Genomic DNA, 57,208 nt, shown 5'->3' with positions numbered 1-57,208 from the left:
CGAAGACATCAACATCGCCTGGGCCCAACACCACAGCGGGCACCCGATAGCCCTCCCCCCGGTGATGACGTCATTCCAACGGTGGGCCGCACTCCTCGCCCAACATGCCGACGACCCAACGGTATTGGCGCAGAGCGAAGCCTGGCAGCAGGTATTGGCGGCGCGACCCGCCCTGCCGGAGGCGCCAGACACCTACGCGAACGCCGGGCACCTGACCGCGTCGCTGGACGGTGAGACCGCCCGCCAGCTGATGAGCGACGTGCCCGCGGCGTTCCACGCGGGAATCCAGGACATCCTCCTGATCGCGTTCGCATTGGCCTGCGCCGAGTTCCTGGGCACCGGCGACGCCGCGATCGCTCTCGACGTCGAAGGCCATGGCCGCGACGAAGAGCTGGCCGCCGACGTGGACCTGTCCCGCACCGTGGGCTGGTTCACCACCAAATACCCCGTCGCGCTGAGCTCCGGCGCGCTGCCCTGGGCGCTGGTGGTGGCCGGCGACGCCGACCTCGGCCCGATCATCAAGCGCGCCAAGGAACAACTCCGCGCGCTCCCCGATCCCCTGACCTATGGGCTGCTGCGCTACCTCGACACCACGCTCATGGGCGCCGAACCCACGATCGGATTCAACTATCTGGGACGTCTTGGCGCACACGGCTCCGAGCCGTCGGACGATCTGTGGCTGATCAGCGCGGACGGATCTGCGTTCACCGCGGCCGCGTCTGCGGTGAACATGCCGATGATGCACACCGTAGAGCTCAGCGCCGTCGCCGTCGAAACCGATTCCGGCCCTGCGCTGAACGCCACCTGGACCTGGGCGCCCTCAGCGCTCGACCACGCCGGCGTCAGCCGACTCAACCGGTTGTGGTTCGAGGCCCTGGCCGGCGTCTGCGCCCACGTCGCGCGGGGTGGCGGCGGTCTGACCCCCTCCGACATCGCACCCGCGCGGCTCACCCAGCGGGAGATCGACGCCCTCCAACAGCAGTATTCGGTCGCCGACATTCTGCCGCTCACCCCGCTGCAGCAGGGCCTGTTGTTCCATGCCAGCACCACCCAGGGTCTCGACGATCTGGCCGAACTCTATTCCGTCCAACTGGATTTCACCGTGACCGGGCCGCTGGACCCCGACCGGATGCGCGCCGCGGTACAGACCGTGGTCGATCGCCACCCCAACCTTGCGGCCCGCTTCTGCACCCAAGGCGAACCGGTTCAACTCATCCCTGCCGATCCCGCGGCGGCATGGCAGTACGTCGAACTGGACAACATCGACGACACCGATACCCGAATCCGGCAGCTGTGCACGGCCGAGCGCGTCGCCGTCTGTGACCTGGCGAATCCGCCGGCCTTCCGGGTGGCGCTCATCCGCACGGCACCGGACCGGCATCGGATCGTGGTCACCAATCACCACATCGTGCTCGACGGCTGGTCGACGTCGATCCTGTTGCAGGAGATGTTCGCCGCCTACTACGGGCAGCGGCTCCCGGCGTCCACCTCGTATCGCAGGTTCGTCACCTGGCTGGCCGATCGCGACCTCGATGCCGCCCACACCGCATGGCGCGAGGTTCTCACCGGATTCGAAACCCCCACCCTCGTCGGCTCCGCAAACAGGACGGGGCCCGGGCGCCGAGGCGAGGCCTCGTATCGGTTCTCGGAGCGGACGACTCACGCGCTCACCGAACTGGCGCGCTCGCATCACACCACCGTCAACACCGTGTTGCAGGCCGGTTGGGCGCAACTGCTGATGTGGCTGACCGGCCAACACGACGTCGTCTTCGGCGCCGCGGTCTCCGGACGCCCGACCGAGCTTCCCGGCGCGGAATCGGTTGTCGGGCTGTTGATCAACACGGTGCCGGTGCGCGCCACCATCGGCGCGGACACCACCACCACGCAGTTGTTGCACCACCTCCAGCAGGCCCACAACCAGACGCTGGATCACCAGCACCTGGCGCTCACGGCGATCCACCACATCACCGGCCACGACCAATTGTTCGACACGCTCTTCGTCTACGAGAACTATCCCGTCGACACCAGCGCGATGGCGGGTGCCCGTGAGTTCGCGGTCACCGACATGACCACACACGAATCCACCCATTACCCACTGACATTGGAAGCTCGCACGGGTGAGCAGCTCGGCGTGCGCCTGGAATACGACACCGGCATCTTCGACGCCGACACCATCCACATACTCATCACGCAGCTGGAACGCGTGCTGAAGGCCATGACCGCCGACCCGACCGCCCGACTGTCCACCTTCGACCTACTCGACGAGCCGGAACACGCCCGCCTCCGTGACTGGGGCAACCTGGCAACGTTGGAACGGCCCGCGACACCGGTCTCCATTCCGGCGTCCTTCGCCGCTCAGGTCGCGCGCACCCCCGATGCCGTGGCGGTCACCTGCGCCGGTCGCTCGATGTCCTACCGCGAACTCGACGCGTCGGCGAACCGCTTGGCGCACCTGTTGACCGAACGGGGGGCGGGGCCCGGACGGTGCGTGGCGCTGCTGTCCGCCCGCACGGCGGACGCGATCGTCGGCATCCTCGCGGTGTTGAAGGCCGGTGCGGCCTATCTGCCGATCGACCCGGCGCTGCCGCGGGACCGGATCGAGTTCATGATCGCCGATGCGGCACCGGTCGCCGCGATCACGACCGGAGGCTCGGCAGACCGGCTGGACGGGTCCGCGCTGCCGGTCATCGACGTCAACGACCCCCGGGTCTCGACATGCCCCATCACCGCCCTGCAGCTGCCGGATCCCGATGAGCTCGCCTACATCATCTACACCTCGGGAACGACCGGCGTACCCAAAGGCGTGTCGATCACCCACCACAACGTGACGCAGCTGGTCGGGTCGCTCGATCCCGATCTGGCCGCGCCACAACAGGTATGGACGCAATGGCACTCCTACAGCTTCGACATCTCGGGCTGGGAGATATTCGGCGCCCTGCTCAATGGCGGACGGCTGGTCGTGGTGCCGGAGTCGGTGGCCGCATCCCCGGCCGACTTCCACCAGCTCCTGGTCACCGAAGAGGTCACGGTGTTGTGCCAAACGCCGACGGCGGTCAGCACGCTCGCGCCCGAAGGATTGGAGTCGGTGGCGTTGCTGGTCGGCGGTGAGCCCTGCCCGCCCGACGTCGTGGAGCGGTGGGCACCCGGCCGGGTGATGATCAACGAATACGGCCCGACCGAGACAACGATGTGGGTGACCTTAAGCGCGCCCCTTACAGCGGGATCGGATGTCGTACCGATCGGTGCGCCGGTGCCCGGCGCCGCGCTCGTCGTGCTCGACGGCTGGCTGCGCCCGGTCTCGGCCGGTGTCGTCGGCGAACTCTACGTGGCCGGACGCGGTGTCGGAGTCGGCTATTGGCGTCGGCCAGGACTGTCGGCTTCGCGGTTTGTGGCGTGCCCGTTCGGGCCGCCCGGAACGCGGATGTATCGCACGGGGGATAGGGTGCGCTGGCGCGCCGACGGGCAACTCGAGTATCTCGGGCGCACCGACGATCAGGTCAAGATCCGCGGCTACCGGGTCGAACTCGGCGAAATCCGCACCGCGCTAGCCGAACTCGAGGGCGTCGAGCACGCGGCCGTGATCGCCCGCGAGGACCGCCCCGGCGAAAGGCGCTTGGTCGGTTACATCACCGGCACCGCCGACCCGGCCGCCGTGCGCGCGGAACTGGCCCGACGGCTACCGGCCCATATGGTCCCGGCCTCGGTCATGGCACTGCAGGCGCTGCCCCTGACCGTCAACGGCAAGCTGAACACGCGGGCGCTGCCGGCGCCCCGGTACGCGGACGGCGACCGGTACCGGGCCCCGGCGAATTCGGTCGAGAAGGTCCTGGCTGACATTTACGCGCAGGTGCTCGGTGTGGAACGAGTCGGGGTCGACGACTCGTTCTTCGACCTGGGTGGTGACAGCATTTCGGCGATGCGGGCAACCGCGGCGATCAATGCGGCCCTGGGCGCGGGCCTGGCGGTGCGCACCCTGTTCTACGCGCCGTCCGTTCGGCGCCTGAGCCGGCAACTGGGCACGCCCGCGAGCGCCGAGGAGTTGGTGCCCGTCGAGACCCTCAACGAGGGCAGCGGTGTACCACTGTGGTGCATCCATGACGGCTTCGGACTCAGCTGGCCGTACCGAGCGTTGGGCCGGTACCTGGATTGCCCAGTCATCGGAATCAACCGCGTCCCACAAAACGGCGAGGGCGAACCCGAATCGATTCGGGCGATGGCGGCCAGATACGCCGACACGCTCCAAGCGCTCTATCCCGACGGGCCGTACAAGCTGCTGGGCTGGTCCTTCGGCGGCGTCGTCGCCCAGGAACTCGCGATCGAGCTCCAGAGACGCGGATGCGTGGTCCAAAGCCTGGTGTTGCTCGACGCTCCCTATTCGGCTACCAAGGGCGTAACCAGGCTCGGCGCCAACAAGATTCGCGCATCGGCCGAGAGTCAGATCCTTCAGCGAATTCTCCGCGCCAACGGCATAGACGCTCAGCCGGGTCCCCTCACCTATCAGCGCGCCGAAGAATTGATTCGCCAGAAGCTGGGCGGCTCCATCCTGCCGCCGAAAGAGCTGTTGGAGTTCATGGTCAAAAGCGCCAACGCCAGCCAATCGTTCCTGGCCGAGCACGTGCCGGAGGTGTTCGACGGCGACATGGTCGTGTTCTCCGCCGCCCGCAACGGACACCGAAATGGCGGCGACCCAACGCTATTGGCGCAAATGCACAAGATGGGAACTCACCTGGCGGCCAGGTCGCGGCTGAAGAAGTGGAAATCGCATACCGCCGGTGCCTTCACGGCATACTCGATCGACTGCTCGCACTACGACATGCTGAGCACCGCGTCGCTCAACATGTATGGCGAGCACCTCAAATTTGCTCTGGAGAACGCGAGGCGGTGACGGTGAAGAAACGGCAAACGGTTGATTCGGTCGACTTTGCGCGCATGCCCCGGGGCGGGCCGGACGCCTCCTGGCTGGACCGGAGGTTACAAACCGACCGGCTTGAATACCTGGACCGCGACGACGTCGACGATCTCAAGCGCAGGGTGATCGCCGCGCTCGACCGCGCCGAACGACGACGGTCGCGCGCGCACGAGGGGTTGGCCCGGGTGGCGCTCGCCGAGGTGGCCGACGTGCCCTCCCCGAAGATCCTCGAACTCGGGGCCGGATTCGGCGGTCTGTCGCGCAGGCTGCTGGCCAACCACCCCACGGCGCATGTCACGGTCACCGACGTCGATCCCGCGTTCGTCGCCGAGGTCGCCGCCGGCGACCTGGGCGCACACCCGCGGGCGACGGTGCGGCAGATGGACGCCACCGCGATCGACGCCCCGGACGGCCACTACGACCTCGCGCTGTTCGCGCTGTCGCTGCACCATTTACCCCCCGAGCAGGCCGCCCGGGTGTTCGCCGAGGGAACCCGCGCCGCGAAGAAGTTGCTGATCATCGACCTCCGCAGGCCTCCGGCGCCGCTCCACGTCATGGTGCTGGCGGCGGTGCTCCCGTTCACTCGGCTGATCCCGTTGGCACACGACGGGGTCATCAGCTCGTTGCGGGCGTACAGCCCGTCGGCGCTGACGGCGCTCGCAAGGCATGCGGATCCGTCGATCAATGTCGAGTTCCGCACTCGGGCGCTCGGGCCGACGGTGGCGGTCGCCAGCCGCGCCTAGCCCTCCAATTCCCGCTTGAGGTTGGCCAAGACCTCGCCCTGAATCCTCTTCAGTCCCAATGGTGCAAACGTCTTCTCGAAGAATCCCTTGACGCCGCCCGCGCCGGTCCAGGTGGTCTTCACGGTGACGCTCGAGCCGGGCCCGGCGGGCGCCACGGTCCAGTTGATGATCATCGACGAGTTCGCGTCCTTCTCGATGACCGAGTGGCCGGCGACGTCGACGTTGACCTGCACGTCGCGGACTCGGGACTTGGTGGCCTGCAACTTCCACTTGGCGACCGTGCCGGCCCCCTGGCCGCCCTGTAACACCTGGTAGCCGCTGTACTGCGGGGACAGAATTTTCGGACGGACCGTCTCATAGTCCGCAACCGCCGCCAAGGTGGCGGCCGGCTCCACATTGACCAAAATCGTGCTGGCAGCACTCACCTGTCCCAAAACAACTCCTGAAGCTATGCCCGCCCGCGCTCGGGTGCACGGGCTGTGGTCGAAGACTAGGGTATATGTGGTGCCTGTCCCTGGATCTGCACTGTCGGCGCACAAGTCGGGCGTTGACCGGTTGATGGCGAGTTATCGATCCATCCCCGCGACGTCCGCCGTCCGGCTCGCCAAACCAACGTCAAATCTGTTCCGCGCCCGCACCAAACGTGACGCCCCGGGCCTGGACACATCGGGGCTGACCGGCGTGCTGGGTGTGGATCCCGAATCCCGCACCGCCGACGTCGCCGGCATGTGCACCTATGAGGACCTGGTCGCCGCGACCTTGCCTTTTGGCCTTTCGCCGCTGGTCGTCCCGCAGCTGAAGACCATCACGCTGGGCGGGGCGGTCAGCGGCTTGGGCATCGAGTCGGCGTCGTTCCGCAATGGCCTGCCGCACGAATCGGTGCTGGAGATGGACATCCTCACCGGTGCCGGCGAATTGCTGACCGCCTCCCGCACAGAGCACGCCGATCTCTTTCGCGCCTTTCCCAATTCCTATGGGACGCTCGGGTATTCGACCCGGCTGCGGATCGAGCTGGAGCCCGTCGCGCCGTTTGTGGCGTTGCGGCATGTGCGCTTCCGCTCGTTGCCCGAGCTGGTCGCGGCCATGGAACGCATCATCGACACCGGCGGCCAGGGCGGCACACCCGTCGACTATCTCGACGGCGTGGTGTTCAGCGCGGACGAAAGCTACCTGTGCGTGGGCCGGCGAACCACCAACCCGGGGCCGGTGAGCGATTACACCGGGAAAAACATCTACTACCAATCGATTCGGCACGACTTCCCAGGCGTGGAAGCCACCAAGGACGACCGGCTGACGATGCACGATTACTTCTGGCGCTGGGACACCGACTGGTTCTGGTGCTCGCGGGCATTCGGTGTGCAGAACCCCCGATTGCGGCGCTGGTGGCCGCGCCGCTACCGGCGCAGCAGCGTCTACTCGAAGCTCGTCGCCATGGACCAGCGGTTCGGTATCGCCGATCGGATCGAGAAACGCAAGGGGCGTCCGCCGCGGGAGCGGGTGGTCCAAGACGTGGAGGTTCCCGTCGAGCGGACCTGCGAATTCTTGGAGTGGTTCCTGGGCAACGTGCCCATCACCCCCCTCTGGCTGTGCCCGCTGCGGCTGCGCGACCACGAGGGCTGGCCGCTGTATCCGATGCGGCCCGACCACACGTACGTCAATATCGGCTTTTGGTCTTCGGTGCCGGCGGGCACCACGGAAGGTGGAACCAACCGGAAGATCGAAGCGAAGGTGAGCGAATTCGACGGGCACAAGTCGCTATATTCCGACTCGTACTACGCCCGCGAGGAATTCGACGAGTTGTACGGCGGCGAGGCCTACAACACGGTCAAGAAAACCTACGATCCCGATTCCCGTCTCCTCGACCTCTACGCAAAGGCGGTACAACGGCGATGACGACGATCAAAGAACCCCACCGCACCACCGGCAAGCTCAGCATGGCGGAGATCCTGGAGATCTTCGCCGCGACCGGGCACCATCCCCTGAAGTTCACGGCCTACGACGGCAGCATCGCGGGCAGTGCGGACGCCGAACTGGGCCTGGACCTGCGAACCCCGCGCGGCGCCACCTACTTGGCCACCGCTCCAGGCGAACTCGGCCTCGCCCGCGCGTATGTGGCGGGCGACCTGGACCTCTACGGCGTCCACGCCGGTGATCCCTACCAGCTGCTCAAGACGCTCACCGACCGCGTCCAATTCAAGCGGCCGCCGGCTCGCGTCCTCGCGAACGTGGTGCGTTCGATGGGGCTCGAGCGGCTGGTGCCGGTCGCCCCGCCGCCGCAGGAGACGCCACCCCGGTGGCGCCGGATTGCCGACGGGCTGATGCACACCAAGACCCGCGACGCCGAGGCCATCCACCACCACTACGACGTCTCCAACACCTTCTACGAGTGGGTGCTCGGCCCGTCGATGACGTACACGTGCGCGGTCTACCCCGACGCCGACGCGACGCTGGAGGAGGCCCAGGACAACAAGTACCGGCTGGTCTTCGAGAAGTTGAGGCTGCAGCCGGGCGACCGGCTGCTCGACGTCGGCTGCGGGTGGGGCGGCATGGTCCGCTTCGCCGCCCGACGCGGCGTCCGGGTGATCGGCGCCACCCTGTCGAGTGAGCAGGCCAGGTGGGCGCAGCGGGCGATCGACGAGGAGGGACTCGCGGGCCTCGCCGAGGTCCGCCATTCCGACTACCGCGACATCGCCGAAGGCGGGTTCGACGCAGTGTCCTCGATCGGGCTGACCGAACACATCGGCGTGAAGAACTACCCGGCCTACTTCGGGTTCCTGAAGTCGAAGCTGCGCACCGGCGGCCTGCTGCTCAACCACTGCATCACCCGCCACGACAACAAGTCGACGTCGTTCGCGGGTGGTTTCACCGACCGCTACGTCTTCCCGGACGGCGAGCTGACCGGCTCGGGCCGCATCATCACCGAGGTCCAGGACGTGGGCTTCGAGGTGCTGCACGAGGAGAACTTCCGGCACCACTACGCGATGACGCTGCGGGACTGGTGCCGCAACCTGGTCGAGCACTGGGACGAAGCCGTCGACGAGGTCGGCCTGGCCACCGCCAAGGTGTGGGGCCTGTACATGGCGGCCTCGCGGGTGGCCTTTGAGCAGAACAACCTGCAGCTGCACCACGTGCTGGCGGCCAACGTCGACGCGTGCGGCGACGATCACCTGCCGCTGCGGCCCTGGTGGGCGCCCTAGCCTTCTGGCGGCGACCCTCCGCCCGGCCCCGCCGCGCTTGCGATCGCCGCTAGCCGGCGTCAGGCGTTATCGATCCGGCGCGCGCCCAGCTCGTTCTGTAGCAGCTCGAGCGCGACCTCCTCGGGGTCGCGGCGCGGCTCCGACGCCTCCGTGCGGCCGGCTTCGGCGAGCATGTGCTCCTCTTCGTCGCGCTGGGCCAGGTCGGGCGGGGGCTCGGCGGCCGGCGGTGCCGGCGGCGCCGACTCGACCGGTGTCGCGGCGCCCACCTCGCAGCGCACCCGCCAGTTGACGCCCAGGGCATCCTTGAGCGCTTCGGCGATGACGTCGGCGTTGCGCTGTTCGCACAGCCGCTTGGCCAGCGGCGCCGACGAATGCGTCAGCACCAGCGTGTTTTCCTCGATCGCCCGGACGGTCGCGCCCGCCAGCATCACCTCGGTGGTGCGGCTGCGCTGACGCACCTTTTCGCGCACGGTCGGCCACATGGTTCGCACCGCGGCGGCGTTGAGTTCGCCCGGCGCGGCCACCGGTTCGGCGACAGGCGGCGCCGGGACCGGCTCGGGGACCGCGGGCGCCGGGACCGGTTCGGGGACGGCCTCCGGCATGGGTACGGGCGGCGCCGACCTGGGCGGGGCTGCGTCCCGGGGCCGGGCGGCCTCCCTGCGCGGCCGCACTGGAGCGGCGACCGGCGGCGGGTGCGCGACGGCGGCCTCGGAGGCGGGAATGGACATGTCAAGCCGGGTCTCGATCCGCTCGACGCGCTGCAGCAGGGCCGACTCGGTGTCGCTGGCCGAGGGCAGCAGCAGCCGCGCGCAGACGACCTCCAGCAGCAGGCGCGGGGCCGTCGCCCCCCGCATCTCGCCCAGCCCGGCCTGCACGACCTCGGCGTAGCGGGTCAGGGTAGCCGACCCGAGGCGGGTCGCCTGGTCGCGCATCCGGTCGAGCACGTCCTCGGGGGCGTCCACCACGCCGCGGCTGACGGCGTCCGGAACGGCTTGGAGCACGAGGAGGTCGCGGAACCGCTCCAGCAGGTCGGTCGCGAAGCGCCGCGGGTCGTGGCCCGCGTCGATCACCGATTCCACCGCGCCGAACAGGGCCGCGGCGTCCGACGCGGCCAGGGCGTCCACCGCGTCGTCGATCAGCGCGACGTCGGTGGCCCCCAGCAGTCCGAGCGCGCGTTGGTAGGTGACGTGGGGCCCCCCGGGACCAGTCTCAGAGCCCGCCAGCAGCTGATCGAGCACCGAGAGCGTGTCGCGCGGTGAGCCACCGCCGGCACGGATCACCAGCGGGTACACCGCGTCGTCGACGACGACGCCCTCCTGTTCGCAGATCCGGCCGATCAACGCCCGCATGGTCTTCGGGGGTAGCAGCCGGAACGGATAGTGGTGGGTGCGCGACCGGATCGTCGGCAACACCTTCTCCGGTTCGGTGGTGGCGAAGATGAAGATGAGGTGCTCGGGCGGTTCTTCGACGATCTTGAGCAGGGCGTTGAAACCCGCGGTGGTCACCATGTGCGCCTCGTCGATGATGAACACCCGATAGCGCGACTGCGCCGGCGCGTAGAACGCGCGGTCCCGTAGTTCGCGCGTGTCGTCCACCCCGCCGTGGCTGGCGGCGTCCAGCTCGACCACGTCGATGCTGCCGGGGGCGTTCGGGGCCAGCGCCGTGCACGATTCGCAGACCCCGCACGGGTTGGCGGTGGGACCCTGCGCGCAGTTCAGCGACCGGGCCAGGATGCGCGCCGAGGACGTCTTCCCGCAGCCCCGGGGGCCGGAAAACAGGTAGGCGTGGTTTATCCGGCCGGCCTCCAGGGCGATCGACAGCGGTTCGGTGACATGCTCCTGCCCCACCACTTCGGCGAAGGTTGCCGGACGGTACTTGCGGTAGAGGGCCACGGTCAGCAGGCTACCGGCGCGGTCCGACCACGATGCGGGCACGGCAGGGCCCGCTGAGACGCCGGACAGTAGGCCCGGTGACTAGAGCGCGACGGGCTTTGAGTGTGCATCAGCGGCTTTCGGTGTGAGCCCTGGGCGATCCGGCTCGGCGTGTCGTCGCCCTCAGCTCACACTCGATGCGGCGGAGACGAGCAGCGACTCCGAGGCCGCCAGCAGCGCGCAGGTGGCCAGCCCGTCGACCGCGTCGCGCAGGTCGGGCAGCGACGGGAATGTCGGCGCGATCCGGATGTTCTTGTCCTCCGGGTCTTTCCGGTAGGGGAACGACGCCCCCGCCTCGGTCACCGCGATGCCCGCGTCCTTCGCCAGCGCCACGGTCCGGCGCGCCGTCCCGGGCCACACGTCGAGGCTGATGAAGTAGCCACCCTGGGGTTCGGTCCACGTGGCGATCTTGGAATCGCCCAGCCGCTTGTCCAGGATGTCCAGCGCCAGCTCGAATTTGGGCGAAAGTATCTGCTGGTGCCGCAGCATGTGCAGGCGCACGCCGTCGGCGTCGCGGAAGAAGCGCAGGTGCCTCAGCTGGTTGACCTTGTCCGGGCCGATCGACTTCTTGCCCGCGTATTGCAGGTACCACGCGATGTTGCCCAGCGAGCCGCCCAGGAAGCTGACGCCGGCGCCGGCGAAGGTGATCTTGGAGGTGGACGCGAAGACGTAGGGCCGGTTCGGGTTGCCGGCCTTGGCCGCCAGCCCGAGCACGTCGACCTGCCGGATGAAGTCGTGCGTCAGGGTGTGCACCGCGTAGGCGTTGTCCCAGAACAGCCGGAAGTCCGGCGCGGCCGTGCGCATCTGCACCAGCCGGCGCACGGTTTCCCACGAGTAGGTGATGCCGGTGGGGTTGCCGAACACCGGCACCGACCACATGCCCTTGATCGCCGGATCGGCGACCACCAGCTCCTCGATGAGGTCGACGTCGGGCCCGTCGGCCAGCATCGGGACGGGGATCATCTCGATGCCCATCGTCTCGGTGATGGCGAAGTGCCGGTCGTAGCCGGGAACGGGGCACAAGAACTTGACGCTCGCCTCGTCCTTCCAGGGGCGCTGCGAGTCGACGCCGCCGTACAGCATCGAGAAGGCGACCAGGTCGTGCATCAGCTCCAGGCTGGAGTTGTTGCCGGCGATCAGGTTGGGCACCGGGATACCGAGCAGCTCGCCGAAGATGGCGCGCAGCTCGGGCAGGCCGTGCAGACCGCCGTAGTTGCGGGTGTCGGTGCCCTCGCTGTCGCGGTAGTCGTCGCCGGGCAGGCTCAGCAGCTGGTTGGACAGGTCGAGTTGCTCCGGCGCCGGTTTGCCGCGGGTCAGGTCGAGGGCCAACTTCTTGGCCTGCAGAGCCGCGTAATCCTGCTGGTTGCGCGCGTGCGCGGCGGCGAGCTCTTCCGGGCTGAGGGAATCCAGCGACACGGCGGACCCTTTCGCTGTTCCTGGCGGCGATCGCACGCGCGGCTAAGCCGGGCGCAGCGGGTCGCCACTCATCAAACCTGGCGGCGATCGCAAGCGCGGCGGAGCCGGGCGAAGCGGGTCTGCCACTCAATGGACATAGGGGACCCCGCGCACCCGACAGAGCCCATTGACCCTTGCTGCCTTCCGGCCCTGGGGGAGTTCACAGGATAGACGCCGCGCGGGGTCCACCGCGAGTGTAATACCTGGCGCGGAGCGCGTGGTGGCCGCTATGGCGGCCTCGGTTACCATGGCCACGGAGGATTCGCCTAGTGGCCTATGGCGCTCGCCTGGAACGCGGGTTGGGTTAACAGCCCTCGCGGGTTCAAATCCCGCATCCTCCGCAATTGGTCCGCCATGCGGACAAAGCACGAATTGGTATGGATTCGGGTTGGCCGCCTTTAGGCTGGCGTGAACTCAACAGCACGAGGAGGGGTATGGGGCGCAAGATTGCCGTGCCGTGGCACCTGCTGTTCTCCCTCGTCGCCGGCGCCCTGTACTTCTTTTTCGTGTTGCCCCGTTGGCCGGAGCTGATGGGTGACACCACGCATTCGTTGGGAACGGCGCTGCGTATCACGACGGGTGCGCTGATCGCCTTGGCCGCGCTGCCTGTCGTTTTCAACCTGCTGCGGGTGCGCAAGCCGGAGCTGGGGACGCCTCGGCTCGCCCTGACGCTGCGGGTCGCCTCGATCGTCTGCCATGTGCTGGCGGGTGTACTGATCATCGGAACGGCGATCAGCGAGATCTGGCTGAGCCTGGACACCGCGGGACAGTATCTGTTCGCCATTTATGGGGCGGCCGCGGCGATCGCGCTGCTCGGTTTCTTCGCGTTCTACCTTTCGTTCGTCGCCGAGTTGCCGCCCCCACCGCCGAAACCGATCAAGGTGAAGGAACCCAAGAAGCGCCGGCTGCGCGGCAAGAAGTCCGACGAGGCCGAAACCGACGAAGACACCGAAGCCGCCGACGAAGACACCGCGGCCGAGACCGAAGAAGCCGAGACCGAAGAAGCCGAGGCCGGCGAGCCGGAGGAGGCCGAGACCGTCACGGCCGAGAGCTCCACGGCCGCCGAGCCCGACGCCACGGCGGAACCCCAGGCTGCGACCGAAGAGCCCGCCGAGGAGACCGAGGAAGGCCCGGCCAGGTTGCGCAACCGTCGCCCGACGGGGAAGGGGTCGCACCGGATGCGGCGCCGGCGCACCAGGGGCGGGGTCGCCCTCGATGAGGAATAGCCGGACCTGATCAGTCGCGCCGCCGCAGGCGCTCCACGTAGGCGGCGATGCGTTGCCGGGTCTCGTCCGCGCCCCACATCTGGCGGACCTCGTCGTCGACAGCGCCACCCTCGCGGATCCGCGCCATCGCCGGGGCCCGCAGCTGGGTCTTGGTCCGGCGGTAGGCGGCGGCGGGGATGCCGCCTAGATCCGAGGCCTCGGCCACAGCCTCCTCGAGGAGATTGTCGGCGACGACGCGATGGGCGAGTCCACGAGCGACGGCCTCCGGCCCCCGATAGTTGCGTCCAACCAGCAGCACTTCCTCGGTGTGGTCCCCGCACGCGTAGCGCATCACCTCCAGCGCCGCGACCGGGAACGGCACGCCGACGCGCACCTCGGCCGCTCCGATGGGCGCCTCGGGCCCGATGAGGCGGCGGTCGCAGGCACACGCGAGCACGCACCCGCCCGCGATGGCGGCGCCGTTGATCGCCGCGACGGTCGGTCCCGGATAGGCGAACACCGCCTCGAACGCCGCGGACAGCGCCGGGACCAGCCGATCGGTGTAGGCGGCGCCCCCGTCGACCACGCGGTTGAGGTCGACCCCGGCACTGAACGCCCGGCCCGCCCCGGTGACAACCAGCGCGCCGGGGTCCGAACGGCCCAGGTCGCGGACCGCCGAGGTCAGCGCCTCGAGCAGCTCGACGTCCTGGGCGTTGACGGGACCCGAGGACATGGTCAGCACCCGCACGGATTCGACGGTCTCGATGTCGATCATCGTCACATCCTCGGTCAGCGGCTCACGGCCGCGATGACGACCGGAATGTCGGTGTTCTCGTCGGTGTGGTAGCTGGCGCACACGCGGTGGTAGCCGTCGGCGATCTGCAACGGGGCACCGGTCGGGAAGTCGCCGCGCACCAGCAGGATGGGCGACAGCGGTTGCCCCTTCTCGATTTTGGTGAGGTCGGCCGCGACGTGCGGATTGTCGACGGGCAGTAGGCCCAGGCGTGCCGCACGCAGGATGTCCTTGGCCTTCCGGTGCGTGACCGTGCCGGCCTTCAACTTTTTGATCACCTTTTTCACGGTCGCGGGGTCCGCGAGCATGGTGAGGTAGTCCGCGGCCGCCGGAAAGTCATGGGCCTCAGGCTTTTCCAGCCACTTCACGCTCAGCATCGCGTGCCTCCCTTTTGTCAGCGCCGACCCCGACGCAGCCTACCGGCTCGACGCCGCGAAATTTGGGATCGGTAGCGAATCCGGGGGTCTGTACTTGCGCCATGACGACGCCATCGGGGCGGCGCATGGAGGAAGGAAATCGCAAAGTGAAACGACTTCTCGCGGCTGCGATTGGGACACTGGGCGCCGCATCGGTGCTCGTGGGGTGTTCCAGCGGCGGCCACACGGCCAGCCCGGCATCGAGCACGGCACCCAGCGTCGCCCACGGCGGCGGGGCGCAGGTCAAGGTGGGCGGCACCGACCTGGCGGGCCTGGACCCGGCTTCGGTGACCTGCGTGAAGACCGGCGGCAAGATCAACATCGGCAGTGGTTCCAGCGGCGGACGGCAGGCGCTCGCCGTCGTGATGACCGACGAGTCCACCCCGAAGGTCGAGTCGCTGGCAATGGTTGTCGACGGCAACGCGCTGTCGGTCAGCAACAACATGGGTGCGAAGGTCGGCTCGGCAGACGTGGCGGTGGACGGTAAGACCTACACCATCACGGGCCAGGCGCAGGGCGCCGACCTGAAGAATCCGATGGCCGGAATGATCACCAAGGACTTCAACATCAAGGTGACCTGCGGCTGATCGGTCGCGACCGGGCGGCGGACGTGCTCACTCACGCGTCCGCCGCTCGCCGCTTTCCCTGCCCGGACCACATCCGCGGACTTATGATGCAGCCGTGTCGATCCCCGACGAATTGGACAACGCGCGCCGCCTGGCGTACGCGGCCGACGAAGCCGGGGCCCGTGATCTGTTGCTGTCCTTGATACCGCGCATCGAGCGGGAAGACCGGGACGATCTGATGCTGGAAGTCCTTGCCCAGCTCGGCGAGATCTATCTCGACCGTGGCGCGAATGACGGCGTGCGCGAATCCATCCGGCGCATTCAAGACTGCGTATCGATCTATGCGAGCATGCCCGCCGACGCCGGCATCACGCACATGATCCGTCGGTACTCACGGCGGGCTCAGTTTCTGCAGGCCGGCCTGGCCGCGGCGATCGGCGACCACGAAGGCGCGGCCGCGGCGTTGGCCACGCTGGACGACGACGGCTCGGACGCGGACCTTCCCGACCTGGCCGACGAACACGCGCGCCTGCGCATCCATGCCCGGGTCCTGTGCGCGACGGCGCTCTGCGACGACGACCTACATGTCCGGTCGGTTCCGCTGTGGCAGAACGTCGTTGGCGCCATGGAAGACTACAACGGTACGGGCGCGGACGCTGACCACGTTCGGGTCGTCGCCGGTACCGGCTACGGAAGGTTCTGCGTCGAAACCGGCCGGCTATCGGAAGCGGATCCCTGGCTGCGCCGCGCGGAAGCCCGGGCCCAGGCCAACGGCTGGGAGCTTGCCACGGCGCGAGCGCAATTGGAGCGGGCGGCGGCGTGCTGGGCGGCCAACAACCACGCCGGCACCGAGCAACTGGTTTCCGAGGCCTACCCCGTCATCGCCCGTCACGACCGGGCCCACGACGCCGCCCGCTGCTGGCTTTTCATGGGACTCACCCGACTGGGGGCCGGCAAGCTGGAAGCCGCCGACGAATGCTGGGGACACGCCGAGCGGCACTGGCGGGAATTGGGAAAGCCGCTGTATCTGCACCGTATCCTGTTGCAACGTAGCTGGATAGCGATCTTCTGGAGCCGCTTCGCCGACGCGGTCGAGCTGATCGCCCAGGCCCGTGAACTGCTCGACTCGTCGCCGCGCAGCAGCTGGCTACAGTACGCGCTGCTCGACAATCATCTCGGAACCGTGTGGCGCGCGGACGCGTTGGCCGACCTCGGCTTCGACAGCTCGGGCGATCCCGACGAGACGCTGCAGGAGACGGAGGCGCGCCAGGCGGAGGGGCTCGGAATCCTCCACGGCGAGGTCGGCACCGAAAAATACCGGCGCGGCATGACCAAACTCCAGCAGGCCGCCGAGCTCAAGGTTCCCGCAGCGCTGGCCGTTGACTCGGTGCGGTATTCGATCGCCGACGCCGACGCGAGATCCCGCTGGGCCACCACCGTTTCCGGCCCCGTCCTGGCCGGCGCCTTCGCCGTCGCCTGGGAATGGGAGAACACCGAGCTGATCAGCCAACTGGTCGAATACCACAGCGCGCGCGGGACTTTCGATACCGGTGACCAGCGGCCGCGCACCGGCGAATGGGCATCGACGGCCACCCCAGCGGTCCCGGTCGATCCCGATCTGGAGCCCGCGCCCGCGCTGGCGGCGGCCGGCTCGCCGGCTACCGGTGGCGCATCGCTGACCCGGCTCGGGCCGTTGCCGCCGCTGCGCATGCAGCCCGAAGCGGAGCCGATCCTGAGCCAGTATCGTGAGCTGGCTCTCCAGCGCTACGGCCGCGCGGTCACCGCGGCCGAGGCGGCCTGGTCGACGTGGCCATGAGCGAGACCGATCGAACCACGCTGATCCTGAGGTATGCCGACGTCGGGATCGCCACCTACGCCAGCTTGCGGGTCGTCGGGGAGCCGTCGCGGACCGTCAACTGGGTCATCGAAGAGCCGCTGCTGCTGGCCGCGCTCGACGAACTGGTGAGCGCCCTGCCCGAGCCGTACGGCACCGAGGGACGGCGCGACGCCATCGAGCGCGCGCTGACCACCGGGCCCTTCGCGGCGCCGGACAGAGAGCTGACGCTCGCCTACATCCTCGGGGTGCTGTTGATCGGCTCCCCCGGCTGGCAGCTGTTGACCGAGTGCGTGACCCAGCCGCGGGCGGTGCTGTTCGTCTCGCCCAGCGCGCGGCTGGCTCGGGTTCCCTGGGGACTGCTGGCGTTGCCGAAATCGGGGCCCAGCAAGGAAGAATTGGTGCGCGCGCGCCAGGATGCCATCACCGCAAGCGGCCGGACGGCGGCCCGAATCCCGTGGCAGCTCGCCGATATCGAAAAGCACACCGACGGTCACCGGCTGATGGAACTGGTCGACGTGTTGCTGGCGGTCCCGCCGAATATCGTGCACTCGCCGCGGGTGACGGTCTCCTGGGGCGCGAGGAAGGACGGTCCGCCGCTCCTGGTGCTCGATCCCCGGGTGCCGGGACAGCGCCCCGACTCGGCGCTGGGCTCGGTGCTCGGCAGGCCCTCGCCTGCAACGCCATTGGCACAATACTTCACCGACGTGCTGGAGCACCGGCCGGTGCTGCCGTCCGTGGACGCCGCGGTCGAATTGTTCCGTCGCCAGGATGCCGACCGCACGTGGCTGGCCAAGCTGTTGACCCTTGCGCCGAGCAGGCTGCTGTATGTGGGCCACGCCAGTTCGGCCGACGGCCAGGCCGATCGGGCCGCGCTGCACCTCGCCGACACCGCCGAGATACCCGGCGACGCCGAGGCTATCGGCGATCACCGCCCGCTGACCGCCTCGGACCTGATGTCCTTAGCGCTGCCGATGCCGCCGCGGGTGGCCCTGCTCGCCTGCGGCTCGGGTGGGGACTACCAATTCGACGAGGCGACCGGGCTGGTGGCGGCGATGATCCTGGGCGGCGCCCAGTTGGTGACGGCCACCCTGTGGTCGCTACCCACGTCCGCGGCATATCGCCAGTTCACCACGGCCACCGCCGATCCGATGGCCGGTGTCGTTGTCGCCGTGGATCGCGCCCATGGCGCCGACGGGGACGCCGGGTGCGCGGTGAACCGGTGGCAGCGCGAACAGATGCGGCGCTGGCGCGACGGCGATACCACGGCCAGCCCGCTGTATTGGGGCGCCGTCGTCAGCTTCGCGGTGGACGGCGCCCGGTAGCGCTCACAGCGACGCCACCCACGCCGCGTGCACCGCAAGCACATCGTCGGGCAGCGAAAGGCTCTCCCGTGCAGCGGGATCGAAGGCCACCAGGACCACCAGACCGGGCCGCAGCACCGAGAGGTCGAGATCGTCGCCGCACCGGGCCAACTTGCCGATGAACGTCTCACCGGAGACGGCGACCACCTCGATGAAAACCTGTCGCTCGACCGCGCGCACGGTGCCGACCCCGACGGCGCGGTCCCCTCCGCCCCGACGCCGGGCGGACCGGACCCGGTCGACCAGCACTGACAGCTTCTTCATGCCACCAGCGTGCGGCCGGCGGCCGGCTACCGAACCCAAGTTTTCGGCTGCCGCGTTCGACGCGAAGCCCCTATTCTGGGCAGATGAGCGCGGATTCACAGCTGGCCGTCGCGGTCGGCCACCCCCGCCGGTCGGTGATCGACGCGGCGTGGCGGGCGATCGGCCCCGGTGTGGAGGTGCTCAGCAGCGACGACGGCGGCCCGCTGAGCCGCACCGTCAAACGCATCATCGACCCGCTGGTGCTCCGGTTGCGTTCCAACCCGCAGTATTCGGCACCGGTCGTCACCCCGGAGACGGCCGATGCGATGCGGGAGCTGATCGTCGGCAGCGCAGCCGAATTGCGTTCGGCCGCTGCCTGGTTCGAGGTACTCAAGATGGAGCGGCGGCGGCGGCGCATCCGCACCGGAAACGCCCAGGAACTGTACTTCCCGGTGTGCTTCGAGCTCGCGGTGACGAAAGGCCAACCGGCGGCCGAGGATCAAGAGACGGCGGCCGCGGTGCTGGAAGACGTCCACCAGGGTCGCGACCGCACCGCGATCGAGGTGCTGCATCAGTACCTGGCCGACCCCGAGGCGGTGGCCAAGTTGGCCGACCAGCTCGACCGCAGCTGGCGCGACGTGCGGGCGGGCGCCACCGTCACCGGCCCGTTCCTGGCCGAACTCGCCACCGTCCTGGGACCGGCCAACAGCCACCGCACCACGACGGCCCGGCAGCGCGTCTGGTCGGCGATGATCGCCGACGCGACGCCCTACAACCTGGGCGCGCTGGCCCGCGTCGAGGCGGCGCAACTGCCGTGGTCGATAATCGAGCTGGGGCTGAGTTCGGTTGCGCCGCAACAACGACCGCGCGTGGCCGGCGGGGCCGACAGCGACCGGCCGCTCGACCGCAGCGTGGTGGACCGGGTGCGCGCCACCCTGCGCCGCGCCCTGGACCGCGACGCGCTGCCCGACATTCCCCTGCTCTGCGAGGAGGAAGTCGACCGGGCCTGCGCGCCCTGGGGCCTGCTGTCGGAGGACAAACAGGCCACGCTCGTCGCGGGCATCGAGATCGCGACGGAGTTGGCTCCGCTGGACCCGTCCGTCGCCAGCCGCTACGCCCTCGCGGCGCAGATCCAGGCGCGGCTGCGCAGGGAAGCCTACGTGCTGCACGCCCGCCGTTACCTCGCCGAGGGCGGCCCGATCCATCCACGCCAGCGGCAGGTGGTCGACGACCTCGCCGCGTACGCGCAGCCCTACCTGAGCCGGCTGTGGGCGCGGCTGCACGGGCGCGACGTCTGGCAGGAGCCCTGCGACGATGTCGATGACGTGCGGTCGCTGCTCGAGGGGGTCGCGCGGTCGGTGAGTCTGGATCACCGGCAGCGAATCAAGTCGATGCTGGAATTGCAGGTGGCGGGATGAGATTGGTCGCCGATTCCGGTCTGTGGACTACCGGCCCCACCACCGAGACGACTCCTCTGGCCGCGGTGCTCGAGGTCAGCGGCGCGGTGCTGTCGTGGACCCTGGACGACCCCAACGACGCCAAGGCCCACATCACATTCACCGATTTCGGCCGTGCCGACTGGCTCTGGCGGGTGCTCGGCGAATCCGGGCATGTCGCACTCGCTTCCGCGGTGGGCGGGGCGGACGAGCCAAGCAGCATCGACCTCGCCGGGGTGGACATCCTGCCGGGGTCGGTCGGGCCGCTACGCCGGTTGGCCGTGGGCCACTGGCTGCGGCGCTGGTGGCCCGCGAGTCGACAGGACGGCATCGCCGGCCTCGATCGCGCGCTGCTGGACCTCGAGGTCGCGGTGTTGACCGCCGGCGCGCAAGGCTTCTTCGCCGATGACACCCTGGATTCCGACGTCGCCGGCTTGCTGGCGCCGCACGCCACCGCCCTGGCCGCGCATGTCGCGGACGGTGATCCGCGCGCGGTGGATCTGGTGCGAGCCGGCGCCGGCCTGGCCGACGAATTGGGTGTGGACGGCCCCGGCTGGCCCGAACTGTTTGCCGCGCTTGACGATTCGGCTGCGGTGTTGGTCTTTCCGAGCGGCCGCCGCGACGACTACGCGCTGGCCGCCGGCGCGGACGCGGGCAGGCCCTCCACGGCCCCGATCGCCCGCGGCGTCGGGTCAGTCCACTGGGGCGGGGTTCCGCCCGGGATCTTCGACGCCGGCGAGAACACCGTCGACTGGACGATCGAGGCGGCCGGAACCGCGGTCGTCGCCCACGTGCGGGTGGCCGTCATCGGCCCGGACCCAGCCACCGGCATCGGGGTGCGGCTGCGCTCGGGATCGATTTCCGGCACCGGCGCCCTCGACGCCGACGGCCGCGCGACCCTCCCCCTGGCCGAGGCCGGGCAATGGCCCCTTTCGGAGTCGGCGGCCTGGGATCACGATTGGTCGGCGGCCTCCGTGCTCATCGGGGCCGAGAACGCGGAGTCGGCCGACACCCGCGAGCGGGTGCGCCGGTGGGCGCGGGCGCGGCTGGACCGGCCGGCGGACGACGCCTTTCTCGCCGAGATATTGGCGGCCGAATCCGCCTACTAACCCGGGGCGCGATTCCCTATGCTGAGCGAGTGCCAAACACCTATCGCGTGGTTCAGTGGAACACCGGCAATGTCGGCAAGAGCTCGCTGAAGTCGATAGTCACCAACCCCACCCTGGAGTTGGTGGGTTGCTACGCCTGGTCAGCCGAGAAGGTGGGGCGCGACGCCGGCGACCTCGTCGGCATCGCACCGCTCGGCGTGGCGGCCACCGCCGACGCCGACGCACTGCTCGCGCTCAAACCCGACTGCGTGGTCTACAACCCGATGTGGATCGACGTCGACGAGCTGGTCCGCATTCTGTCGGCGGGCGTCAACGTGGTGACCACGGCGTCGTTCATCACGGGGCACAATCTCGGCAACGGCCGCGAGAAGATTTCGGAGGCCTGCGCCAAGGGCGGCTCGACCATCTTCGGGTCCGGCGTCAGCCCGGGCTTCGCCGAGCTACTGGCCATCGTGTCGGCGATGGTGTGCAACCGGATCGACAAGGTCACGGTCAACGAGGCCGCCGACACCACCTTCTATGACTCACCGGAGACCGAGAAGCCGGTCGGCTTCGGCCAGCCGATCGACCACCCGGACCTGCAGGCGATGGCGGAAAAGGGGACGGCGATCTTCGGGGAGGCCGTCCGGCTGGTGGGTGACGCGCTCGGCGTCGAGCTCGACGAGGTGAAGTGCGTCGCCGAGTTCGCCCAGACCACCGCGGACCTCGAGATGACTTCGTGGACCATCCCCGCGGGATGCGTAGCGGGCGTGTACATCAGCTGGCAGGGTATCGTCGGCGACACCACGTTGATCGACCTGAACGTGCGGTGGCGCAAGGGCCAGACGCTCGAGCCCGACTGGAAGATCGAACAAGACGGCTGGGTCATCCAGATCGACGGGCAACCGACGGTGACCACGAAGGTGGGCTTCCTTCCGCCGCCGTACTTTGCGGCCACCACGCTCGAGGAGTTCATGGACCTCGGCCACATCATGACCGCGATGCCCGCGATCAACGCGATCCCGGCCGTCGTCGCCGCGGCGCCGGGCATCGTCACCTACGCCGACCTTCCGCTGACGCTGCCGCGTGGAAACGCCTATGTCAGCATGGAGCGGTGATCGGGGAGCGCATCTTTCGCGTCGCCGGTCTCGCGGTCCCGGTGTGTGCGGCTCTGCTGAGCGGGCCCATCGGCATTCCTTCCGTCGAGGCCGATCCGTGCCCGGCCGTGGAGGTGGTGTTCGCCCGCGGCACGGGACAGTCCTCCGGCGTCGGCCAGGTGGGCCAGGCGTTCATCGACTCCCTGGGTGCGCAGCTCGCCGGGCGGTCGATGGGCGTTTACGCGGTGAACTACCCGGCGACAACGGCTTTCGCGACGAGTGCCCAAGCCGGTGCCGACGACACGGTCGCTCACGTGCAGGACATGATCGCCCGGTGCCCCAACACGCGGTTGGTGCTCGGCGGGTTTTCTCAGGGGGCGGGTGTGATGGACCTGGCCACCAAGGCCCTACCGCCGCAAGCGGCAGACCACGTCGCGGCGATCGCAGTTTTCGGCAACCCGACCAGCCCACTGGCCGGCACCCTCGCCGGTACGGTGTTCCCGCCGATCGGCCCGCCGTACAGCGCCAAGACCATCGACGAGTGCGCCGACGGTGACCCCGCGTGCTCCGGCGGTGGCAACGTGTTGGCGCACGGCTCGTACGTCCAGTCGGGGATGACGGCTCAAGCCGCGAACTTCGTCGCCGCCCGGCTATAGGGCCGCCTTGCGCCGGGCGGCCTTGGCGTAGGCGGCGCCCAGCTGCGGCACCGGCAGCGGACCCTGGTCGCGGGCGGCCAGGATGGCGTTGCGCAGCGGGCGGGCAAGTCCCGCAAAGGATCCCATGTCGAACAGCAGCGGCGTGAGCAACCGGTTGTGCACGAAGCCGAAGGAGCCGCCCGCCTCGGGGTCGGCCCAGCCCAGCGTTCCCCCGAGGCCGACATGGCCGAATCCGCGCAGCAAGCCCGGCACCGGCGACTCGTGGTAGCCGAGGTGAAACGGCATGGGCACCACCATGTTCGCGTCGGGCCACTTCCGCCGGGCCTGCCCCGCCAGGCCGCGCGTCAGCTCCTCGGACAGATACTTCTTGCCGTCGATGCGGCCGTCGTTGGCCAGCACGGCATACATCTTCGCCAGCCCGCGGCCGGTTACCACGCCGTTGGCGGCCGGAACCTCACCGTCGAGGAAGGGGGTGTCACCCTTGATCAGGGAGACGACACCGGGGAAGTACATCGCGCCCAGGGCGCCGGAGAACGGGAGGCCGGCCATCTTGGGGGCGATGAAGTTGAACACCGGGGCGCGCAGCCGGCCCTGCGGAATCAAGATTTCCGCGGCCCGGGTCGGCGAGCCTTCCGGAGGCCGGCCGAGGTGTAAGCCGTCGGTGTTGAGGGGCCGGGCGACCTCCTGGCGGATCAGCTCCCGCATGCCCTTGCCGGTCACCGCCCTGGCCAGCCCGGACAGCAGCCAGCCGTAGGTCAAAGCGTGATAGGCCTGGACGCCCCGCAAGTGGTCGACGGGCGCGGCGGCGAGGCGCTCCTCCATCAGCGCGTGGTCCATCAACTGGGCCTTCGTGACGCCGCGCAGATGCGACAACCCGGAGCGGTGCCGCAGGACGTCACGCACGGTGATCTCTTCCTTGCCGTTGGCCGCGAACTCGGGCCAATATTCGGCGACGGGCTCGTCGTACGACAGCAGGCCGCGGTCGGCCAGCCGGTGGATCACGGTCGAGGCGACACCCTTGGTCGCCGAGAACACCATCGCCCCGGTGTCGGCGGTCCAGCGCTGGTTGCCGGCCCGGTCCGACCATCCGGTCCAGACGTCGACCACGGGCACGCCGTCGACATAGACGCTCAGCGCCCCGCCACCGAACCGGCGGCCGGGGAACAGCTGCGCGAACAATTTCACGACGTTGGCGAAGTGTGGATCGGCGGCGCCGGAGACGCCGCGCGGCAGGCCGTCGTCGGTGACCAGAAGCACTGACGGTTTCACGGTGCCGCGCCGCCCCGCTACCACGAGGACGAAGCTATCAGCCGGCCCCGCGCAACGGTCCCGTTTCCGCTAGCTGAGCCCGTCCGGCGGCTCGGGGCCGGGTGGGGGCGCGGTCGGCGAGTCCCGCAGATACCGCCGCAACCGGAGCAGCTGATTGACCACCATGCCGATGCCGAGGAGCATCAGCCCCACGACTATTGCGACCACGATTGCGGCGCTCACGACCTCCATCATGGCAGGGCGGGGTTTCAACCTGTGGCAAAGCGGGGTAGCCACAGCGGCATGAGCAACGAAGACAAGCTGAAGAACAAGATCGAGGACCTGGGCGGCCGCGCCAAGGAGGCCATCGGCAAGGCGACCGGCGACCACGAGACCAGGGACGAGGGCCGGGCGGACCAGGCGAAGTCCAGCCTCAAGGACGCCGGTGAAAAGGTGAAAGACGCGTTCAAGAAGTGATCAGGCGTTCCGGGCTGCGCCGGCTGTCGGTGCTCGCTGGACTGGCGGCACTGGCGGCCGGCGCCCTGGTGGCCAGCGCGCCCAGCCCGTCGGCGTCCGCGGATCCGGCGTGTCCCGACGTGGAGGTGGTATTCGCGCGCGGGTCGGGCGAGCCGCCCGGCGTCGGGGGCATCGGCGGGTCGTTCGTGGACGCGCTGCGTTCGCAGATCGGATCCCGATCGCTCGGCGTGTATGCGGTCAATTACCCTGCGAGCACCGACTTTTCAAATCCGAACTTTCCCCAGACCGTGGTCGACGGCATCCGTGACGCCAGCTCGCACGTCGAGGCCACGGCGAAGAACTGCCCCAACACCCGCGAGGTGCTCGGCGGGTATTCGCAGGGCGCCGCGCTAGCCGGGTATGTGACGTCGGCGGCCGTTCCGGCGGGCGTGCCCGCGTCGGCCGTGCCGCCGCCCATGCCGGCGGACGTCGCCAACCACGTCGCCGCGGTCACCCTGTTCGGGACGCCGTCGGGTGACTTCCTGCAGAAGTACCACGCCCCGCCGCTCGCCATCGGCCCGCTGTATCAGCCGAAGACGCTGGAGCTCTGCGCCCAGGGCGATCCGATATGCGGCAGCGCCGGCGGCGACGGCTTCGCCGCGCACACCTCCTACGGAATGAACGGGATGACGGGTCAAGCCGCCAACTTCGCCTCCAGTCACCTGTAGGCCACCCGGTCCTGCAAAGATTCCACCATGCGCGTTCTGATCACAGGCGGTACGGGATTCGTCGGCGGCTGGACGGCCAAGGCCATAGCCGACGCCGGCCACGACATCCGGTTTCTGGTGCGCACCCCCGCCAAGCTGAAGACTTCGGTGGCCGAGTTGGGTGTCGACGTGTCGGACTATGCCGTCGCCGACATCACGGACCGCATGGCGGTGCGCCAGGCGCTGGACGGCTGCGAAGCCGTCGTGCACAGCGCGGCCCTGGTGGCCACCGACCCGCGCCAGACCGCGCAGATGCTCACCACCAATATGCAGGGGGCCCAGAACGTCTTGGGTCAGGCCGTCGAACTCGGCCTGGACCCGATCGTCCACGTGTCCAGTTTCAGCGCGCTCTTCCATGCGGGCCTGGAAGAGCTGTCGGCGGACCTGCCGGTCGTCGGAGGGGCGGACGGTTACGGGACGTCCAAGGCGCAGGTCGAGATCTATGCCCGCGGTCTGCAGGACGCGGGCGCGCCGGTGAACATCACCTACCCGGGCATGGTCATCGGTCCGCCGGTGGGTGACCAGTTCGGTGAGGCCGGCGAAGGCGTCAGGGCCGCCCTGCAGATGCATGTGATCCCGGGCCGGAGCGGGGCCTGGTTGATCGTCGATGTGCGCGATTTGGCAGCGTTGCACGCGGCGCTCCTCGAACCCGGCCGCGGCCCGCGCCGGTACATGGCGGGCGGCCATCGCGTTCCGGCGGCAGAGTTGGCGAAAATGCTCGGCGAGGTGTCCGGGTCGGCGATGGTCTCGGTTCCGATCCCCGATACCGCCCTGCGCGTCGCCGGCGCGGTGATGGATCGCGCCAGCCGGTTCGTACCCTTCGATACGCCCTTCACGTGGGCCGGGATGCAGTACTACACGCAGATGCCGGCGTCCGACGATTCACCGAGCGAGCGGGAACTCGGCATTACCTACCGGGATCCGCAGGAGACTCTGGCTGACACGTTCGAAGCCCTTCGTGCCGTGAGCTGAGCGGGGCGCCGCGTGTCAGAGCTGAGGGACTAACGGCTGCCATACCGGGGCCCTAGTGCCCTCGTCGGCCGTGGTCCACGGAGAGAACATCGCCGTAATATTCGGGCTTCCGCGCACCCAAGCCGGGTGACGGGACATCCGATCGGAGGTACGGCATGACCAAACCGATTCCGCCGCTGGACCTTTCATGGCTGTTGATCGAGTCGCCCTCCGGCACGACGCACGTCGGCGCGATGCTGTTGTTCAAGAAGCCGGCCGGCCGCGCGCCCATAGTGCGCGAAATCGTGGAGGCGTACCGTGCGTGCACGCCGGCGCCGCCCTTCAACTACATTCCGGAGCTGCTCGGCCGGGGCGCCCCCCGGTTCCGGGAGATGACGCAGTGGGACCCGCACTACCACGTCGGACACCTGGCCCTGCCCGCCGGCTCCTCCTACGACGACCTGCTGCGACTCGTCGCCGATCTGCACGAGCCACAACTCGACCGCGACCGCCCGCTTTTCCGGTGTTGGGTGATCGATGGGGTGCCGGGCGGCATGTTCGCGATCTACACCAAGACTCATCACTCGATCATCGACGGCGAGTCCGGTCTGAGGCTTCTGTATGCCGGGTTGAGCATGACGGGGGAACGCGTCGTCCCCGCACCCGCCTTTGCGCTCGGCGCGCCACCGACCAAACAGCACCCACCGACGCCCGTCACGGCGCGCGTGGTCGATTCGATTCGCGGGGCGATCACGCAGGTCGGGGTGTTGAACCAGCTTTCGGTCGGCGCGCTGCGCAAGGTGCTCGCGAGCCGTTTCCGAACGCATCTCGAGGGCAGCCTGCCGTTTACGGCCCAGCACGCACCGACCAATGCCCCGTTGCAGATCGGGCGGAGCTTCGCGACGCTTTCCTTGCCGCTGGAAGAGATGCATGAGATCGGCCGGCGGCTCGGGGCGACCCTGAACGACGTGGCGGTGACCGTCGTCGACGGCGGGCTGCACGCCTATCTCCGGGAGACCGGCCGGGACTTCGCGCACCCCTTCATCGCGATGTGTCCGGTGTCGCTGCGCGACGCCGAGGACACGGCGATAGGCACCCGAGTGTCGGCCCTGTTCCCACGCCTCGGAGAGCCGGGGGCGAGCATGGCGGAACGGATCCATCAGGTCGTGGACTCGGTCGCCCTCTGCAAGAAGGAACTCGCCCGCATGTCCAACGAGGCCGCTATGACCTACGCGGTCGGGTTGGTTGCGCTCGCCGGCCTGGGGGCCTCGACGCACCTCGACCGTGTCGCCCGTCCGGCATGCAACCTCGTCATTTCGAACGTGGCGGGGGCCAGGGAGATCCGGTACCTCAACGGTGCGCGCCTGCTCGGCATCTATCCGATTTCCGCCATCGCCGCCTCGATCGGACTCAACGCCACTTTCGCGTCCTATCACGACAGCATGGACTTCGGCTTCGTCGCCAATGCCGCGGCACTCGACGACATGCCCCACCTTTCCCGGTGCACCCGGCGGGCCTACGACGAGTTGAAACAGGCGGCAGGACTGCAACCGGTTGGTCCTAGATCGGCGACCGTGTAGCAGGATCGAAGAATGAAGAGCGTCACGTGCACCAACGCCAAGCTCGACGTGGTCGACGTCCCGACGCCGACCCCCGCCAAGGGGCAGCTATTGCTCGAGGTGCTCAGGTGTGGCATCTGCGGATCCGACTTGCACGCCCGCCGCCACTGCGACGAGCTCGCCGACGTGATGGCCGAGTCCGGGTACGACGCGTTCATGCGGTCGGATCAGCGCGTCGTGTTCGGTCATGAATTCTGCGGCGAGGTACTCGATTACGGACCCGGCACCCGGAAGGCCCCACGGCCCGGCACACGGGTCGTGGCCCTGCCGCTGCTGCGGCGCGGCAAAGAGGTACACGGGATCGGACTCTCGACGATGGCGCCCGGCGCCTACGCCGAACAGTTGCTCGTTGAGCGGTCGTTGACGTTCGCCGTCCCCAACGGGCTGTCCCCCGACGTCGCCGCGCTGACCGAGCCGATGGCCGTCGCCTGGCACGCCGTCCGGCGCGGCGAGGTGGGCAAAGGCGACGTCGCGATCGTCATCGGTTGCGGGCCAATCGGTCTCGCGGTGATCTGCATGCTCAAGTCGCACGGTGTACGCACCGTGATCGCGAGCGACTTCTCACCTGGCCGCCGGGCGCTGGCGACGGCCTGCGGGGCAGATATCGTCGTCGACCCCGCACAGGAGTCGCCATATGCCACGGACGCGGGCCGCAAACACCTGCACGGCATCCTGGAGGCGTTCGATCTTGCGGTCGGAACGATCGAACGGCTGCAGCGCCTGCGGCTGCCGTGGTGGCATCTCTGGCGCGCCGCCGAGGCCGCCGGCGCCGCGACGCCCAAGCATCCCGTCATCTTCGAGTGCGTCGGCGTGCCCGGGATTATCGACGGCATCATCGCCGGCGCGCCGCTGTTTTCGCGCGTCGTCGTCGTCGGCGTCTGTATGGGTGCCGACCACATCCGTCCGGCGATGGCGATCAACAAAGAGATAGACCTGCGGTTCGTGCTCGGCTACACGCCGCTCGAGTTCCGCGATACGTTGCATATGCTCGCCGACGGCAAGGTCAACGTCGAGCCGCTGATCACCGGGACGGTCGGGCTGTCGGGCGTCGAGGCCGCGTTCGACGCGCTCGGTGACCCCGAGGCGCACGCGAAGATCCTGATCGATCCCAAGAGCGACGCTAAGCGGCCGGCCTGATTTCCAGGCCGACGTGCACCTTGTCGATGCCGCCCCGCACGATCGAATGGGCATAGAACCACCAGGCGTGATACCAGTACCGTTTGAGCACGGCGTTGTAGACGCGCCGCGTCTCGGACTTCGGCAGGACCCGGGCCACGCCCTCGACCGGTTCGCTCTTCGGCTTGCCGAGCGATCCGCTCCTGGCGATCGTCACCCGCGGCGTGTTGTTGATCCGCTTGACCTTCCAGGAGCCGTCGTCGGTGATGACCAGAAGCTTGTCGCCTTCTGGCACACCCCAGATCGCCGTCGGTTTCGGGCGGCCGTCCTTGGTGAACGTCGTCAGGAGCAGGTACTTGGACTGGATGATGTCCCGGAAGCTGGCGGCCACGCTGTGATCCTTCACTTTCTGAAATGTTCGGTCAAACAGTTCCCCGCCGCTCCATCTTCTAATCATGGGCGTTGTTGATTCCCGGTGACCGCCCAACTTAGGGTCCGGTGATGGCCAGGGACTCGACGACCCGCGACTTGCTCATCGACGCAACGATCCAGGTCATGGTCGACGAGGGCTATGCGGCGGCGACTTCGCGCCGGGTGGCGGCAAAGGCCGGCGTGAAACCGGCCCTGGTGCATTACTACTTCCCCTCCATGGACGAGCTGTACCTCGACGTGTTCCGCCGCGGCGCGGCGGCCTATCTCGAGCGCCAAGATCAGGCGCTGGCCTCCGACCGTCCCCTGCATGCCCTGTGGCGAACCCTCATCGAGCCGAAGGACGCCCGGCTGCTGCAGGAGTTCATGGGCCTGGCCAACCACCGCAAGGACATTCGGGCCGAGATCGCGGCGTGGTCCGAACGGTGGCGGAGCCGGCAGATCGCCGCACTCAACCAGGTTGTCCGCGAGAATGCGCTGGATGTCGCGGAATTCCCGCCCGCCGGCCTCGCGGTTGTTATTGCCGCCGTCGGCCAGACCCTCATCATGGAAGGTTCCCTCGGCGCGACGCGCGGCCACGACGAGGCCATCGCGCTCGTCAGCCGGCTCATCGACCGGTTCGAGGCGCCTGACTCAGGGCAGCACCACCTCTAGCCGCTCCCAACCGCGCACCGTCGAGGTCGGTGCGAGTTTCGCTGTCTCGTAGTCGATTCCCCATTCGGGCCAGCGGTTGAGCATCTCGTCCAGCGCGACTCGGCCCTCGAGACGGGCGAGATTGGCGCCGAGGCAGTAGTGCACACCCTTCCCGAACGTGATGTGCGAGATGTTGTCCCGCCGGATGTCGTAGCTGTCCGGGTCGGCGTAGCGGCGGGGGTCGCGATTGGCGGCGCCGAAGAGCAGCAGCATGGCACTGCCCGCCGGAACCGTCGTGCCGTAGCACTCGAAATCCCTGGCCATCCAACGCGCGACGTGCGGTCCCGTCGGTTCGAATCGCAGCGTCTCGTCGACGGTGCGGGTCAACAGCGACCTGTCCTCATAGACCGCGCGGCGCTGGTCGGGATGCTCGGCGAGCACCTTGGCCAGCCAGCCGATCAGCCGGCCGGTCGTCTCGTTGCCGGCGCCGGCGACCACCTGCGTGTAATGCAGCACCTCCTTGCGCGTCAGTTTGCGGTGCACCCCGTCCTCGTCGTCGAACTCAACGTTGAGCAACGTCGTCATCAGGTCATCGGACGGGTGCTTGGACCGCCATTCCACGTAGTCGGCGTAGATCCGGCCGTCAGCGATCGAGTCGGCGTCGGCGACCTTCAACGGAGCGCCCGGCTTGGTTCGCAGGTTGGCGTCGTTCGCGTCGCGCACCGAGACCTGTTCGGATTCCGGGATTCCCAGCAGCATCCCGATCACCCGCATCGGCATCATCGAGGCCAGCTCCGCGATGATGTCGAAGCTCGACGAGCCGACGAGCGGGTCCAGGCACCGCACGCAGTATTGCCGGATCTGGTCCTCGAGTTCGGCCATCCGGCGGGGCGTGAACACGCGAGACATCAGTCCGCGCAACCGTGTGTGTTCGGGCGGATCCTGGAACATCATGACCCCGCCGGGCATCTCGAATTTCGACTGGATCAGCTCGAGGATGTCGCTGCGCCGGTTGGAGAACGCCTCCCAGTTGGCCAGCGCCCGTTCGACGTCGGAATGCCTTGACAGCGCCCAGAAGTCGTAGCGGTCGTTGTAATAGATGGGCGCCTCGTCGCGCAGCCGCGCGTAGGTCGGATACGGATCGGCGATGATGCCGGTGTCGTAAGGGTCGTAGTAGACGGACGTCTCGCTGGTGACGATCATTCGTTCCTCTATTTCAGGCAGCTGCCGGCATCCACCGGCAGCGCGACGCCGGTGATGTAGCGCGCTTCGTCGGAGGCCAGGAACAGCACGGCGTTGCTGATGTCCTCGGGCGTCACCCAAGGGATGGGCAGGTAGTGGAAGCTCTGGCACACCGGCGCGAGGTCGTCGGGTCCGGGGTTCTCCAGTTCGGGCCGGAAAGCGCGGTACGTGGCCTCGTTCAGCAGCAGGGGCGAGCTCGTGTGGGTCGGGAGGACGGCGTTGACCCTGATCATGTGCTGGCCCAATTCGACTGCGAACGAACGCATCAGGCCGATGACCCCATGTTTGGCCGCGACGTAGTGGCCGACGTGTGGGTAGGCCTTGGCCCCCGCCACCGACGACGTCAGGACGATGGAGCCCCCGCGGCCACCGTTCAGGACGTGCGGAACCCCTGCCTTCACCGTCTTCCAGACGCCGCTGAGGTTGACGTCGATCATCTCCTGCCACAGCGGCTCAGGGGTCTTGTGCAGCTTTCCCGCCGTCGTCCCGATGCCGGCGTTGGCGACTATGACATCGAGGCGTCCCAGCTGTTCGACGCCGCTGTCCACCGCGGCGCGCAGCCCGTCGAAATCGCGGACGTCGACTTCGGCGGTGACGATCCGGCCTCCGGCGTCCTTGACCAAGCCGGCGGTCTCGTCGAGATCCTCGGGGGTGGCGCCCTCCACGGGTGACGCCTCGAACTTGCGGCAGATGTCGACGGCGATGATGTCCGCGCCCTCGCGCGCGAGCCGGACGGCGTGACTCCTGCCCTGTCCGCGCGCCGCACCGGTCACGAACGCGACCTTGCCGTCCATCCGGCCCATCGTCACCTCCAAGCGCCGCCTTTTGGGCGATCGCCCAAATTTGTGGCGCACCCATGTGTAGCAGCAGGCAGATCGGTCAGTCAAGGCGTCCACGAGGGATGATGACCGCGTGACGTACAGCAAGGACACGACCGGGCTGGTGTTGATCGATCCGTACAACGACTTCATCTCCCCGGGCGGCAAGGTCTGGGAACGCCTGAAAGGCGTCATCGAGGGCAACGGCTGCGTCACCCACATGAAGCGGGTGCTCGACGCGGCCCGCGGGGCGGACATCCGCGTCTTTTATGCGCTGCATCGCCGATACCGCCCCGGCGATTACGAGACGTGGAAACACATCGCGCCGGTGCAGAAGGCGGCGTGGTCACGCAAGACCTTCGAATTCGGCACCTGGGGCGGTGAGCTTCGCACCGGGTTCGAGCCGCAGCCCGGTGACGTCGTCGCCCACGAGCATTGGTGTTCGAGCGGTTTCGCCAACACCGACCTGGACCTGCAGCTCAAGAGGCACGGCGTTCATCGGCTCATCGTCATGGGACTCATCGCCCACACCTGCCTCGAAGCCACGGTTCGCTACGGCGCGGAGCTCGGGTACGAGGTAACGGTGGTGCGCGACGGGACGGCGGACTACTCGGAGGTCGAGATGCGCGCCGCACTCGAGGTCAACATTCCGAATTACGCGACCGCGATCGTGTCCGCGGACGAGGTGATCGCCTCGATCGCGGCCAGTGTTCCGAATCTGTGAAGATTTGCCGCACGGGTGTGAAGGCTTCGTTAAGAACGCGGCACGCGCCGGGCCGGACCGGCACCGTAGAGGCATGACGCTCTTCGAGCTGCTTCCGTCGCTGAGGCACGGGCTGAACCCGCATCTCGATCGCGCGATCTGGCCGCTGAGCGCCTACGTTGACGACCTGGGCCGGCTCTGCGTGGGCGACGTGGCCGCCGACGACCTCGCCGCCGAATTCGGCACGCCCGCGTACGTGGTGGACGAAGAGGATTTCCGGGCCCGGATTCGGGGCTATCGCGCGACACTGCCCGACGCCGAGCTGATCTACGCCGGGAAGGCGCTGTTGAGCGTCGACGTGGCCCGCTGGGCCGCGGACGAAGGGGCCGGCGTGAACGTCGCCTCGGCCGGCGAGCTGGCCACCGCCGTGGCCGCCGACGTCCCCCCGTCGCAGATCATCCTGGATGGGGTGATCACCGCGGCCGAGCTGTGCGACGCGATCGCCGCCGGTGTCGGACGGATCGTCATCGATACGCCCAGCGAGGTCTCACTCCTGGCCTGCCGGGTGCGTCACCGTCAGCGCGTCCTGGTGGGGGTCATCCCCGACGTTGGGGCGATCGACCAGAAATTCGGCTTCGCGCTATCCGGCGGCCAGGCTGCCGGCGCGCTGAGGCGTGTCCTGGATCAGCCGTGGCTGGATTTGGTGGGGCTGCACTGCCGGCTCGGGTCACAGCTCACCGACGCCTCGCTCTACGGTGAGGCGATCCGCCAGATGATCGGTGTGATGGCCGAGGTCCGCGACCGCCATCAGGTCGTGCTCAGTGAACTCAATCTGGGCGGTGGGCATGCAGTCCCGTACCTCCCGGGCGACCCCGAACTCGACGTACGTGCGCTGGGAACCGTCATCGACGGTGCGCTGGAATCGGCTTGTGGCGAGCACGAATTCCCTCGCCCGCGAATAGTGATCGAGCCGGGCCGCGCCATCGCCGCGCGGGCCGGGATGATGCTCTGCCGGGTGATCGCCGTAAAACGTCAGCCCGGAGGGCACACCTTCGTCGCGGTGGACGGCGGGTCGAGTGACATCCACGGCATGGAGCGGCCCGGCGCGAAATACACGGTGGCGCTGGCCAATCGGCACCGTCCAAGCGTCACCGCACCGGTCACCGTCGTCGGCCGGCATGGCGACGGTCGCGAAATCGCCCGCGACGTCGAGCTGCCCGCGGACATCCGCCCGGGAGATCTGCTGGCCGTCGCGTGCACCGGTGCCTACCAGCACTCGATGGTGCCGAGCCACAGCATGGTGGGCCGCCCGCCCCTGGTCGCGGTCTCCGGTGGCAAGTCGCGTGAACTTGTGCGTAGAGAAACCGTCGCCGACCTGCTGGCGCGCGACCGGGGCTGGACCGGTCAGTGATGGTGTCCCGCACGGACCTTCGTGCGCGCCCCGACCGGCTGCGCGTCACGGCGGCGTATACCGTCATGCTGCTCGCCGTCTCGGTCACCCTGTCGGCGCTGGGTGGGCACACCCGCGCCGCGGTGGTAAGGGATATGAGCACCAACCTGCACAACCTGGCGCACGGCAACCTGGGCAGCCTGGTCGGCAGCGCGTTCGTCAGCGACGGCGGCGATGTCTTCCTCTGGCTGCCGGGCCTGGTGTGCCTGCTGGCGCTGGGTGAACTCATCTGGCGCGGGCGAGGTTTGCTGATCACCTTTGCCGTCGGCCACATCGGCGCCACCGTGATCGTCGCGGTGGGGCTGGTGGCCGCGGTGGAAACGGGATGGCTCCCGTTCTCGGTGGCGCGCGCCACCGACGTCGGGATCAGCTACGGCGCGGTGTGCGTGCTGGGCGCCCTGACCGCATCGATACCGGCCCGCTGGCGCCCGGCCTGGATCGGGTGGTGGCTCGGCGTCGCGTTGATGGCGACGCTCGACGCGGATTTCACCGCGTTCGGTCACGTTCTGGCGCTGCTCCTTGGCATGGGGTTGGCGTTTTGGTTGCCGTCCATCGAGCACTGGACGCCCGTGCACGCGACCCTGCTGGCCGTCGGCGCCGCCTTCGGCTATTTCGTGTTGTCGGGATGGTCGTCGTCGGTGGCTCCCGTCGCCGGATTGACGGGTGTCTTGATCGCCTCGCTCCTGGCCGCCAGGGTGATGCGGCCTACCGCCGCCTAGTGATCAACCGGTCACCGTTTCGACCTGGTAGCGGCTCGCCGTCCAGGGCGGGGAATCGGGCGCGGGCGTAAGGGTGAGGGTCAGTTGCGCCTTGCCGGCAGTCACCGGTGGCGGCAAGAGGTAGGTGTCGTCGAGCCAGCGGTGAATACCGTTGTTCCGCGGCTGAAGCCAGGTCCCGACGGGGACGCCGTCGACCGCGACGTCCGCGCGTTGGAATCCGTTCGCTTGGTCGGATGTGCGACGCAGCAGGATGCCTCGGTTGTCCGGGTCGGTTTCGACGTGGAACGTGATCGCGGCCGCGGCGGCGCGCACCGACCCGATGACCGGACGGGTGTCTTCGCTGCCCTCGTATTCGCTGACCAGTAGTTGATCGGCGGCGTCGGCGTCAGCGTAGCCGTGCAGCAGTCGGCTGACCGGATCGCTGGGTCGGACATCGTCCCCGGCGGTCAGGGCGTCGTTGGGTTGCGTGTAAAGGAAAGCGGTTGAGCTGTAATCGGGTTGGACCATGTTCCGCTTGCCGTGCTCGATGCCGAAGCGGATCGCGGAGTGGTAGTCGACGGCGTCGGCCAACATGAGCCGGTAGACGGCGACGCAATAGTCGGCGCAGCCGCCGGCCACCGTGCGTTGGTCGGGTTGACCCGTGAGCGGGTCACTGAATCGAGTGCCGTCCTTGAAATACCAGCCGCCCTCGTAAAGGTCCTCGGTGCCGGTGCCGTACCACTGGGGCGACGCGGCACCGTCGGTGTAGACACGCTCCGCCCCTTCGAGGAAGTATGGGGCGCTGTCACTGAACGCGGTTTTGATTCGGGAACCGCGAATGGTGTGGCTGACGCCGACGAACTTCCCGTGGCCCTGTTCGTCGGCGAACAACCAGTCCTGGCCGAAGGTGGTCGGCGCGGCGTGGGAGCGGGCGGTGAAGTAGCCGGCGCGTCCGCCCGCCAACGCGGACTCCCACTCGGGGTCGGGCTCGGTTGCCACGTCGCTGCCAATTTTGGCCACGGGGTCGCCGGTGGTGTTCACGAGCGTGATGCGAGCCGCATGCGCGAATGGCATCGGCCACCACGCGGACAGCGACAGCGATCCCCCGGGTTGCGGAACCGCGGAGAACATCAGCGACCGTACCGTCACGGCGCCCAACCCGGCCCCGAAGAACTCCCCGAGCGGGGAGTCGACCATGGTCCGGCCATCGAATTCCATCTGCAGCCGCACGCCGTTCAGGAGCTGATCGGTCGGTTCCGGCAGCTGCAGCTGCAACGCCGAGATGCTGCCCGGGCCTGCAGATTCCGCGATGGTCGCCGCGGCACCGGGGAGAAGATCGACAACCCGGTTGTCGTGAACCGGACTCGCCGCCGAGGGTTTGGGATCGGCGGTGCCCGCCGCGCGCAGTGTGGTCAGCACGTCGATTGCGCGATCGGCGGGTGAGAAGGTGGTGACGCCCTCGGCGGTCGAGAATTGGCGATAGTCGACGTGGTAGTACTCGAGATTGGATGTGACGCTGATACGCATCGATTCGCGGTAGGGCATCGGCACCTTGATATACACCCCGCCCGGCGACTGCGCCGCGTTGGCCACCAGCGGCCATTCGAACGGCGCACCCAGCGCGCCATCAACCACCGATTGCAAGGGCGCGTCCAATACCGTCCGGCCGTCGAGCTCGACACGGATGCTTCCGATCCGGGTCACCTTGCCGCCGTCGCGGGTGAACCAGATCGAATCCACCTCGCCGGCACCGCGATCCTCCGCGACGACGCAGCCCGCGCCGCCCGACGCCAAACATCCGCCGGTGCCGTTGCGGTTGCCGGTGGAGAAGTCGAAATCACCGCCGCTGCGGTCGAAGCTCGACAGCTGCAACGCCTGCGTGCCGGTGCGCAGATAGGGCAACAGATCCAGCCGACGGTAGGTGTCCCATCCGACCAGGCGGTCGCCGGCGTCACCGCCAACCGGCTGGGCGCGTGCGACGGTTGCGGCGGTGACACCGGCCGCGGCAGAAAGCGCAAGGGCCAACGCCGCGCACAACACGCGAGCCGCCAGCCGTACAGCGGCAAAGCCTACTTTTCCCGGTCGGGTTGACCGGGTTTGGAATCTTAAGCCCGCAACGCTCGCAGGCGCTGTTGCGTGAAATGCATTCAAAGCGTTGGCGGTTCGTAAATGGGGCCCGGAATTGGCACGTGCGGATCCGCCGGCGCGGTCAATGTTGGTCGTTGAGTCAGCTTACCGAGCTCACCGACAGGATTGCAACGGGCATGACGATATCGGGAGACACGAACGAAGGCCGTGTTCCATCGGTTAGAGCCGTATGTCGGTTCCCCCGAACACGTTCCACATCGCCCTGCATTGTTTGAAATGTAGGTCGGATCGCGCGCGTCCTCATATTATCGCGCGTTCCGAGCCCGCGGGACGATTTCGAGAATGAATGCAAAGCGGACGCCGGCGACGCATTAACCCACGCCAGGACGCCGCTCGGCGGCGGCCCGTGACCCCCTTCAATCAGCTGACGTAGATCGCCGCAAATTTAGTGAATGCCATAGCATTCCGCATTGCACTCACGTAATATAACCCTCCTCGGGCGTAACATTTCTCCTCAGGGGATGGAGTGGTTCATGTCTCGTTGGAAGTACAAGGTTATTCTCGGCCTGGTCCTGGCCTTCACGGCTACCGCAGCCTCCGGATGCACGTTTCCGGTGACCATTGATTGCGGCCCCGGACTAACCTGCACGCCGTAAAGCTGCCCGACAACCGTCGGGGGGTTGCGCTACTGGCACGCTCTACTCGGTACGAGCCATCCATGGGCCTATCGAGTGCATCATTAGCGGTATCGAGCGTGCCAGTCAGCGCGTCCCAGCCCTCGCGGCGCAACGGAGATGAAACCGCTCGCGGCTCAGGCGATTTCATGACGGTCGCGGACGATCATCAGGCGCGCACCCACTTTTGGCGAGAACGCATCGCGTCAATCGAGCCGCCGCCCTAGCGTAGGTCCGACATCAGGCGCGTCGTCATGACCAAAACCCTTCGGCGCTGAATAGCTGGCCCCTCCAGCGAGGGATCTACTGCGATCTGGTCGGCATTGAATGCGCCACGGCGTTCTTTCTTATGGTGCTGTGGCACAACATAATCCAGCCTAGGCGCGTCGGAAGTTTTACAGGCGGCCATCCACTGCCGTCAACAGGAGGACTTAAATGAGCGCAAATATGTTGAACGCCATAGCGTTCCGCATTTCGCTCACGTAGAATAACCCTCCTCGGGCGAAGCATTTCTTCTCAACGAACGGAGTGGTTATGTCTCGTTTGAAGTACAAGGTTGTTCTCGGCTTGGTACTGGCCGCCACCGCATTAACGAGCTCCGGATGCACGCTGCCTACCTTCTCGTGTAGCGGTGGGGCCACCGGAATTACCTGCACACCGTAGGTGGTCTTCGCGCTGACTGGCACGCTTTAGTTGGCAAGCAATACTTTTGGGCCTATCGGCGTGCCAGTCAGCGCGTACCGGCGCGCTTAGTCATACGGCGGTTTTGCACTGTTGCACATCAAGTCGATTCGGGCTGCCTTGAATTCGCAGAGGTTCCAAGACCAGAGACCCAGCTGCGCTGGGACGAGCTTGGACCACCCAGCCGTCACTGTGACAAATCGCATGGGAGTGCTCCACGAGCGAGGTCACTTCGACTTGTTGTCTTTCTTCAAGTCCGTATCCCGGCTGGGCTGAACACGTTTGGGCTCCCCGGGCATCTTGGGGTAGTTCGGCGGATAGGGCATGTCCCCAAGGCCGCGATCTTCGTCGGCGTCGGCCATCTCGAGCAGGGGCGCGATCGACTGCGCCACGTCATCCATTGCAGCCCAAGGGTCCTGGCGGTCCTTCACCAGATCGGGAACCGTCGCCATCGTGTAGTCGTCCGGTTCCGCGCCGGCCAGCTCTTCCCACGTCATCGGCGTCGACACCGTCGCTATCGGGGTGCGCCGCACCGAATACGCGGAGGCCATGGTTCGATCCCGAGCGTTCTGGTTGAAATCGATGAAGATGCGCTCGCCCCGTTCTTCTTTCCACCACGACGTGGTGACGGCCTCGGGCGCGCGGCGTTCCACCTCACGGGCCAGGGCGATCCCCGCTCGGCGCACCTCGACGAAATCCCAGTCCGTGGCGATCCGCAGAAAGACGTGAATGCCGCGGCCGCCGGACGTCTTGGGGTACCCGACCAAACCGAGCTCATCGAGCAGGGGCCGCAACACGTCGACCGCGACCGTCCGCGCCTGCTCGAACGCGACTCCGGGTTGCGGGTCGAGGTCGATGCGCAACTCGTCGGGATGGTCGGTGTCCGGGCAGCGTACCTGCCACGGGTGCAATGTGACGGTGCCCATCTGTGCCGCCCACACGATCGCCGAGGGGTGGGTCACCCTCAGCGCGTCGGCGGTGCGTCCGGACGGGAACGTCACCCGGCAGGTCTGCAGGTAGTCGGGGTGGTGCTGCGGAATCCGCTTCTGGTAGATCTCCTCGCCATCGATGCCGTCCGGGAAGCGCTGCAGGTGGGTGGGCCGGTCGCGGAGCGCGTCCAGCATCGGGCCGCCCGCCACGGCCCTGTAGTACTCGACGAGCCGCCGCTTGGTGCCTTTGGTGCCCAGCTTGGGGAAGTAGACCTTGTCCGGATTGGTCAGGCGCACCGCGACACCGTCGACGTCGAGCTCTTCTGCAGCAGCCATACCAACGATTCCAGCACAATCGGCCTATGGACTTACCCGTCATGCCCCCGGTGTCGCCAATGCTGGCCAAGTCGGTGCGATCGATCCCGCCGGATGCGTCGTACGAACCCAAATGGGACGGATTCAGGTCCATCTGTTTCCGTGACCGCGACGAAGTGGAGCTGGGCAGTCGCAACGAGCGGCCGATGACGCGCTATTTTCCCGAGCTGGTGGCCGCGGTGCGTGCTGAGCTGCCCCAGCGCTGCGTTATCGACGGTGAGATCGTCATCGCCACGGAGCACGGCCTGGATTTCGAGGCGCTACAACAACGGATCCATCCGGCGGATTCGCGGGTGCGCATGCTTGCCGAGGCGACGCCCGCGTCGTTCATCGCGTTCGACTTACTCGCCCTGGGGGACGACGATTACACGCGGCGACCGTTTGCCGAGCGGCGCGCCGCCCTCGTCGACGCGTTGGCGGGCTCGGGCCCGTCGATCCATGTCACGCCGGCCACCACTGACATCGAGCTCGCGCAGCGTTGGTTCGATGAATTCGAGGGGGCCGGCCTCGACGGTGTCGTCGCCAAGCCACTGACCGTGACCTATCAGCCCGACAAGCGCGTCATGTTCAAGATCAAGCACGAGCGCACCGCCGATTGCGTCGTCGCCGGGTATCGCGTGCACAAGTCGGGCGGCGATGCGATCGGATCGCTGCTGCTCGGGCTCTACCAGGACGATGGTCAGCTCGCCTCCGTCGGTGTGATCGGCGCGTTCCCGATGGCTGAGCGGCGACGCCTATTCACCGAATTGCAGCCGCTCGTCACCGATTTCGACGGTCACCCGTGGAACTGGGCCGCCCACGAGGCCGGCGAACGAACGCCGCGCAAGAACGAATTCTCCCGCTGGAACGCCGGCAAGGATCTTTCGTTCGTGCCGCTGCGGCCGGAACGCGTGGTCGAGGTCCGCTACGACCACATGGAAGGCCGGCGCTTTCGGCACACCGCACAGTTCAACCGGTGGCGTCCGGATCGGGAACCGCGCTCGTGCACCTACGAACAACTCGAACAGCCGGTCACCTTCAGCCTCGGGGACATCGTGCCTGGCCTGGGGTCTGGCTAGCTGACGCCGATCCGCCGCCTTTTGGGTTCAGCCGTCGATGTGCGTCGGCGGGTCGGCGAAGGCCAGATCTCCAGGGTGTTGGTCAGGCCCCATCAGATCGCAGCGCTTATCCGGCACCAGGTAGGAGCTGGCGCCGTTCCAGATCAGGTGCGTGAATCCCACGCAACGCTGCCAGGTGCCATCTGGCTGGACGGGTCCATCGCATTTGCTGAGGAACGATCCTCCGTACTGGCAGCCGGCGCTGGCCGGCGGCGCCACGGCGATCAAACCTCCGGCCGTCAGCACGGCGGCCAGTCCTCCGACGATGCAGTGCTTCATGGTGGTCTCCCGTTCACATCGCCGCTGGTGCGTCGCGCAAACACCACCGACAGCACAGCCAGCACCAATGACGCTACCGCTTATCCGCCGGCTCGGCGGGCCAATCAAGGTGGGACGTTTAACGGCCGCCGGGGCGGGCACGCGCACCTACATGTCAGTGACAGCGTTTCAGGATCTGCCCTTGGCCGACCGCGACCGCAAATGGGACGGTGACGCGGCCGAGAAACGGGTGCGCAAGTGGGCCGCAGCCGAAGACGCGCCGAACCAGAAGTATCGCGACGCCCATGTCTGGTACGACAACGGGAAGAAGGACAACTTCACGGCGTACAAGTTGCTGATCGCCGATGTCGTGGGTGGCGATCTCCAGGCGGTGCCGCGCGGGGTGATGGCAGCGGGCGCCATCATGGACGGTGCACGCGGCGGTATCGACCTGCCGAAGACGGACGTGGACCGGGTCAAGAGCCACCTGGCCAAGTACTACAAGAAGATGGGCGAGAGCCCGCCGTGGGAGCGCGGCTGAGCTTTCCCGCCGCCGCGAGCCGCGACGATCCCCGCAGCGCGACGGCGGTCGGTGCTTCCGGCCCGCTGTCGGCCTGGAGTTGGGGCAGAGCACCGCTATCGCCGATCGGCCGCCCTGGGTTTCCGGCTGGCCTTGGGGGCGCCCGGGCAGTGCAGACCGGCCCCGACCAAAGCCCAAGTGCCCCAGCGCCGGACGGCGGCCGGCACCTCCGCTGTGCGGTCGGCCCGTCAGAGGAAGGGCAGCAACCGGTCTGGCCCATCTGGCTTCGTCACATCGGCGAGCCCGGACTTGAATCCCTCCAGTCCACCACCTTTCGCCCTCGCGTCGGCGATCCGCCGCTGGGCATCGTCGGGCAGGCGCTCCCTTCGGTCGGGTCTGTCCCACAGCTCGATGGTTTGCACGACCCAGTAGATGGCGAACTCGATGATCAGGAGTGCCTCGACCAGCAACACCCATAATTCCCAGCCGCGGTGCACGAGATGTGCTGTGACGATTGCGATCAACGTCACGAGCATCACCACCGCCATACCTCGGTAGAACCGCCGGTAGGCACGGTGATGGGATGATTTCGACTCGTCTTCTCGCTTGACGAGGTATCCGGTGCAGAACACGGTGGCGATGAATGTCGACAGGAGCAGGAACCCGGCTGCGCCGTGCGCCTGCGCCAAGAAAAACTTGTGATCGAAGATGAAGGTGAGCAGGCCGACCACCATGGTCAGCCAGAACAAACCCAGCGCCAGTACGCCGCCCGGGCTTCTTGTCCGCTCGGTGCGGTTGCGCGGGGATTGCCACAAAACAATGCCCCAACCCAAAAGCAGTCCGATGACCACCGCCCAGACGTTGGGCCGAGTGACGGCGTCGACGTTGTATTCGGGCGGCAGGTCAGCCCGTCCGCACAGTGACGAGGGCCGACCTTGGGGCACGATCGCTGCTATCAATGCGGAGACCCCGGCCAAGCTCAACAGAGCGTCCTCGGTGTCGCTGCTTCCCTTGTACATGATGAAAAGGGCGCCGAGCGCCAGAAGCGCGGCGATGACGATGCTGTGCGCGGAGGTGTAATAGTAAGCGCTGATGGCGAATTGCCAGCACGTGGCCGAAAGCCTTTCGATTATCACGGCCGCGGCGAGCATCACCATGATGACCACCATGCCGACACGCAAATCACGGTAGACGGCGAGCGTGATCGGAACCAGACGAGGACCCGGTCCGTTTGATCCATTTCCGCCTCCCTTTCCGGGACCGGAAGTGCTGTCGCCCTTTTCGTTCTCTTTGGTCATGTCCGTTACCTGCTTGACTGCGTCGTGATACGGCTGACCAGGGGAGTTTAGGACTATTGATATGCCGCCGCGCGATAATCCGGTTTTGGTCGAGGTGCGGCCACGATGACTTGCCCTGGGTTCGCGCGCGACGCGGCGGTCAGACCGTGACCATGAGCCGTGACAATCCCCGCAGCGTGACGTTGGCCTTATACTCCGGCTCGCTGTCCAGCCCTGCGTTGGGGAATCGCGCCGTAATAGCCGATAGCGCCACGCCTGCTTCCAGCCGGGCCAGAGGTGCTCCCAGGCAGTAGTGGGCTCCCCGACCAAAGCCCAAGTGCCGCAGGGGCGTCCGGTCCGGATCGAAGGTGTCGGGCCGGTCGAACTCCGCCGGGTCGCGGTGGGCGGCGGCGATCAACAACATCATGACATCGCCCGCGGGCACCTCTAAGCCGCCAATGGCCATGTCGGCGAGGGCAATTCGGCCGACCAGTTGCACCGGCGGGTCGTAACGCAGGGTTTCTTCCACGATCGCCGACGCTCGGTATGGGTCGGCGCCCAGAGCGGTCCACTCGATGGAACTCCGCAGCATTGCCAACACGGCGTTTCCGATGAGGTTCACCGTGGTCTCGTGTCCGGCGATCAACAGGAGATTGCAGGTCGCGACGATCTCGTCCTCGGTCAGTTGGTCTCCGGACTCCTCCACCGCGATCAGACCCGACAGCAGGTCGGCACCGGGTTGTGAACGACGGCGCTCGATCAGGTCGTGAAAGTATGCGCGCAGCCACGCCCCGGCCTGTTGCCGCTCGTTCGCGACGTCCGGTGGCACGCCGGTGATTGTCGAAAACGGGTCCAGTGCCTGGGCCAGCAACGCCGACGCCCGGCTGAACTGTGGCTCGTCGTCGAGCGGCACGCCGAGCAGCCGGCAGATCACCGCCACCGGCAGCGGATAGGCGTACTCCTCGACAACGTCAAAGCGTCCCTTTTCCGCGATTCGATCGAGCATTCCGTCGACCAGCGACCGAATGTCGGGCTCCAGCGCGCTCACCACCTTCGGCGCAAACGCCTTGCTGACCAGCCTGCGCAGCCGCGTGTGATCGGGCGGATCGAGAAACAAAAACCCCGGCGGCCCCTGCCTCTGGGGGGCCGTGCCGGCCTCGGCCTGCCGCTTGGCGACCGTCGAGTTGACGTTGTCGCTGCTTGACAAGGGGTGCCGCAACACCTCGTCGCAATCGCGGTAGCTGGAGAACACCGCCAGGTTGGCCTCCGGCAACTGCAGCGCTCCGCCGTCGCGAAACCGCGCACAGAGTCGATACGGGTCGGGCCGGTTGGCCGGATCCAGCAGCTGCAGCAGCAGCCCCTGGGATTCGGTCGGTGCGGTCGTCATGCGGCCATTGTGCCCGTCGTTGGGCCCTGTCGATTTCCACGCATGTCACGCGCCTTCGCGTAATCCCGCCAGATGCGGATCCGCCATCAGCCGGTCCAGGAAGGCGAGCTGCCCTTTCAGCAGCTTGACGCGCGCCTGCGCCACCGAAAACCAGCCCACCCGATCGACTTCCGGGAACTCGCGCAGCCTGCCCGACCCCTTCGGCCACTCCAGTTCGAAGGTGTTGCTGCGCGCCTCGGTCACGTCGAGGTCGGCGCCGACGGCGAAGGCGGTGACCACCTTGCCACCGGATTGTTTCAGCTGGCCGAGGTCCAGCCGGGCCCCGAACGGCACCGGAAGCCCGAGCTCCTCGGCGAACTCGCGTTGCGCGGCGGCCCAGGGATCCTCGCCATCGGCGTACTCCCCTTTGGGAATCGACCAGGCGCCGTTGTCCTTTCGCGCCCAGAAGGGGCCGCCCGGGTGCGCGATCAGGACCTCGGCGACGCCGACGCGGGTCCGGTACAACAGCACGCCCGCACTGAACTTCGGCATCGGCGGATCAGGCTCCGGCGGCGCGTTCCAGGTCTTTGAGGGAGGACTCCAAATGCGCGAGCAAGCGCTGCAGGTGTGGGACGCTGCGCCGGCATCCCACCAGGCCGAAGTCCAGGTTGCCGGCGTTGTTGGCCAGCGTGATGTTCAGCGCCTGCCCGTCCAGCGCGATGGACAGGGGATAGTTGCCGTCGAGCCGGGCGCCCCCGTAGTAGATCGGCTGGGTAGGCCCCGGGACGTTCGAAATGATGATGTTGAACGGTGGCGACGTCGACGCCACCCAGCCCGGGACCGCCGCCAACGCCAGGGCGGAGGTGTTGGCCGCGGACAGCGCCAGCGCCTGGAACCGAGGCAGCTGCGAGAACACCTGCTTGTTGCTCCGCATGGACTCGCTGATGGTCTGCAGTCGTTGTGCGGGGTCGTCGCTGTCGGTGGCCAGGTTGCACAGGATGGCGCCGACGAGGTTGCCCCCTGCGTCGGCCTCGTCTTCGGTGCGAAGGCTCACCGGGACCATCGCGATCAGCGGCGTGTCCGGTAGCGCGTTCTGCTCGAGCAGGTAGTAGCGCAGCGCGCCCGAACACATCGCCAAAACGACGTCGTTGACCGTCACACCGGCGGCCTTCTTGACGCTTTTGATCCGGTCCAGCGACCAGGACTGCGCGGCGCAGCGGCGAGCGCCGCCGATCTTGACGTTCAGCATGGTGCGCGGGGCGCCGAACGGCAACGTCAGCTGCTGCTCGAACAGCGCCGCCCGCGCCAGCGAAAGCGATGAAGGGGCCAGTGCCGCAATGGATCCCGCCGCACTCAACGCCGAGCGCAGTGGGCTTACCGGGCTGCTCTTGCGCTTGCTTTTGGGCAAGCTCCAGGGCGCGCGCATCTCGGTGTCGTCGGGGTCGGTCGACAGCGCGCGCTGCATGAGTTTCTGCGCGGAGACACCGTCGATCAGGGCGTGGTGGATCTTGGTGTAGATGGCGAACCGGCCATCCTTGAGGCCCTCGATGATGTGGGTCTCCCACAGCGGACGGTGACGATCCAGCAGGCTGCTGTGCCACCGCGAAGTCAGCTCGAGCAGTTCACGAATGCGCCCGGGCGACGGTACCGCCGAACGCCGGACGTGATAGTCCACGTCGACGTCTTTGTCGTAGGACCAGCCCAGGTTGGCGATGCCGCCGACGAACGTCGCCGGATGCTTGCGAAATGTCGGCTGGAAATCATCCTGCGCCACCAAACGGTCGTAGAGCTCCCGGACGAAGCCGCTGCCCGCGCCGCTCGGCAGCTCGAACAATTGCAAGCCGCCGACGTGCATGGGATGTTCCCGCGACTCTCCCAGCAGGAATATCGCGTCGGTGGGCATCATCAGTTCCATCCACCAATTAGACCGCGACTGGCGTCGGGACGAAGGCGCTCTTCAGAACATCGCGGCCGAGCCGACGTTCGGATGGCGACGCATGTATTCGACGAGCCGATCGACATAGCTGCCGAACGCGGGCGCCTCGATACCACTGCCTGCGAGATCAGCCCGGCAATGATCGGTCAGGTAGAAGGTGGGTTGGACGAAGTAATCGACTGCTTCGGGGGGAATTCGCATCAAGCGGTAGAGCCCCGGGACGTGTGCTAATGCGGCTTTGGTCATTCTCAGGGGCAACGAAACCTTGAGGAGTTCGCGGCCCGTCGCCTGGGCCAGCGCATCCGTCATCTCCTCGACCGTGAGCGGACGCGGATCCGCCAGCTGATAGGTGCGCCCCTCGGAGCCGGGCAGGCCGCTCAGATATCCGACCGCGTCAACGACGAAATCGCGCGGGACCACGTTGACGCGCGTAGTCGCGGGGTCGCCCACCATCGGGAGGACCGCGTACCGGGGCTGTCGCAGCAGCCACTGCATGACGAAGTAGGGCCCGTCGAATTTCTGGGTCTGCCCGGTATGGCTGTCGCCGACAACGATCGCGGGCCGATAGATCGTCGCGGGCATGCCCGCGGACATGTGCCAGCGCACGTCCGCCTCGGCGAGGTGCTTGGTCTCTTCGTAGTGGTTGTTGAACGGCGCACCGACTTCGAGGTCGTCCTCGCCGAACGGGCCGGCGTAGCGGCCGCTGACGTAGCAGGTGCTGAAGTAGTGCAAGCGCGTCAACCGGGGACAGTGCTCGAGCGCGCCCAGGACGTTTCGGGTGCCGTTGACGTTGACCCGGACCGCCACCTCGCGGGGCACCGCCAGGTCGTATGCAGCCGCCAGGTGCCACGCCTCGGTGACCTCGTTGAGGTTATCTGCGGCGATGCCGAGCCCCGGCTGGGTGATGTCGCCTTCCACGAGCTGAATCCGCCCCTCGAGGAAGGGTTCCGCCGAGCTCAATTCCGCCACGCGTCGCTGCGCCAGTGCGCCGAACTTGGGCTGCACCACACAGATTGCCGAGTCGCCGGTGCGCTTGAGGATGCCCGGCAGCAATGCACTGCCGAGAAAGCCGGGAAATCCGGTCATCAAGACGGTCATCGCTATACTCCTTGGCCGGTCGAATTCGTCAAAGTAATTGCGGCGGGGAGACTGTGCGCTTCGTCGCGGATGGGACGGCTCTGGTCAAGCGGGACGCGCGAGGAACGTCTGGACTCGACGAAATTGAGCGAGGTTTTCATCGCTGATCCCCCACCGAAAGGGTTCCGTAGAAGAGCGACGCTATCGAATAACGGGGGCGTTAGGGCGGGTCTTTCGACCCTCGACGACCGCCATTGGTCCTCCGTTGGGTCGCGTGCGCCGACTACCCCCGTTGGGCCGAGGGGCGCTGCCGCCGGACGCGCCTTCCGGCAGGACCTCAGGGGTGGCAGCATGAGTTCGTGGCGACAACAACGTTGACGTGGGACGTGGTGGCCGTTGACAAGCCGGACGATGTCAACGTGATCATCGGTCAGGCGCACTTCATCAAGACGGTCGAAGACCTGCACGAGGCGCTGGCCGGGGTGAGCCCGTCGCTACGGTTCGGAGTGGCTTTCTGCGAGGCTTCCGGGCCGCGGTTGGTTCGCCGCAGCGGCAACGACGCCGACCTGGTCGAACTGGCGACGCGCACCGCGCTGGCGATCGCGGCCGGGCACAGCTTCGTGGTCTTTCTGCGTGACGGCTTTCCGGTGAATGTCCTCAATCCGGTGAAGGCGGTTCCGGAGGTCTGCGGGATCTACTGCGCCACAGCCAATCCGGTCGATGTCATCGTTGCGGTGTCTCCGCGCGGTCGCGGCATCATCGGCGTCATCGACGGGCAGACTCCCGTCGCGGTGGAAGGTGATCGTGACGTGGCCGAGCGCCACGCTCTACTGCGCGCGATCGGTTACAAGCTCTGAGGTCTCAGCAGTCTCGTGGGCCCGCTCAGTCGAGCGTAAGCGACCACGTCGAGGTCGCGATCAGGTCGCCGCGCTCCAGCGCCTCGATACGGTGCTCGTGGGCCTGGAGATATCCCGGGTCGGTCACCATATCGATGAACGCCTGCGGAGTCGGGTACTCGACGATGAGAATGGCGTCCCACCAAGGCCGTTCGCCCTCGCCGGTCACGACGGTCGGTGCTGTCCCGGCGTAGCGGACGACGGCGCCCGCGTGCTCCAGGTGCGGTATCACCGCCACGCCGTAGCGCTGGTAGGCCCCCACCCCGCCGGGGGTCTTGAACTTCAACAGGTTGACCATCACCACCGGTTCATTCGCCGGACGCGCGGCCAGGGCGGCGAACTGCTCGGCGGTCGGCTCCAGCGGATTGCTCGTGGCCACGATTAGAGCAGATCCGTAATGGTCTTGAGGCCGGCGTCGTACAGCACGCCCGGCAGCATCCCGCCGTCGTGCTCGATGGTGGTGCCGTTGACGAAGTCGGCCTCCCCGCCGGCCAGGAAAACGCACACCCTGCCCACCTCCGCGGGCTCACCCGCACGGCGCAGCGGGACGGCCGCGAAATACTTTGCGCCCGTTGGATCGTCCTTGGGCAGCACGAAGGACCGGAAGTTCTCGGTCATCGTCGGTCCGAGCGCGATGCAGTTGACCCGCACCTTGGGGCCCCACTCTTCGGCCAGCGAGCGGGTGAGGTGGTTGAGGCCGCTCTTGGCCGCGCCATAGGAAACCAGCGTCGGTGATCCCGCAGGATGCCCTGCCCCGCTGGAGATGTTGATGATGCAGCCGACGCCGTCCTGGGTGCGCATTTGCCGGTAGGCGCGGATGGCGAACCACAGCGGGCTGATCAGGTTCATCTGGACCGCGAACGCGTGGAACAGCGCCGTGCGCTCATACTCGTCGTCGCTGCCGGGGGCGCCCTGAATGCGTTGCACCAGTTCGGGAATGCTCTCGACGTGCGGCGCCGGCACCGTTCCGCCGGCGTTGTTCACCAGGATGTCGATCCGGCCATGCTCGGCGACGACATCGGAGACGAATGAGTCGATCGCGCGGTAGTCGCCTTGGTCGCACACCTTCTGGAAGGCCCGGTCCGCCCAGTCCGGCTCCACACCGGGAATGGCGCCGAGGGGTGAGCGCGAACAGCCGACGACGGTGGCTCCGGCCCGGAGCAGTTCGTGGGCGATCCCGACGCCCACGCCGCGGCTGGTTCCGGTGACGACCGCGACCTTGCCGTCCAGGACACTCATGCGCAGGCCTTCCTACCCGAAGCCATTGTTGACAGTCACTGCCAGCGGGTCATACTGTGCCATTTCGGTCATCGGCGTGTAAAGCATCGGAGGTCAGGCGATGAGTAGTCCGTCCAAGCTGCGCGTCATCCAATGGGCGACCGGAGGAGTCGGCAAGGCGGCCATCGCTTGCGTCCTGAATCATCCCGAGCTGGAGCTGGCCGGCTGTTGGGTACACAGCGCCGAGAAGAACGGCCTCGACGTCGGACGGATCCTGGGCACTCACGACCTGGGCGTCACCGCCACGTCCAGCGCCGACGAGATCCTGGCGCTGGATGCAGACTGTGTGGTGTACAGCCCGTTGGTGCCCAACGACGACGAAGTCATCGCGATCCTGCGGTCCGGCAAGAATGTGGTCACCCCCGTCGGTTGGGTGTACCCCGACCCGAACAACTCGCGGCACAGGGCCGTCGCCGAAGCCGCGGCCGACGCCGGAGTGACCCTGCACGGTTCGGGGATCCACCCCGGGGGCATCACGGAACGATTCCCGCTCATGCTGTCCTCGCTTTCCTCGGCCGTCACCCACATCCGCGCCGAGGAGTTCTCCGACATCCGGACCTACAACGCCCCGGATGTCGTGCGCCACATCATGGGGTTCGGCGGCACGCCCGAGGAGGCCATGCAGGGCCCGATGGCCGGCCTGCTCGAGGCGGGCTTCAAGCAGTCGGTGCGAATGATCGCCGATCACATTGGATTCCGCATCGACCCGAACATCCGGACCATTCAGGACGTCGCCGTGGCGACCGCCGACATCGACTACGCGCCGTTCCCGATCACCACAGGAAAGGTGGCGGCGCGCCGCTTCCGCTGGCAGGCACTCGTCGACGGCGAACCCATCATCACGGCGGCCGTCAACTGGCTGATGGGGGAGGAAAACCTGGATCCCGGCTGGGATTTCGGCGGGCGCGGCGAACGCTTCGAGGTCGAGATCACCGGCGATCCGACCGTGAGCCTCACCTTCAAGGGCCTGCAGCCCGAAACGATCGCCGAAGGCCTGGTGAAGAATCCGGGCGTGGTGGCCACGGCCAACCATTGCGTCAATGCCATTCCCGACGTCTGCGCCGCAGAGCCCGGCATCAAGACCTACCTCGATCTGCCCCTGTTCGCCGGGCGCCCGGCTCCCGGCCTCACCACGTCATGACCGGCGTCCTCGGCGACGTCTCGTTCTGTCACCTCGTGGTCGGTGTGACCGACATGGAGCGCGCCCTGGCCTTCTACCGGGACCTGCTCGGGATGGAGGTCGTGTTCGAAACCCTCATCTCCGGTGAGCCGTTCGATGCGGCCCTGCACGCCACCCGCAAGCAGGAGGGTCGGGTGGTGGGCGGCCTGCTGGGCGGGCTGATGGTCGAATTGCTGTCGTTGGGTGCCGGCCCTCCCGACCAGAAGCCGGCGCGTCGAGGCGTCACCGGCATCCACAACTTTTCCCTGTCGGTGACCGATCTCGACGACACCCACCGGCGCGTCACCGCGGCGGGCTACACGCCCGACCAAGAGCCATTCGAAATCGGCGGGGTGCGAATGTTTTTCGTCAAGGACCCGGATGGGACGGCGGTCGAGTTCATCGAACTCCCCGACGGTGCCCGCAGCACCTACGAGATGCACCGCGGGGTACCGCTGCGGCTGGGGCCGGCCGAATGACCTACTCGCACCCCTCCTCGATGCAGGGCCACGTCGCCGTCGTCACCGGCGCCGCCCAGGGCGTCGGCAAGGGTGTCGCCGCCGCCCTGCTGGAACGCGGCGCCGCGGTGCTGCTGGTCGACATTCAGCACGAGTTGCTCGGCACGACAACGGCGGAGCTCTCCTCGATGGGCCCCGTCGAGAAGCTGACCGCCGACCTGCGCGACCCGGACAGCGCCCAACGCATCGTGGCCGCCGCGGTCGACGCCTTCGGCGCCGTCCACGGCCTGGTCAACAACGCGATCGCCACCAACGAACCCAAGGCGTTCGTCGACATCACCACCGAGGATTTCGCGCTCGGTCACGACGTCGGGCCGCGGGCGACCTTCCTGCTGATGCAGGCCGTGCACCCCGTGATGGTCGCGGCCGGGGGCGGCTCGATCGTCAACCTGGGCTCGGGGACGGGTACCGGCGGCGAACCGAGATGGGGCGGGTATGCCGCCGCCAAGGAGGCCATCCGGGGCCTGTCGAAGGTCGCCGCCCTCGAATGGGGACGTGACAACATCCGCGTCAACGTGATCTGCCCGTTCGCCGAGTCGGACGGTGTCAAGCTCTGGAAACAGTTCGCGCCCAAGGATTATGCGAAGGCGGTGAGCCGCGTCCCGATGAAGCGCATCGGCGATGTCCGCACCGACGTCGGCGCGCTGGTGGCCTTCCTGCTGGGCACCGACGCGACGTTCATCACCGGCCAGACCATCCACGTCGACGGTGGAATCGGCTGCTTCCGGTGAGCGGGCAGTCGCTGCGCGATCGGCAGCGCGCACAGATCCGGGCCGACATCAGGCGCGCGGCGTTCCGGCTGTTCGTCGAACGCGGATACGACGCCGTGACGACCGAGGAAATCGCGGCCGCCGCGGGCGTTTCGCCGCGCACCTTCTTCCGGCACGTGCCAACGAAGGAAGAGCTGCTGCTGGCCCCCGTTCGCCACGGTGGCGCCGCGATCGTGAACCTCCTCGAACAGCGGCCCGCCAGCGAGCCCCCGGACGTCGCGTTGATCAACGCCATCGTCACGCGAACCCGGTCCTTCGAGCAGGCCGACACCGACGAATGGCGTGAGGCGCTGCTGGTGGCCCCCGACCGGCTTCGCAAGGTCACTGTGCACACCCCCGCCGACAAGGAGCGGGCGGCCAAGCTGATCGCCGAGCGCATGGGCGTGAACCCCGGCGTCGACATTCGCCCCGGGCTGCTGGTCCAACTGGCCTTCGCGGCAGCGGATTTCGGCTTCCAGCGATGGGTGCGACAGTCCGGGCGGCCCTGGCCTCTGGACCGTTATGTCACCGAGGCCCTCGAAGCCGTCAAGAGCCCGTACTGGAGACGGAAGCGCACCTGATCAACCAGGGTTGGCGATCCGCACCGGCGCCCCGTCCAGCCACGCGACCACCGCCTCCACGGTGTCGGCGTAAAAGGCGCCGAGCATTTCGCGGGTGACGTACCCCAGGTGGGGCGACAGGGTGACGTTCGGGAGTTGCCGCAACGGGTGCTCGGGCGGCAGCGGTTCGACGTCATAGACGTCGAGTCCGGCGCCGGCGATCCGCCCGGTGTCCAGCGCGGTCATCAGGGCGGCCTCGTCGACGATCGGTCCCCGTGACGTGTTGATCAGGTACGCGTGCGGCTTCATCAGGGCGAATTCGGGCTGGCCGACCAGCCCCCGCGTGCGTTCCGAAAGCACGACGTGGATCGAGACGACATCGGACTCTTCGAACAGCGCCGCCTTCTCGACCCGGCGTGCACCAGCGGCCGCGGCGGCATCCGCGGTGAGGTTCTGGCTCCACGCAATGACTTCCATGCCGAACACCCGCCCGTATTCGGCCATGCGCTTACCCACCCGCCCGAGGCCGAGCAGCCCGAGCGTCTTGCCGGACAGGGTGAGGCCGGTCGTGGTCTGCCAGGCACCGTCTCGCATGCGGCGATGTTCCTCGGCCAGATTCCGCACCGTGGCGATCAGCAATCCCCAGGCGAATTCGGGGGTCGCGTCGTGCACGGAGCGGAATCGCGGATGGGCGAAGTCGGTGTGGGCCACGAGGATCCCCCGCTCGGTGGCCGCGGCCAGGTCCAGGTTGGGCAGGCTCCTCCCGACGATGGTGATCAGTTTCAGGTTCGGCAGCCGTTCGAGCAGCGTCCGCGGCAGCGCCATCCGCTCACGCAGGGTGCAGATCACGTCGAAGGGCCGCAACGCGTCGGCCGCCTCTTCCTCGCCGAGGTGCCGGTCGAAAACGGTTATGCGGGAGCGGGTTTGCACGGGCGACCAGTCGGCGAGCCGCAGGGCCGCACCGGCGTAGTCGTCCAGAATCGCCACCTGGGGCGTGGGGTCACCCATCCCACCATTGAAGCACCGACCCTGGATCGCGGACTCGCGCGGCCGGGTGCTGCACAGGCACCCAGGGTGTGACCGCGCGCAGATAGGGCAGATCGGTGCTGCGGTGCGGATCGACCGCACCGGGTGGTCCGCAGAGCAGAAGACACACCGACATCATCGAGCCGACCGGTTTCACGCGTGATCCGTCCGGCCAGCGCATATGTCGGATCGCCGCAACGCGCTCTATCGTAACTACGTGTTCGCGAAAGTACTGGTCGCCAATCGTGGGGAGATCGCGATCCGCGCCTTCCGCGCGGCCTACGAATTGGAAATGGCCACCGTCGCGGTCTATCCCTACGAGGACCGCAACTCCGTGCACCGGTTGAAGGCCGACGAGTCGTATCAGATCGGCGAGGAAGGGCACCCGGTACGCGCTTACCTGTCGGTCGACGACATCGTCGCCACGGCCCTGCGGTGCGGAGCCGACGCGATCTACCCCGGCTATGGATTCCTGTCCGAGAATCCCGACCTGGCGGCGGCGTGCGCGGACGCGGGCATCACGTTTGTCGGCCCTAGCGCGGAGGTGCTGGAGCTCACCGGCAACAAGTCGCGAGCGATCGCGTCGGCACGGGCGGCTGGTCTCCCGGTCCTGGCCTCGTCGGCGCCGTCGACGTCGGTGGATGAGTTGGTCGCGGCGGCCGAGTCCATGACGTTCCCGTTGTTCGTCAAGGCGGTGGCCGGGGGCGGCGGTCGGGGGATGCGCCGCGTGACCGAACCGGCGGCCCTGCCCGAGGCGATCGAGTCGGCCAGTCGTGAGGCCGAGTCCGCCTTCGGTGACGCCTCGGTGTTTCTCGAGCAGGCCGTGACCAACCCCCGCCACATCGAGGTGCAAATCCTGGCCGACACCCACGGCAACGTCATCCACCTCTACGAGCGCGACTGCAGCGTCCAACGCCGCCACCAGAAGGTCATCGAGATCGCGCCCGCACCGGATCTGGATCCAGAACTACGGGAGCGGATCTGTTCCGACGCGGTGGCGTTCGCGCGAAGCATCGGCTACACATGCGCGGGCACAGTGGAATTCTTGCTCGACGAACGGGGCAACCACGTCTTCATCGAGATGAATCCCCGCATTCAGGTGGAGCACACCGTCACCGAAGAGATCACCGACGTTGACCTGGTATCCGCCCAACTGCGGGTCGCTGCCGGACAAACCCTGGAACAGATTGGCTTGAGCCAGGATTCCGTCGTCCCACACGGTGCGGCGCTGCAGTGCCGCATCACCACCGAGGATCCAGCCAACGGCTTCCGCCCGGACACCGGCCGGATCACCGCCTACCGCACCCCGGGCGGGGCGGGAATCCGGCTGGACGGCGGCACGACGCTGGGCGCCGAGATCAGCGCGCACTTCGATTCGATGCTGATCAAACTGACCTGTCGAGGGCGTGACTTCGCCACCGCCGTGCGGCGGGCGCGGCGCGCGGTCGCGGAGTTCCGCATCCGCGGTGTCTCGACGAATATTCCTTTCCTGCAGGCGGTTCTGGACGATCCTGACTTCCAGGCCGGACGCGTCACCACGTCGTTCATTGAACAACGTCCGCAACTGCTCACCGCGCGCAGTTCGGCCGATCGCGGCACCAAGATCCTGACCTACCTGGCCGATGTCACGGTCAACAAGCCCCACGGCGAGCGTCCCTCGACGGTGTACCCGCACGACAAACTTCCCGACATCGACTTGTCGACAGACCCCCCGGCGGGATCCAAACAGCTTCTTGCCGAACTCGGGCCGGAGCGATTCGCGGCGTGGCTGCGTGAATCGCGCGCAGTCGGCGTCACGGATACCACCTTTCGCGATGCGCACCAGTCCCTGCTAGCCACGCGGGTGCGCACCAGCGGGCTGATCATGGTGGCTCCCTACATCGCACGAATGTTGCCGCAGTTGTTGTCGATCGAATGCTGGGGCGGGGCGACATACGACGTCGCGCTGCGGTTTCTGAAGGAGGACCCGTGGGAGCGGCTGGCGGCCCTGCGCGAGGCGATGCCCAATATCTGCTTGCAGATGTTGCTGCGCGGACGCAACACCGTTGGCTACACGCCCTATCCGGACACCGTGACGACGGCGTTCGTGTCGGAAGCGACCGCAACCGGCATCGACATCTTCCGGATCTTCGATGCGTTGAACAACGTCGATTCGATGCGCCCGGCGATCGACGCGGTTCGTGAGACGGGCACCGCCGTCGCCGAGGTGGCGATGTCCTACACCGGTGATCTCAGTGATCCGGCCGAACGCCTGTACACCCTTGACTATTACCTGAAGCTGGCCGACGAGATCGTGTCGACGGGTGCGCACGTGCTGGCGATCAAAGACATGGCCGGGTTGTTGCGCGCGCCCGCCGCCACGACGCTGGTTTCCGCGCTGAAGTCGCGATTCGACCTGCCAGTACACGTGCACACCCACGACACCCCGGGCGGGCAGCTGGCCACCTATGCGGCGGCCTGGCTCGCCGGGGCCGACGCCGTGGACGGCGCCGCGGCCCCGCTGGCCGGAACCACGAGCCAGCCGGCGTTATCTTCCATCGTGGCCGCCGCGGCACACACCACCTACGACACGGGCTTATCGTTGGATGCCGTCTGCGCCTTGGAGCCGTATTGGGAGGCGCTGCGAAAGGTGTACGCGCCGTTCGAGTCCGGGCTGCCGGCCCCGACTGGACGGGTGTACCGGCACGAGATCCCGGGCGGGCAGCTGTCGAACCTGCGCCAGCAGGCAATCGCGTTGGGTTTCGGTGACCGTTTCGAGGACGTCGAAGACGCTTATGCGGGGGCTAACGCCGTCCTCGGCCGCCTGGTCAAGGTGACCCCGTCGAGCAAGGTCGTCGGGGACCTCGCCCTGGCGCTGGTCGGTGCAGGTGTCAGTGCGCGGGATTTCGCCGCCGATCCCGAGCGTTACGACATCCCCGACTCGGTCATCGGCTTCCTCCGCGGGGAGCTCGGCAACCCGCCGGGCGGCTGGCCTGAGCCGTTGCGCACCAAGGCGTTACGAGGTCGCGGACCGGCGAAGCCGGAACAGCAGCTCTCGGGCGCAGACGAACGGGCGTTGGCAGCGGCGGGCAGCGAGCGGCAGGCGGCGCTGAATCGGCTGCTGTTCCCCGGCCCCACGAAGGAGCTCGAGGACCATCGTGAGCAGTACGGTGACACGTCGCGCCTGAGCGCCAATCAGTTCTTCTACGGGCTTCGCCAGGGTGACGAACATCGAGTCGAGCTCGAGCGCGGCGTGGAACTGCTTATCGGCCTGGAGGCGATTTCCGATGCGGACGAGCGCGGCATGCGTACCGTGATGTGCATTCTCAACGGGCAGTTGCGACCCATCGTGGTGCGTGACCGCAGTATCGCCGCGGATGTGCCCGCCGCCGAAAAGGCCGACCGCGACAACCCCGACCATGTCGGTGCGCCGTTCGCCGGCGTCGTTACGGTGACCATCGACGTCGGAGCGGAAGTCGAAGCGGGCCAGACGATCGCGACGATCGAGGCGATGAAGATGGAGGCAGCCGTAACTACCCCGAAGGCCGGAAAGGTGGCCCGAGTCGCCGTCTCACAGACCGCCCAGGTCGAAGGCGGCGACCTCTTGGTGGTTGTCAGCTAGCTCACCATCGAGCAGTTAGCGCCCGATATGCAACCGCTGCCGGGGGTGCGCTGGGCGCTGGTGGGCGGCGGAGGCGCCGC

51 protein-coding genes, 1 tRNA gene and 1 other RNA gene are annotated in these 57,208 nt (G+C 67.6%); 30 read left to right on the top strand and 23 right to left on the bottom strand.

The genetic code is table 11. From position 1 onward, the window contains the following. On the top strand, positions 1-4,885 hold a 4,885-nt coding region (locus A5691_RS17945; protein ID WP_156734800.1), incomplete at its 5' end, for a non-ribosomal peptide synthetase. Between the two features lie 44 nt (positions 4,886-4,929). Beyond that, on the top strand, positions 4,930-5,652 hold the full coding sequence (locus A5691_RS17940) for a class I SAM-dependent methyltransferase (RefSeq protein ID WP_067747263.1): 723 nt from the start codon (positions 4,930-4,932) through the stop codon (positions 5,650-5,652). On the opposite strand, the gene A5691_RS17935 is transcribed toward A5691_RS17940, so the two are convergent. Continuing rightward, positions 5,649-6,086, bottom strand: coding sequence for an SRPBCC family protein (locus A5691_RS17935; protein ID WP_067747234.1), 438 nt, complete (start codon positions 6,084-6,086; stop codon positions 5,649-5,651). The genes A5691_RS17940 and A5691_RS17935 overlap by 4 nt on opposite strands. A gap of 67 nt (positions 6,087-6,153) precedes the next feature. On the opposite strand from A5691_RS17935, the gene A5691_RS17930 reads away from it, so the two are divergent. Next, the gene (locus A5691_RS17930) at positions 6,154-7,545 is read left to right on the top strand and encodes an FAD-binding oxidoreductase (protein WP_067888840.1); all 1,392 of its coding nucleotides are present in this window, start codon (positions 6,154-6,156) and stop codon (positions 7,543-7,545) included. Next, the gene (locus A5691_RS17925) at positions 7,542-8,849 is read left to right on the top strand and encodes a class I SAM-dependent methyltransferase (protein ID WP_197499007.1); all 1,308 of its coding nucleotides are present in this window, start codon (positions 7,542-7,544) and stop codon (positions 8,847-8,849) included. Before A5691_RS17930 ends, A5691_RS17925 begins: the two co-directional genes overlap by 4 nt. Positions 8,850-8,908: 59 nt before the next feature. Here A5691_RS17925 and A5691_RS17920 read toward each other — a convergent pair whose 3' ends face one another. From A5691_RS17920 to ffs, 3 genes are all read right to left on the bottom strand, one after another. Further along, complete coding sequence (locus A5691_RS17920; protein WP_067888846.1) at positions 8,909-10,741, bottom strand: DNA polymerase III subunits gamma/tau; 1,833 nt, start codon at positions 10,739-10,741, stop codon at positions 8,909-8,911. Between the two features lie 162 nt (positions 10,742-10,903). Further along, a complete protein-coding gene (locus A5691_RS17915; RefSeq protein WP_067747231.1) occupies positions 10,904-12,196 on the bottom strand; it encodes an aminotransferase class I/II-fold pyridoxal phosphate-dependent enzyme in 1,293 nt (430 codons plus the stop codon). Positions 12,197-12,330: 134 nt separating this feature from the next. Continuing rightward, positions 12,331-12,425, bottom strand: an RNA gene (gene ffs / locus A5691_RS17910) — signal recognition particle sRNA small type. A gap of 65 nt (positions 12,426-12,490) precedes the next feature. On the opposite strand from ffs, the gene A5691_RS17905 reads away from it, so the two are divergent. Both A5691_RS17905 and A5691_RS17900 read left to right on the top strand, forming a co-directional pair. After that, positions 12,491-12,576, top strand: a tRNA-Ser gene (locus A5691_RS17905). Positions 12,577-12,669: 93 nt separating this feature from the next. Beyond that, the gene (locus A5691_RS17900; RefSeq protein ID WP_067783460.1) at positions 12,670-13,461 is read left to right on the top strand and encodes a hypothetical protein; all 792 of its coding nucleotides are present in this window, start codon (positions 12,670-12,672) and stop codon (positions 13,459-13,461) included. A 10-nt stretch (positions 13,462-13,471) separates the two neighbouring features. Here A5691_RS17900 and A5691_RS17895 read toward each other — a convergent pair whose 3' ends face one another. Beyond that, on the bottom strand, positions 13,472-14,215 hold the full coding sequence (locus A5691_RS17895; RefSeq protein ID WP_067783463.1) for an enoyl-CoA hydratase/isomerase family protein: 744 nt from the start codon (positions 14,213-14,215) through the stop codon (positions 13,472-13,474). 14 nt (positions 14,216-14,229) lie between these two features. After that, on the bottom strand, positions 14,230-14,610 hold the full coding sequence (locus tag A5691_RS17890) for a hypothetical protein (RefSeq protein WP_067278284.1): 381 nt from the start codon (positions 14,608-14,610) through the stop codon (positions 14,230-14,232). A gap of 146 nt (positions 14,611-14,756) precedes the next feature. Here A5691_RS17890 and A5691_RS17885 point away from each other — a divergent pair, with 146 nt between their 5' ends. From A5691_RS17885 to A5691_RS17875, 3 genes are all read left to right on the top strand, one after another. Beyond that, positions 14,757-15,236, top strand: coding sequence for a lipoprotein LpqH (locus A5691_RS17885; RefSeq protein WP_067747255.1), 480 nt, complete (start codon positions 14,757-14,759; stop codon positions 15,234-15,236). 94 nt (positions 15,237-15,330) lie between these two features. After that, positions 15,331-17,031 (top strand): hypothetical protein, encoded by a 1,701-nt coding sequence (locus A5691_RS17880; RefSeq protein WP_067888837.1) that lies wholly within the window; start codon positions 15,331-15,333, stop codon positions 17,029-17,031. Beyond that, on the top strand, positions 17,028-18,374 hold the full coding sequence (locus tag A5691_RS17875; RefSeq protein WP_068018906.1) for a CHAT domain-containing protein: 1,347 nt from the start codon (positions 17,028-17,030) through the stop codon (positions 18,372-18,374). The genes A5691_RS17880 and A5691_RS17875 overlap by 4 nt, the downstream gene beginning before the upstream one ends. 3 nt (positions 18,375-18,377) lie before the next feature. Here A5691_RS17875 and A5691_RS17870 read toward each other — a convergent pair whose 3' ends face one another. Further along, entirely contained in the window at positions 18,378-18,716 is a 339-nt protein-coding gene (locus A5691_RS17870) for a hypothetical protein (RefSeq protein ID WP_067783072.1), read from the bottom strand. Positions 18,717-18,760: 44 nt separating this feature from the next. Between A5691_RS17870 and A5691_RS17865 the strand changes: the two genes are divergently transcribed. From A5691_RS17865 to A5691_RS17850, 4 genes are read left to right on the top strand one after another with little or no spacing between them, the layout of a single operon-like run. After that, positions 18,761-20,074 (top strand): hypothetical protein, encoded by a 1,314-nt coding sequence (locus A5691_RS17865; RefSeq protein WP_068018888.1) that lies wholly within the window; start codon positions 18,761-18,763, stop codon positions 20,072-20,074. Then, a complete protein-coding gene (locus tag A5691_RS17860; RefSeq protein ID WP_068018884.1) occupies positions 20,071-21,201 on the top strand; it encodes a hypothetical protein in 1,131 nt (376 codons plus the stop codon). Before A5691_RS17865 ends, A5691_RS17860 begins: the two co-directional genes overlap by 4 nt. A 29-nt stretch (positions 21,202-21,230) precedes the next feature. Continuing rightward, entirely contained in the window at positions 21,231-22,298 is a 1,068-nt protein-coding gene (locus tag A5691_RS17855; RefSeq protein ID WP_068018881.1) for a dihydrodipicolinate reductase, read from the top strand. After that, positions 22,295-22,933 (top strand): cutinase family protein, encoded by a 639-nt coding sequence (locus A5691_RS17850; protein WP_067783077.1) that lies wholly within the window; start codon positions 22,295-22,297, stop codon positions 22,931-22,933. The genes A5691_RS17855 and A5691_RS17850 overlap by 4 nt, the downstream gene beginning before the upstream one ends. Here A5691_RS17850 and A5691_RS17845 read toward each other — a convergent pair. Together A5691_RS17845 and A5691_RS28390 are read right to left on the bottom strand one after the other, a co-directional pair. Next, positions 22,928-24,202 carry a serine hydrolase domain-containing protein gene (locus tag A5691_RS17845; protein WP_068018879.1) on the bottom strand — a complete coding sequence of 425 codons (1,275 nt, stop codon included), beginning with the start codon at positions 24,200-24,202 and terminating at the stop codon, positions 22,928-22,930. The genes A5691_RS17850 and A5691_RS17845 overlap by 6 nt on opposite strands. 69 nt (positions 24,203-24,271) lie before the next feature. Further along, complete coding sequence (locus tag A5691_RS28390; protein WP_197499110.1) at positions 24,272-24,424, bottom strand: hypothetical protein; 153 nt, start codon at positions 24,422-24,424, stop codon at positions 24,272-24,274. Between the two features lie 60 nt (positions 24,425-24,484). Between A5691_RS28390 and A5691_RS17840 the strand changes: the two genes are divergently transcribed. From A5691_RS17840 to A5691_RS17820, 5 genes are all read left to right on the top strand, one after another. Beyond that, entirely contained in the window at positions 24,485-24,658 is a 174-nt protein-coding gene (locus A5691_RS17840) for a CsbD family protein (RefSeq protein WP_055403166.1), read from the top strand. After that, a complete protein-coding gene (locus tag A5691_RS17835) occupies positions 24,658-25,365 on the top strand; it encodes a cutinase family protein (RefSeq protein ID WP_369807373.1) in 708 nt (235 codons plus the stop codon). The genes A5691_RS17840 and A5691_RS17835 overlap by 1 nt, the downstream gene beginning before the upstream one ends. 27 nt (positions 25,366-25,392) lie before the next feature. Continuing rightward, positions 25,393-26,376, top strand: a complete 984-nt coding sequence (locus A5691_RS17830) for an NAD-dependent epimerase/dehydratase family protein (protein WP_067747214.1) — start codon at positions 25,393-25,395, stop codon at positions 26,374-26,376. A gap of 155 nt (positions 26,377-26,531) precedes the next feature. Then, the gene (locus A5691_RS17825; protein WP_068018876.1) at positions 26,532-27,935 is read left to right on the top strand and encodes a wax ester/triacylglycerol synthase family O-acyltransferase; all 1,404 of its coding nucleotides are present in this window, start codon (positions 26,532-26,534) and stop codon (positions 27,933-27,935) included. A gap of 12 nt (positions 27,936-27,947) precedes the next feature. Next, positions 27,948-29,111 carry a zinc-binding dehydrogenase gene (locus A5691_RS17820; protein ID WP_068018873.1) on the top strand — a complete coding sequence of 388 codons (1,164 nt, stop codon included), beginning with the start codon at positions 27,948-27,950 and terminating at the stop codon, positions 29,109-29,111. Here the strand turns inward: A5691_RS17820 and A5691_RS17815 are convergent. Continuing rightward, positions 29,095-29,481 (bottom strand): PPOX class F420-dependent oxidoreductase, encoded by a 387-nt coding sequence (locus A5691_RS17815; protein WP_067747251.1) that lies wholly within the window; start codon positions 29,479-29,481, stop codon positions 29,095-29,097. The two genes, A5691_RS17820 and A5691_RS17815, sit on opposite strands and share 17 nt — an antisense overlap. Positions 29,482-29,591: 110 nt before the next feature. Here A5691_RS17815 and A5691_RS17810 point away from each other — a divergent pair, with 110 nt between their 5' ends. Beyond that, complete coding sequence (locus A5691_RS17810; protein WP_068018870.1) at positions 29,592-30,173, top strand: TetR/AcrR family transcriptional regulator; 582 nt, start codon at positions 29,592-29,594, stop codon at positions 30,171-30,173. On the opposite strand, the gene A5691_RS17805 is transcribed toward A5691_RS17810, so the two are convergent. Next, on the bottom strand, positions 30,153-31,355 hold the full coding sequence (locus A5691_RS17805) for a cytochrome P450 (RefSeq protein ID WP_068018867.1): 1,203 nt from the start codon (positions 31,353-31,355) through the stop codon (positions 30,153-30,155). The two genes, A5691_RS17810 and A5691_RS17805, sit on opposite strands and share 21 nt — an antisense overlap. Before the next feature lie 8 nt (positions 31,356-31,363). Then, complete coding sequence (locus tag A5691_RS17800; protein ID WP_067747249.1) at positions 31,364-32,197, bottom strand: mycofactocin-coupled SDR family oxidoreductase; 834 nt, start codon at positions 32,195-32,197, stop codon at positions 31,364-31,366. A 109-nt stretch (positions 32,198-32,306) separates the two neighbouring features. On the opposite strand from A5691_RS17800, the gene A5691_RS17795 reads away from it, so the two are divergent. The 3 genes from A5691_RS17795 (at position 32,307) to A5691_RS17785 (ending at position 35,084) form a co-directional block, all read left to right on the top strand. Next, complete coding sequence (locus A5691_RS17795) at positions 32,307-32,936, top strand: cysteine hydrolase family protein (RefSeq protein WP_067747204.1); 630 nt, start codon at positions 32,307-32,309, stop codon at positions 32,934-32,936. Between the two features lie 73 nt (positions 32,937-33,009). Continuing rightward, a complete protein-coding gene (locus A5691_RS17790; protein WP_068266733.1) occupies positions 33,010-34,326 on the top strand; it encodes a diaminopimelate decarboxylase in 1,317 nt (438 codons plus the stop codon). Beyond that, positions 34,326-35,084: a rhomboid-like protein gene (locus A5691_RS17785; RefSeq protein ID WP_068018902.1), complete on the top strand. Its 759-nt coding sequence runs from the start codon at positions 34,326-34,328 to the stop codon at positions 35,082-35,084. Before A5691_RS17790 ends, A5691_RS17785 begins: the two co-directional genes overlap by 1 nt. 3 nt (positions 35,085-35,087) lie before the next feature. On the opposite strand, the gene A5691_RS17780 is transcribed toward A5691_RS17785, so the two are convergent. Together A5691_RS17780 and ligD are read right to left on the bottom strand one after the other, a co-directional pair. Next, a complete protein-coding gene (locus A5691_RS17780) occupies positions 35,088-37,088 on the bottom strand; it encodes a glycoside hydrolase family 172 protein (protein WP_082950390.1) in 2,001 nt (666 codons plus the stop codon). A gap of 1,645 nt (positions 37,089-38,733) precedes the next feature. Beyond that, positions 38,734-39,771, bottom strand: coding sequence for a non-homologous end-joining DNA ligase (ligD, locus tag A5691_RS17775; protein ID WP_067747197.1), 1,038 nt, complete (start codon positions 39,769-39,771; stop codon positions 38,734-38,736). A 26-nt stretch (positions 39,772-39,797) separates the two neighbouring features. Between ligD and A5691_RS17770 the strand changes: the two genes are divergently transcribed. Then, positions 39,798-40,868, top strand: coding sequence for an ATP-dependent DNA ligase (locus A5691_RS17770; RefSeq protein WP_067747193.1), 1,071 nt, complete (start codon positions 39,798-39,800; stop codon positions 40,866-40,868). Between the two features lie 27 nt (positions 40,869-40,895). On the opposite strand, the gene A5691_RS17765 is transcribed toward A5691_RS17770, so the two are convergent. Next, entirely contained in the window at positions 40,896-41,186 is a 291-nt protein-coding gene (locus A5691_RS17765; RefSeq protein WP_068018862.1) for a hypothetical protein, read from the bottom strand. Between the two features lie 151 nt (positions 41,187-41,337). Here A5691_RS17765 and A5691_RS17760 point away from each other — a divergent pair, with 151 nt between their 5' ends. Beyond that, entirely contained in the window at positions 41,338-41,706 is a 369-nt protein-coding gene (locus tag A5691_RS17760) for a hypothetical protein (protein ID WP_067747243.1), read from the top strand. Positions 41,707-41,933: 227 nt separating this feature from the next. Here the strand turns inward: A5691_RS17760 and A5691_RS17755 are convergent, their stop codons facing one another. From A5691_RS17755 to A5691_RS17735, 5 genes are all read right to left on the bottom strand, one after another. Further along, on the bottom strand, positions 41,934-42,983 hold the full coding sequence (locus tag A5691_RS17755) for a hypothetical protein (protein ID WP_156675726.1): 1,050 nt from the start codon (positions 42,981-42,983) through the stop codon (positions 41,934-41,936). A 139-nt stretch (positions 42,984-43,122) separates the two neighbouring features. After that, the gene (locus A5691_RS17750; protein WP_068018856.1) at positions 43,123-44,349 is read right to left on the bottom strand and encodes a cytochrome P450; all 1,227 of its coding nucleotides are present in this window, start codon (positions 44,347-44,349) and stop codon (positions 43,123-43,125) included. 45 nt (positions 44,350-44,394) lie between these two features. Then, positions 44,395-44,880: an NUDIX domain-containing protein gene (locus tag A5691_RS17745; protein WP_068018853.1), complete on the bottom strand. Its 486-nt coding sequence runs from the start codon at positions 44,878-44,880 to the stop codon at positions 44,395-44,397. A 7-nt stretch (positions 44,881-44,887) separates the two neighbouring features. Then, positions 44,888-46,243, bottom strand: a complete 1,356-nt coding sequence (locus tag A5691_RS17740) for a wax ester/triacylglycerol synthase family O-acyltransferase (protein WP_067747184.1) — start codon at positions 46,241-46,243, stop codon at positions 44,888-44,890. A gap of 42 nt (positions 46,244-46,285) precedes the next feature. Continuing rightward, positions 46,286-47,362: an SDR family oxidoreductase gene (locus A5691_RS17735; RefSeq protein WP_067747182.1), complete on the bottom strand. Its 1,077-nt coding sequence runs from the start codon at positions 47,360-47,362 to the stop codon at positions 46,286-46,288. Positions 47,363-47,700: 338 nt separating this feature from the next. On the opposite strand from A5691_RS17735, the gene A5691_RS17730 reads away from it, so the two are divergent. After that, entirely contained in the window at positions 47,701-48,198 is a 498-nt protein-coding gene (locus A5691_RS17730) for an adenosine-specific kinase (RefSeq protein WP_067747180.1), read from the top strand. Positions 48,199-48,223: 25 nt separating this feature from the next. Here A5691_RS17730 and A5691_RS17725 read toward each other — a convergent pair whose 3' ends face one another. Both A5691_RS17725 and A5691_RS17720 read right to left on the bottom strand, forming a co-directional pair. Beyond that, positions 48,224-48,616 carry a DUF1330 domain-containing protein gene (locus A5691_RS17725; protein WP_231981040.1) on the bottom strand — a complete coding sequence of 131 codons (393 nt, stop codon included), beginning with the start codon at positions 48,614-48,616 and terminating at the stop codon, positions 48,224-48,226. Positions 48,617-48,618: 2 nt separating this feature from the next. After that, the gene (locus A5691_RS17720) at positions 48,619-49,476 is read right to left on the bottom strand and encodes an SDR family NAD(P)-dependent oxidoreductase (RefSeq protein ID WP_067747177.1); all 858 of its coding nucleotides are present in this window, start codon (positions 49,474-49,476) and stop codon (positions 48,619-48,621) included. Between the two features lie 100 nt (positions 49,477-49,576). On the opposite strand from A5691_RS17720, the gene A5691_RS17715 reads away from it, so the two are divergent. The 4 genes from A5691_RS17715 to A5691_RS17700 are packed head-to-tail and all read left to right on the top strand — an operon-like array spanning position 49,577 to position 52,522. Continuing rightward, positions 49,577-50,656, top strand: a complete 1,080-nt coding sequence (locus tag A5691_RS17715; protein ID WP_068018850.1) for a dihydrodipicolinate reductase — start codon at positions 49,577-49,579, stop codon at positions 50,654-50,656. After that, a complete protein-coding gene (locus A5691_RS17710; protein WP_068018847.1) occupies positions 50,653-51,153 on the top strand; it encodes a VOC family protein in 501 nt (166 codons plus the stop codon). The genes A5691_RS17715 and A5691_RS17710 overlap by 4 nt, the downstream gene beginning before the upstream one ends. Further along, positions 51,150-51,923 carry an SDR family NAD(P)-dependent oxidoreductase gene (locus tag A5691_RS17705; protein WP_068018844.1) on the top strand — a complete coding sequence of 258 codons (774 nt, stop codon included), beginning with the start codon at positions 51,150-51,152 and terminating at the stop codon, positions 51,921-51,923. Before A5691_RS17710 ends, A5691_RS17705 begins: the two co-directional genes overlap by 4 nt. Continuing rightward, entirely contained in the window at positions 51,920-52,522 is a 603-nt protein-coding gene (locus A5691_RS17700) for a TetR/AcrR family transcriptional regulator (protein ID WP_067747168.1), read from the top strand. The genes A5691_RS17705 and A5691_RS17700 overlap by 4 nt, the downstream gene beginning before the upstream one ends. Here A5691_RS17700 and A5691_RS17695 read toward each other — a convergent pair whose 3' ends face one another. After that, positions 52,523-53,509, bottom strand: coding sequence for a D-2-hydroxyacid dehydrogenase family protein (locus A5691_RS17695; RefSeq protein ID WP_067747163.1), 987 nt, complete (start codon positions 53,507-53,509; stop codon positions 52,523-52,525). Between the two features lie 235 nt (positions 53,510-53,744). Here A5691_RS17695 and A5691_RS17690 point away from each other — a divergent pair, with 235 nt between their 5' ends. Continuing rightward, positions 53,745-57,128, top strand: a complete 3,384-nt coding sequence (locus A5691_RS17690) for a pyruvate carboxylase (RefSeq protein WP_068018894.1) — start codon at positions 53,745-53,747, stop codon at positions 57,126-57,128. The last annotated feature ends 80 nt before the right edge of the window (positions 57,129-57,208 follow it).

The organism is Mycobacterium sp. E183 (assembly GCF_001667735.1).
Taxonomy (GTDB): Bacteria; Actinomycetota; Actinomycetes; order Mycobacteriales; family Mycobacteriaceae; genus Mycobacterium.
The sequence above is the reverse complement of the archived record's forward strand: the minus strand, read 5'-3'. Positions and strand labels throughout refer to the sequence as shown.

What these genes read in the sequence shown, in the direction of transcription:
- A5691_RS17750 (WP_068018856.1), bottom strand. Translation starts at nt 44,349, where the DNA reads ATGACGACCGCACCGACCGAATCCCAGGGGCTGCTGCTGCAGCTGCTG.
- A5691_RS17785 (WP_068018902.1), top strand. Translation starts at nt 34,326, where the DNA reads ATGGTGTCCCGCACGGACCTTCGTGCGCGCCCCGACCGGCTGCGCGTC.
- A5691_RS17895 (WP_067783463.1), bottom strand. Translation starts at nt 14,215, where the DNA reads ATGATCGACATCGAGACCGTCGAATCCGTGCGGGTGCTGACCATGTCC.
- A5691_RS17830 (WP_067747214.1), top strand. Translation starts at nt 25,393, where the DNA reads ATGCGCGTTCTGATCACAGGCGGTACGGGATTCGTCGGCGGCTGGACG.
- A5691_RS17790 (WP_068266733.1), top strand. Translation starts at nt 33,010, where the DNA reads ATGACGCTCTTCGAGCTGCTTCCGTCGCTGAGGCACGGGCTGAACCCG.
- A5691_RS17940 (WP_067747263.1), top strand. Translation starts at nt 4,930, where the DNA reads ATGCCCCGGGGCGGGCCGGACGCCTCCTGGCTGGACCGGAGGTTACAA.
- A5691_RS17860 (WP_068018884.1), top strand. Translation starts at nt 20,071, where the DNA reads ATGAGATTGGTCGCCGATTCCGGTCTGTGGACTACCGGCCCCACCACC.
- A5691_RS17755 (WP_156675726.1), bottom strand. Translation starts at nt 42,983, where the DNA reads ATGACCAAAGAGAACGAAAAGGGCGACAGCACTTCCGGTCCCGGAAAG.
- A5691_RS17710 (WP_068018847.1), top strand. Translation starts at nt 50,653, where the DNA reads ATGACCGGCGTCCTCGGCGACGTCTCGTTCTGTCACCTCGTGGTCGGT.
- A5691_RS17865 (WP_068018888.1), top strand. Translation starts at nt 18,761, where the DNA reads ATGAGCGCGGATTCACAGCTGGCCGTCGCGGTCGGCCACCCCCGCCGG.
- A5691_RS17825 (WP_068018876.1), top strand. Translation starts at nt 26,532, where the DNA reads ATGACCAAACCGATTCCGCCGCTGGACCTTTCATGGCTGTTGATCGAG.
- A5691_RS17705 (WP_068018844.1), top strand. Translation starts at nt 51,150, where the DNA reads ATGACCTACTCGCACCCCTCCTCGATGCAGGGCCACGTCGCCGTCGTC.
- A5691_RS17890 (WP_067278284.1), bottom strand. Translation starts at nt 14,610, where the DNA reads ATGCTGAGCGTGAAGTGGCTGGAAAAGCCTGAGGCCCATGACTTTCCG.
- A5691_RS17715 (WP_068018850.1), top strand. Translation starts at nt 49,577, where the DNA reads ATGAGTAGTCCGTCCAAGCTGCGCGTCATCCAATGGGCGACCGGAGGA.
- A5691_RS17900 (WP_067783460.1), top strand. Translation starts at nt 12,670, where the DNA reads ATGGGGCGCAAGATTGCCGTGCCGTGGCACCTGCTGTTCTCCCTCGTC.
- ligD (WP_067747197.1), bottom strand. Translation starts at nt 39,771, where the DNA reads ATGGCTGCTGCAGAAGAGCTCGACGTCGACGGTGTCGCGGTGCGCCTG.
- A5691_RS17745 (WP_068018853.1), bottom strand. Translation starts at nt 44,880, where the DNA reads ATGCCGAAGTTCAGTGCGGGCGTGCTGTTGTACCGGACCCGCGTCGGC.
- A5691_RS17810 (WP_068018870.1), top strand. Translation starts at nt 29,592, where the DNA reads ATGGCCAGGGACTCGACGACCCGCGACTTGCTCATCGACGCAACGATC.
- A5691_RS17760 (WP_067747243.1), top strand. Translation starts at nt 41,338, where the DNA reads ATGTCAGTGACAGCGTTTCAGGATCTGCCCTTGGCCGACCGCGACCGC.
- A5691_RS17765 (WP_068018862.1), bottom strand. Translation starts at nt 41,186, where the DNA reads ATGAAGCACTGCATCGTCGGAGGACTGGCCGCCGTGCTGACGGCCGGA.
- A5691_RS17805 (WP_068018867.1), bottom strand. Translation starts at nt 31,355, where the DNA reads ATGATCGTCACCAGCGAGACGTCCGTCTACTACGACCCTTACGACACC.
- A5691_RS17840 (WP_055403166.1), top strand. Translation starts at nt 24,485, where the DNA reads ATGAGCAACGAAGACAAGCTGAAGAACAAGATCGAGGACCTGGGCGGC.
- A5691_RS17800 (WP_067747249.1), bottom strand. Translation starts at nt 32,197, where the DNA reads ATGGGCCGGATGGACGGCAAGGTCGCGTTCGTGACCGGTGCGGCGCGC.
- A5691_RS17820 (WP_068018873.1), top strand. Translation starts at nt 27,948, where the DNA reads ATGAAGAGCGTCACGTGCACCAACGCCAAGCTCGACGTGGTCGACGTC.
- A5691_RS17770 (WP_067747193.1), top strand. Translation starts at nt 39,798, where the DNA reads ATGGACTTACCCGTCATGCCCCCGGTGTCGCCAATGCTGGCCAAGTCG.
- A5691_RS17720 (WP_067747177.1), bottom strand. Translation starts at nt 49,476, where the DNA reads ATGAGTGTCCTGGACGGCAAGGTCGCGGTCGTCACCGGAACCAGCCGC.
- A5691_RS17925 (WP_197499007.1), top strand. Translation starts at nt 7,542, where the DNA reads ATGACGACGATCAAAGAACCCCACCGCACCACCGGCAAGCTCAGCATG.
- A5691_RS17875 (WP_068018906.1), top strand. Translation starts at nt 17,028, where the DNA reads ATGAGCGAGACCGATCGAACCACGCTGATCCTGAGGTATGCCGACGTC.
- A5691_RS17735 (WP_067747182.1), bottom strand. Translation starts at nt 47,362, where the DNA reads ATGACCGTCTTGATGACCGGATTTCCCGGCTTTCTCGGCAGTGCATTG.
- A5691_RS17740 (WP_067747184.1), bottom strand. Translation starts at nt 46,243, where the DNA reads ATGGAACTGATGATGCCCACCGACGCGATATTCCTGCTGGGAGAGTCG.
- A5691_RS17695 (WP_067747163.1), bottom strand. Translation starts at nt 53,509, where the DNA reads ATGGGTGACCCCACGCCCCAGGTGGCGATTCTGGACGACTACGCCGGT.